At 71.2% G+C, this 57,089-nt stretch carries 48 protein-coding genes, 2 pseudogenes and 1 riboswitch (1 of these 51 cut by a window edge); of the genes and pseudogenes, 20 read left to right on the top strand and 30 right to left on the bottom strand.

The window, feature by feature from the left end:
- Both ACFY30_RS29730 and ACFY30_RS29725 read left to right on the top strand, forming a co-directional pair.
- Nucleotides 1-506: the 3' portion of an ABC transporter ATP-binding protein gene (locus tag ACFY30_RS29730; RefSeq protein ID WP_390848227.1), read on the top strand. It extends 187 nt beyond the left edge of the window; 506 of the gene's 693 nt are visible here — the last part of the coding sequence; its start codon lies off the left edge, out of view; it ends in the stop codon at nt 504-506.
- Nucleotides 503-2,782 (top strand): ABC transporter permease, encoded by a 2,280-nt coding sequence (locus ACFY30_RS29725; protein WP_390848226.1) that lies wholly within the window; start codon nt 503-505, stop codon nt 2,780-2,782. The genes ACFY30_RS29730 and ACFY30_RS29725 overlap by 4 nt, the downstream gene beginning before the upstream one ends.
- 100 nt (nt 2,783-2,882) lie before the next feature.
- Here ACFY30_RS29725 and ACFY30_RS29720 read toward each other — a convergent pair.
- Nucleotides 2,883-3,366: pseudogene (locus tag ACFY30_RS29720) on the bottom strand (hypothetical protein); the annotation flags it as partial.
- A 59-nt stretch (nt 3,367-3,425) separates the two neighbouring features.
- Nucleotides 3,426-4,304, bottom strand: coding sequence for an alpha/beta fold hydrolase (locus ACFY30_RS29715; RefSeq protein WP_390848225.1), 879 nt, complete (start codon nt 4,302-4,304; stop codon nt 3,426-3,428).
- 270 nt (nt 4,305-4,574) lie between these two features.
- On the opposite strand from ACFY30_RS29715, the gene ACFY30_RS29710 reads away from it, so the two are divergent.
- The 5 genes and pseudogenes from ACFY30_RS29710 to ACFY30_RS29690 all read left to right on the top strand — a co-directional run.
- Nucleotides 4,575-6,074 carry an MFS transporter gene (locus tag ACFY30_RS29710; protein WP_390848224.1) on the top strand — a complete coding sequence of 500 codons (1,500 nt, stop codon included), beginning with the start codon at nt 4,575-4,577 and terminating at the stop codon, nt 6,072-6,074.
- A 215-nt stretch (nt 6,075-6,289) separates the two neighbouring features.
- The gene (locus ACFY30_RS29705) at nt 6,290-6,859 is read left to right on the top strand and encodes a TetR/AcrR family transcriptional regulator (protein WP_390848223.1); all 570 of its coding nucleotides are present in this window, start codon (nt 6,290-6,292) and stop codon (nt 6,857-6,859) included.
- Nucleotides 6,860-7,021: 162 nt separating this feature from the next.
- A complete protein-coding gene (locus ACFY30_RS29700) occupies nt 7,022-7,837 on the top strand; it encodes an oxidoreductase (protein ID WP_390848222.1) in 816 nt (271 codons plus the stop codon).
- Nucleotides 7,838-8,452: 615 nt separating this feature from the next.
- Nucleotides 8,453-9,802 (top strand): SCP2 sterol-binding domain-containing protein, encoded by a 1,350-nt coding sequence (locus ACFY30_RS29695; RefSeq protein WP_390848221.1) that lies wholly within the window; start codon nt 8,453-8,455, stop codon nt 9,800-9,802.
- A gap of 111 nt (nt 9,803-9,913) precedes the next feature.
- Nucleotides 9,914-10,270, top strand: a pseudogene (locus ACFY30_RS29690) (flavin reductase family protein); the annotation flags it as partial.
- A 214-nt stretch (nt 10,271-10,484) separates the two neighbouring features.
- Here ACFY30_RS29690 and ACFY30_RS29685 read toward each other — a convergent pair.
- Together ACFY30_RS29685 and ACFY30_RS29680 are read right to left on the bottom strand one after the other, a co-directional pair.
- On the bottom strand, nt 10,485-11,816 hold the full coding sequence (locus tag ACFY30_RS29685) for a class I SAM-dependent RNA methyltransferase (RefSeq protein ID WP_390848220.1): 1,332 nt from the start codon (nt 11,814-11,816) through the stop codon (nt 10,485-10,487).
- A gap of 98 nt (nt 11,817-11,914) precedes the next feature.
- A complete protein-coding gene (locus ACFY30_RS29680; protein WP_390848219.1) occupies nt 11,915-14,041 on the bottom strand; it encodes an APC family permease in 2,127 nt (708 codons plus the stop codon).
- Between the two features lie 414 nt (nt 14,042-14,455).
- Here ACFY30_RS29680 and ACFY30_RS29675 point away from each other — a divergent pair, with 414 nt between their 5' ends.
- A complete protein-coding gene (locus ACFY30_RS29675; RefSeq protein WP_390661841.1) occupies nt 14,456-15,124 on the top strand; it encodes a potassium channel family protein in 669 nt (222 codons plus the stop codon).
- On the top strand, nt 15,124-15,801 hold the full coding sequence (locus ACFY30_RS29670) for a potassium channel family protein (protein WP_390661842.1): 678 nt from the start codon (nt 15,124-15,126) through the stop codon (nt 15,799-15,801). Before ACFY30_RS29675 ends, ACFY30_RS29670 begins: the two co-directional genes overlap by 1 nt.
- 244 nt (nt 15,802-16,045) lie before the next feature.
- Here ACFY30_RS29670 and ACFY30_RS29665 read toward each other — a convergent pair whose 3' ends face one another.
- The 8 genes from ACFY30_RS29665 to ACFY30_RS29630 all read right to left on the bottom strand — a co-directional run bounded on the left by ACFY30_RS29665 (nt 16,046) and on the right by ACFY30_RS29630 (nt 24,058).
- A complete protein-coding gene (locus tag ACFY30_RS29665) occupies nt 16,046-16,804 on the bottom strand; it encodes a DUF3159 domain-containing protein (protein ID WP_390848218.1) in 759 nt (252 codons plus the stop codon).
- A gap of 3 nt (nt 16,805-16,807) precedes the next feature.
- Nucleotides 16,808-17,206: an OB-fold nucleic acid binding domain-containing protein gene (locus tag ACFY30_RS29660; RefSeq protein WP_390848217.1), complete on the bottom strand. Its 399-nt coding sequence runs from the start codon at nt 17,204-17,206 to the stop codon at nt 16,808-16,810.
- A gap of 73 nt (nt 17,207-17,279) precedes the next feature.
- Nucleotides 17,280-17,996 (bottom strand): response regulator, encoded by a 717-nt coding sequence (locus tag ACFY30_RS29655; RefSeq protein ID WP_390848216.1) that lies wholly within the window; start codon nt 17,994-17,996, stop codon nt 17,280-17,282.
- On the bottom strand, nt 17,990-20,608 hold the full coding sequence (locus ACFY30_RS29650) for an ATP-binding protein (RefSeq protein WP_390848215.1): 2,619 nt from the start codon (nt 20,606-20,608) through the stop codon (nt 17,990-17,992). The genes ACFY30_RS29655 and ACFY30_RS29650 overlap by 7 nt, the downstream gene beginning before the upstream one ends.
- 221 nt (nt 20,609-20,829) lie before the next feature.
- Nucleotides 20,830-22,008 carry an alginate lyase family protein gene (locus ACFY30_RS29645; RefSeq protein ID WP_390848214.1) on the bottom strand — a complete coding sequence of 393 codons (1,179 nt, stop codon included), beginning with the start codon at nt 22,006-22,008 and terminating at the stop codon, nt 20,830-20,832.
- Nucleotides 22,009-22,168: 160 nt separating this feature from the next.
- Nucleotides 22,169-22,933: a DUF3710 domain-containing protein gene (locus ACFY30_RS29640; RefSeq protein WP_390848213.1), complete on the bottom strand. Its 765-nt coding sequence runs from the start codon at nt 22,931-22,933 to the stop codon at nt 22,169-22,171.
- 1 nt (nt 22,934) lies between these two features.
- The gene (gene dut / locus ACFY30_RS29635; protein WP_390848212.1) at nt 22,935-23,477 is read right to left on the bottom strand and encodes a dUTP diphosphatase; all 543 of its coding nucleotides are present in this window, start codon (nt 23,475-23,477) and stop codon (nt 22,935-22,937) included.
- Nucleotides 23,474-24,058 carry a PaaI family thioesterase gene (locus ACFY30_RS29630; RefSeq protein WP_390848211.1) on the bottom strand — a complete coding sequence of 195 codons (585 nt, stop codon included), beginning with the start codon at nt 24,056-24,058 and terminating at the stop codon, nt 23,474-23,476. Before ACFY30_RS29630 ends, dut begins: the two co-directional genes overlap by 4 nt.
- A gap of 58 nt (nt 24,059-24,116) precedes the next feature.
- Here ACFY30_RS29630 and ACFY30_RS29625 point away from each other — a divergent pair, with 58 nt between their 5' ends.
- Nucleotides 24,117-24,581 (top strand): DUF3093 domain-containing protein, encoded by a 465-nt coding sequence (locus tag ACFY30_RS29625; RefSeq protein WP_390661850.1) that lies wholly within the window; start codon nt 24,117-24,119, stop codon nt 24,579-24,581.
- Between the two features lie 31 nt (nt 24,582-24,612).
- On the opposite strand, the gene ACFY30_RS29620 is transcribed toward ACFY30_RS29625, so the two are convergent.
- The 4 genes from ACFY30_RS29620 to ACFY30_RS29605 form a co-directional block, all read right to left on the bottom strand.
- Nucleotides 24,613-25,560, bottom strand: coding sequence for a hypothetical protein (locus ACFY30_RS29620; protein WP_390848210.1), 948 nt, complete (start codon nt 25,558-25,560; stop codon nt 24,613-24,615).
- 13 nt (nt 25,561-25,573) lie between these two features.
- Nucleotides 25,574-25,870 carry a DUF4193 domain-containing protein gene (locus tag ACFY30_RS29615; protein ID WP_003993510.1) on the bottom strand — a complete coding sequence of 99 codons (297 nt, stop codon included), beginning with the start codon at nt 25,868-25,870 and terminating at the stop codon, nt 25,574-25,576.
- Between the two features lie 396 nt (nt 25,871-26,266).
- Nucleotides 26,267-27,520 carry a sensor histidine kinase gene (locus ACFY30_RS29610; RefSeq protein WP_390848209.1) on the bottom strand — a complete coding sequence of 418 codons (1,254 nt, stop codon included), beginning with the start codon at nt 27,518-27,520 and terminating at the stop codon, nt 26,267-26,269.
- 5 nt (nt 27,521-27,525) lie between these two features.
- Nucleotides 27,526-28,179 carry a response regulator transcription factor gene (locus ACFY30_RS29605; RefSeq protein WP_003993508.1) on the bottom strand — a complete coding sequence of 218 codons (654 nt, stop codon included), beginning with the start codon at nt 28,177-28,179 and terminating at the stop codon, nt 27,526-27,528.
- 415 nt (nt 28,180-28,594) lie between these two features.
- Between ACFY30_RS29605 and ACFY30_RS29600 the strand changes: the two genes are divergently transcribed.
- A complete protein-coding gene (locus tag ACFY30_RS29600) occupies nt 28,595-28,768 on the top strand; it encodes a hypothetical protein (protein ID WP_390661853.1) in 174 nt (57 codons plus the stop codon).
- Nucleotides 28,769-28,867: 99 nt separating this feature from the next.
- On the opposite strand, the gene ACFY30_RS29595 is transcribed toward ACFY30_RS29600, so the two are convergent.
- Together ACFY30_RS29595 and ACFY30_RS29590 are read right to left on the bottom strand one after the other, a co-directional pair.
- On the bottom strand, nt 28,868-29,683 hold the full coding sequence (locus ACFY30_RS29595; RefSeq protein ID WP_390848208.1) for an inositol monophosphatase family protein: 816 nt from the start codon (nt 29,681-29,683) through the stop codon (nt 28,868-28,870).
- Between the two features lie 8 nt (nt 29,684-29,691).
- A complete protein-coding gene (locus ACFY30_RS29590) occupies nt 29,692-30,819 on the bottom strand; it encodes a ferrochelatase (protein WP_390848207.1) in 1,128 nt (375 codons plus the stop codon).
- Nucleotides 30,820-31,061: 242 nt separating this feature from the next.
- On the opposite strand from ACFY30_RS29590, the gene ACFY30_RS29585 reads away from it, so the two are divergent.
- The 3 genes from ACFY30_RS29585 to sepH all read left to right on the top strand — a co-directional run bounded on the left by ACFY30_RS29585 (nt 31,062) and on the right by sepH (nt 35,096).
- Nucleotides 31,062-32,300: an MFS transporter gene (locus ACFY30_RS29585; protein ID WP_390848206.1), complete on the top strand. Its 1,239-nt coding sequence runs from the start codon at nt 31,062-31,064 to the stop codon at nt 32,298-32,300.
- Nucleotides 32,260-33,579, top strand: coding sequence for a D-arabinono-1,4-lactone oxidase (locus tag ACFY30_RS29580; RefSeq protein WP_390848205.1), 1,320 nt, complete (start codon nt 32,260-32,262; stop codon nt 33,577-33,579). Before ACFY30_RS29585 ends, ACFY30_RS29580 begins: the two co-directional genes overlap by 41 nt.
- Before the next feature lie 479 nt (nt 33,580-34,058).
- A complete protein-coding gene (gene sepH / locus ACFY30_RS29575; RefSeq protein ID WP_390848204.1) occupies nt 34,059-35,096 on the top strand; it encodes a septation protein SepH in 1,038 nt (345 codons plus the stop codon).
- A gap of 128 nt (nt 35,097-35,224) precedes the next feature.
- On the opposite strand, the gene ACFY30_RS29570 is transcribed toward sepH, so the two are convergent.
- The gene (locus tag ACFY30_RS29570; protein ID WP_390848203.1) at nt 35,225-36,076 is read right to left on the bottom strand and encodes a sulfurtransferase; all 852 of its coding nucleotides are present in this window, start codon (nt 36,074-36,076) and stop codon (nt 35,225-35,227) included.
- On the opposite strand from ACFY30_RS29570, the gene ACFY30_RS29565 reads away from it, so the two are divergent.
- Together ACFY30_RS29565 and ACFY30_RS29560 are read left to right on the top strand one after the other, a co-directional pair.
- Nucleotides 36,075-36,215 carry a hypothetical protein gene (locus tag ACFY30_RS29565; RefSeq protein ID WP_390661861.1) on the top strand — a complete coding sequence of 47 codons (141 nt, stop codon included), beginning with the start codon at nt 36,075-36,077 and terminating at the stop codon, nt 36,213-36,215. The genes ACFY30_RS29570 and ACFY30_RS29565 overlap by 2 nt on opposite strands.
- A gap of 81 nt (nt 36,216-36,296) precedes the next feature.
- Entirely contained in the window at nt 36,297-37,100 is an 804-nt protein-coding gene (locus ACFY30_RS29560; RefSeq protein ID WP_390848202.1) for a VOC family protein, read from the top strand.
- 7 nt (nt 37,101-37,107) lie between these two features.
- Here the strand turns inward: ACFY30_RS29560 and ACFY30_RS29555 are convergent, their stop codons facing one another.
- Nucleotides 37,108-38,022: a hypothetical protein gene (locus ACFY30_RS29555; RefSeq protein ID WP_390848201.1), complete on the bottom strand. Its 915-nt coding sequence runs from the start codon at nt 38,020-38,022 to the stop codon at nt 37,108-37,110.
- A gap of 89 nt (nt 38,023-38,111) precedes the next feature.
- Nucleotides 38,112-38,594, bottom strand: coding sequence for a hypothetical protein (locus ACFY30_RS29550; protein WP_390661864.1), 483 nt, complete (start codon nt 38,592-38,594; stop codon nt 38,112-38,114).
- A gap of 320 nt (nt 38,595-38,914) precedes the next feature.
- On the opposite strand from ACFY30_RS29550, the gene ACFY30_RS29545 reads away from it, so the two are divergent.
- A complete protein-coding gene (locus ACFY30_RS29545) occupies nt 38,915-40,975 on the top strand; it encodes a BTAD domain-containing putative transcriptional regulator (RefSeq protein ID WP_390848200.1) in 2,061 nt (686 codons plus the stop codon).
- 60 nt (nt 40,976-41,035) lie between these two features.
- Here ACFY30_RS29545 and ACFY30_RS29540 read toward each other — a convergent pair whose 3' ends face one another.
- The 4 genes from ACFY30_RS29540 to ACFY30_RS29525 all read right to left on the bottom strand — a co-directional run bounded on the left by ACFY30_RS29540 (nt 41,036) and on the right by ACFY30_RS29525 (nt 46,710).
- The gene (locus ACFY30_RS29540; RefSeq protein ID WP_390661866.1) at nt 41,036-41,683 is read right to left on the bottom strand and encodes a thymidine kinase; all 648 of its coding nucleotides are present in this window, start codon (nt 41,681-41,683) and stop codon (nt 41,036-41,038) included.
- Between the two features lie 58 nt (nt 41,684-41,741).
- Nucleotides 41,742-42,986, bottom strand: a complete 1,245-nt coding sequence (locus tag ACFY30_RS29535; protein ID WP_390848199.1) for an alkaline phosphatase family protein — start codon at nt 42,984-42,986, stop codon at nt 41,742-41,744.
- Nucleotides 42,986-43,582, bottom strand: coding sequence for a DUF5998 family protein (locus ACFY30_RS29530; RefSeq protein ID WP_390661964.1), 597 nt, complete (start codon nt 43,580-43,582; stop codon nt 42,986-42,988). The genes ACFY30_RS29535 and ACFY30_RS29530 overlap by 1 nt, the downstream gene beginning before the upstream one ends.
- A gap of 287 nt (nt 43,583-43,869) precedes the next feature.
- On the bottom strand, nt 43,870-46,710 hold the full coding sequence (locus ACFY30_RS29525; RefSeq protein WP_390848198.1) for a GNAT family N-acetyltransferase: 2,841 nt from the start codon (nt 46,708-46,710) through the stop codon (nt 43,870-43,872).
- Nucleotides 46,711-46,889: 179 nt separating this feature from the next.
- On the opposite strand from ACFY30_RS29525, the gene ACFY30_RS29520 reads away from it, so the two are divergent.
- Nucleotides 46,890-47,171, top strand: coding sequence for an HPr family phosphocarrier protein (locus ACFY30_RS29520; RefSeq protein WP_030021209.1), 282 nt, complete (start codon nt 46,890-46,892; stop codon nt 47,169-47,171).
- A gap of 216 nt (nt 47,172-47,387) precedes the next feature.
- Here the strand turns inward: ACFY30_RS29520 and ACFY30_RS29515 are convergent, their stop codons facing one another.
- From ACFY30_RS29515 to ACFY30_RS29500, 4 genes are all read right to left on the bottom strand, one after another.
- Nucleotides 47,388-48,074 (bottom strand): GntR family transcriptional regulator, encoded by a 687-nt coding sequence (locus ACFY30_RS29515; RefSeq protein ID WP_390848197.1) that lies wholly within the window; start codon nt 48,072-48,074, stop codon nt 47,388-47,390.
- Between the two features lie 188 nt (nt 48,075-48,262).
- Entirely contained in the window at nt 48,263-49,006 is a 744-nt protein-coding gene (locus ACFY30_RS29510) for a M23 family metallopeptidase (RefSeq protein ID WP_390848196.1), read from the bottom strand.
- A 14-nt stretch (nt 49,007-49,020) separates the two neighbouring features.
- Nucleotides 49,021-49,182, bottom strand: a riboswitch (cyclic di-AMP (ydaO/yuaA leader).
- 224 nt (nt 49,183-49,406) lie between these two features.
- Nucleotides 49,407-50,795 carry a M16 family metallopeptidase gene (locus ACFY30_RS29505; protein WP_390848195.1) on the bottom strand — a complete coding sequence of 463 codons (1,389 nt, stop codon included), beginning with the start codon at nt 50,793-50,795 and terminating at the stop codon, nt 49,407-49,409.
- Nucleotides 50,792-52,141: a M16 family metallopeptidase gene (locus ACFY30_RS29500; protein WP_390848194.1), complete on the bottom strand. Its 1,350-nt coding sequence runs from the start codon at nt 52,139-52,141 to the stop codon at nt 50,792-50,794. Before ACFY30_RS29500 ends, ACFY30_RS29505 begins: the two co-directional genes overlap by 4 nt.
- 328 nt (nt 52,142-52,469) lie before the next feature.
- Here ACFY30_RS29500 and ACFY30_RS29495 point away from each other — a divergent pair, with 328 nt between their 5' ends.
- Nucleotides 52,470-54,923 carry a DNA topoisomerase (ATP-hydrolyzing) subunit A gene (locus ACFY30_RS29495; RefSeq protein ID WP_390848266.1) on the top strand — a complete coding sequence of 818 codons (2,454 nt, stop codon included), beginning with the start codon at nt 52,470-52,472 and terminating at the stop codon, nt 54,921-54,923.
- Here ACFY30_RS29495 and ACFY30_RS29490 read toward each other — a convergent pair.
- Nucleotides 54,920-55,984 carry a CobW family GTP-binding protein gene (locus ACFY30_RS29490; RefSeq protein ID WP_390848193.1) on the bottom strand — a complete coding sequence of 355 codons (1,065 nt, stop codon included), beginning with the start codon at nt 55,982-55,984 and terminating at the stop codon, nt 54,920-54,922. The genes ACFY30_RS29495 and ACFY30_RS29490 overlap by 4 nt on opposite strands.
- Before the next feature lie 322 nt (nt 55,985-56,306).
- Here ACFY30_RS29490 and ACFY30_RS29485 point away from each other — a divergent pair, with 322 nt between their 5' ends.
- A complete protein-coding gene (locus tag ACFY30_RS29485; RefSeq protein WP_390848192.1) occupies nt 56,307-56,864 on the top strand; it encodes a DUF6082 family protein in 558 nt (185 codons plus the stop codon).
- The last annotated feature ends 225 nt before the right edge of the window (nt 56,865-57,089 follow it).

Below are 57,089 nucleotides of genomic sequence, written 5' to 3'. Positions count from 1 at the left end.
CGCGCGGACAGGTCCAGTTCGAAGGGCAGATACTCGGCGACCTCACCGATGACGAGATCAGCACGCTGCGCCGTGAACGCTTCGGTTTCGTCTTCCAGTACGGCGAACTGCTCCCCGAGCTGACCATCGAGGAGAACACGGCCCTGCCGCTGCGCCTGGCAGGGCAGCGCAAGCGGCCCGCGCTCGCCACCGCGGGCGAGGTGCTCGACCGACTCGGGCTCGGTGACCTGCGCGAGCGCCGCCCCTCGCAGGTGTCCGGAGGGCAGAGCCAGCGCGTCGCGGTCGCCCGGGCCCTGGTCCACCGCCCGGCCGTCGTCTTCGCCGACGAGCCCACCGGATCGCTGGACAGTGCCAACGCGGACGCCGTGCTCAAGGAGTTCCTGGACTTGGCACGCTCGCAGGGCACCGCCGTCATCCTGGTCACCCATGACCCCGCCGTCGCCGCCCGGGCCGACAGCCACTACACGATGTCCGACGGAGTACTCACGCCCCAGGGGGCGGCGTGAGGGAGTTCCTGCTCGGTCTGCGCCTGCTGTTCGGCGCCGGCCGGGGCAACCGTATCCGCTTCTTCCTCATGGCGGCCGGCGGCTCCCTCGGGGTCTGCTGCCTCGCCCTCGTCCTCACCATCCCGCAGATCCTCGACGCACACGACGGGCGGGCCGCCGCACGACAGCCGCGGACCACTTCCGCACAGCCCGCGGGTTCCACCCTGCTCCTCCAGCGCACCGACCCCTACGGTTCCAAGGCGTTCACGCGGGTGTTCATCGCCAAGGGGATCGAGAACACCGAGAAGGTCCCGCCCGGGCTGAAGGAACTCCCGGACCCCGGCGAGGTGTTCCTCTCCCCCCGCGTACACGACCTGTTGCGTGACCAGCCCGCGGTCAAGGGACTCCTGCCAGGTCACGAGAAGGGTCTGATCGGCGCGACAGGGCTCGCGCATCCCGACGAGCTGTTCGCCTACATCGGCACGACACGCGACAAGATCAGCGCCGAGGGCCGTGCCCTGAAGGGCTGGGGCTACAGCTACGCCCCCTTCCCGGCCGTCGAACCCTCGACCCTGACCTATATCCGCTTCGCCCTGGGATCACTGGTCCTGCTCCCCCTCGGCATCTTCCTGTCCGTCTGCGCCCGGCTCTCCGCCGCCAGCCGGAACCGCCGCCTCGCCTCCCTGCGTCTGCTGGGCCTGAGTACCAAGGGCACCCAGCGGGTCAACGCCGCTGAAACCGTCGTCGCGGCCCTGCTCGGCGCGATTCTCGGCCTCGGCGAATACTGGGTCCTCAACCAGGTGATGACCCGGACCGGACTGCCCAGCCTGCGGTGGTACCCGGCCGACGGCGCGCTGTCCGCCACGACCGTCGCCGTATGCCTGGTCGGCTCCCCTCTCCTCGCCTGGTTCGTCGGGCGGGCCAGCGCACGCAACGCCGCCGCCAATCCACTGGCGGTACGCCGCACCGCCGCCCCCAAGCGCCCCACCAAGTGGGGCGGCCTGCTCCTGGTGACCGGCCTCGGTATCGTCGTCGGCTACTGCGCCACCGGCTTCACCGACCACCCCGCCAACAGCCTCGGCCCGAACGCGATCCTGCTGCCGACAGGCATCCTGCTGACCGGCCTGGGACTGGTGCTGACACTGCCCCTGATCTCCTACGCCGTCGCCCGACGGCTGGCGCGAACCACCCAGTCCCTCACCCTGAACCTGGCGATGCGCCGCAACGAGGTCGAGCCGGGCAGCACCATGCGGGTCGTCACCGGCCTCGTTCTGCTGGTCTTCTCCGCCTCGCTCGCCCAGGGCGTGCTCATCCAGCTGGAGCAGGTCACCCGGCCGTCCGCTCCCGTGCAGGACTACTCCATCCCCCTGTCATCACTCACCGCGCGACAGCAACACGAAGTCGCCGCCGTACCGGGGGTACGCGCGCACGCGGTGACGATGGAGTCCTGGACCGACCCCGACGGTTCCGCCGATCAGCCCTGGGCCAGCGCCGTCGTCGCCACCTGCGACCAACTGACCAAGCTCGTACAGCACTCCGAGGGCTGCGTGGACGGCAAGGTGATGCGGCTCAGTGACCCGAACGCGGGCACCGGTCAGGGCGCCCGCCCTGGTGACGCCCTCCCCTTCCGCATATCGGAGGACGGCCGTGGCAAGACCCTGAGCATCACGCTTCCGCACGACGAGATCGCCTACAGCGCGTACGACCCGTCGGCGGTCCACGGAGCGGACGTACTCATCCCGCCGTCGGCACTGCCCCCCACGGCCCGCCCGGAGGGTGCACGTTACGTCCTCACCGGCAGCTCCGACCACGATGAGGTCCGCAAGGTCCTCGACGGTATCGCCGCCGTCGCCCCGACCACCGCAGTCGAACCCATCGGCGTGAACATCGAAGGGCTCCAGCAGATCGCCGTCCTCGAGACCCTGCTCGCTGTCGGCATGATCATGGGCTTGGTCATCGGGACCGCGGCCTTCGTCGTCTCGGCGACCGATCGGGCGGTGGAGCGGCGCGCACAGGTCACCGCCATCACGCTGATCGGCGCACGGGCACGGACGATGCGAACCGTGCAGTGCGTACAAGTCGTGGTGCCGCTGGCCATCGGGCTCGCACTGGCGCTCGTCACGGGCAAGCTCGCCGAGTCCTGCTATCTGATCACCGGGGGCAGCGAGATCTACTGGGACTTCGCCGGCGTCCCGGTGCTCGCGGTCGCGGCAGCGGGCGTGGCGGCCGTGTCCGCCGTCGGCACCCTCCCGCTCGTAGGACGGCGCATCGACCCGGAACTGATCCGCCGCGACTGATCACGAGCGCTCGACCGCCCGCAGTTCACCCGCTCGGCTTGCTCTGCACCGAGCAAGCCGAGCCGACTGCTCGCCGTCCGTCAACGTCCACGTCATGCACTCACGGAAACAGGTCGGCCGACCGCACCCGAGAATCCCGATCCCAGTCGTCGTCTGCAACCCCGGCGACGCCGTCATCGGCGACAACGACGGCATCATCATCGACTCCGTAGCCGACCAGCATCGATTCGCGTAGGGCCTGTCCGAACTCGCTGTTGGGGTCCACGCCGTTGTGCCGCGGGAACGCCTCCATCGGGGACTCGGCCATGCTCTCACCGGCGGAGTAGATCTTGGTCTTCTCCTCCCTGGTGAGTTCCTCGACCTTCTCCTTGTGCTCATCCACCGAGTTGTCGGAGATGTCGCCGACCATCTGACCCACAACCTGTTCGAGAGCACCGCTGGCGGTATCGGTCGCCAGCGGGATGAGCACCGCGGCCGTGCCCACGGGCCGCGGTCGCGGGCAGGAAGGCGACGCCTGCCGCGATGCCCGCCGTGGCCCCGAACTCGACCCAGCCCGCCCGCTTGGCGACCGCCTTCTGAAGGTCCCGCCCGAGGGGGCAAGGGCGATCTCGTCGGATTTCCAGGCTCCGCTGCCTCGAGGCAGTCACGCCACCGCGTTCAGCAGGTCGGCCAGGATGTCGGGCCTTTCCAGGGCGATGAAGTGGCCCGCTCCGCGCACCTGCGTGAAATCGGCAGCCGGGAGCAGTTCCCTGTTGGCTTCCCGGTCCGACCGCCGGGACCAGTCCCTCTCCCCGTAGACGAGGTGGATGGGGGCCTTGACCTCGGGGTAGCGCGAGCGGGCCGCGATGAGGCTGGGCAGGTTCTGGTACACGCCCCGGGCGACGGTCGGGTAGCCGGGGCGGCTGCCCACCTGGAGGAGCTCGTCCACGTAGTCCTCCCGAAGTGCGCTCTTGTCGCCGAGGCCGCCCTGAAGGATCTTGCTGAGGGCGGCCTTGGGCTCCACCCCGGCGATCACCGGGCCCACTCCCGGCGTGAGGACACCGCTGACCACCATACGGGCGAGGAGACCGGACCGGGCGATACCGCCGCGGTAGTCGTAGGTGTTCACCGCGACGACGCGCCGTACCCGCTCCGGAAGATCGGCCGCGGTGGTCAGGGTGAGCACCGCCCCCATGGACTCCCCGACCAACGTCACGTCGTGGAGGTCGAGTTCGGTGAGGAGCCGCTTGACACCGGCGCGCATGGCCGGCTCGTCGTACGACGCGCCGGGCAGGATCTCGGAGTAGCCCATCCCCGGCAGATCGAGGGCGTACACGGTGTAGCGGTCCGCGATGAGCGGGATGAGGAGGCGGAAGTGCTCGGCCTGGGTGCGCACGGTGTGCAGCAGGACCAGCGGGTCACCGGTACCCGCCTTGAGGTAGCGCAGCGTCCCCTCGCGGCCGTCACGTCCTGCGCGAGGGGCGACGGTGTGTGTGGTGGTCCCCGGAATGCGAATCGTGGGACGTGACCCCTGACTGGGCATCTGCCGACTCCTGGTGTGCGACCTGTTGATGGGGACGGAAGGGGGACGGTCCGGCGGGGCCACAGTGGGAAACCGACCGGTTTCCCACAAAGTAAACCGATCGGTCTCCAGGCGCAAGCGTCACGCACACCCATCGCCCGAATGGCACCCGGATGACATCGGGAGGCGACCTCACCTCACTTGCACCTGGGAAACCGATCTGTTTCCCTAGTCGGAAACCGATCGGTTTCCAGCCGACGGTCAGCCCATGATCAGCAACCAAGGGGAAAAATGAGCACCACCATCGACCGCGGGGCGCCCGCCTCCGGAAGGACAGACTCGGGCCGCCGCGGCTCTCATGCCATGCGTTGGTGGGTGCTTGTCGTGCTGGGCACGGCACAGCTCATGGTCACGCTCGATGCGACCGTCGTGAACATCGCGCTGCCCGCGGCCCAGCATGACCTCGGTTTCAGTGACGGCAGCCGGCAGTGGGTGATCACGGGTTACGCCCTGGCGTTCGGCAGCCTGCTGCTGCTCGGTGGCCGACTCGGTGACCTGTTCGGTCGGCGTACCACCTTCGTGACCGGCCTGGTCGGTTTCGCGGGCGCGTCCGTGGTCGGCGGCGCGGCCGGCAACTTCGAAGTCCTGGTCGGGGCGCGTGTGGCACAGGGTCTCTTCGCCGCGCTGCTGGCACCCGCGGCCCTCTCACTGCTCAGCGTGACCTTCACCAAGCCGTCCGAGAGGCCGAAGGCATTCGGCATCTTCAGTGCATTGTCCGGTGCAGGTGCCGCGGTCGGGCTGCTGCTCGGCGGCATGCTGACCGAATGGACGTCGTGGCGCTGGGTGATGTACGTGAACGTCATCTTCGCGGGCGTCGCGCTCCTCGGTGCGCTGCTGCTGCTGGCCAAGCCCGCGGTCACCGAGCGGCCCCGAATAGACATCCCGGGCACCATCACGGCCAGCGCCGCGCTGTTCGCCATCGTCTACGGATTCGCGCACGTCGAATCCACCAGTTGGACCGACCCGGTCAGCCTCGGCCCCCTGGCGGGCGGCGTGGTGCTGCTCGCGGTGTTCGTGTGGCTGGAGTCCCGGGTCGCGCATCCGCTGCTGCCGCTGCGACTGATACGGGACCGGACCCGCGGTGGCGCGTTCCTGGCGGTGTTCGTCCTGGGCATGGGGATGTTCTCGATCTTCCTGTTCCTGACCTACTACCTGGAGGCCAGCATCGGCTACTCGCCGATCGAGGCCGGTCTGGCGTTCCTGCCGATGGTCGCGGGTATCGTCGCTTCGTCGACCACGGCGCCGTCGCTGCTGCTGCCCAGGGTCGGACCGAAGGTCGTGATCACCGCCGGGTTCCTGGTCTCCGCTTCCGGCATGGCCCTGCTGGCCCGGCTCACCCTGGACAGCACCTACGTCGTCCACATCATGCCCGGGATGATTCTGCTGGGTCTCGGCATCGGCGCGGTGATGACCACCGCGTTCCAGGGGGCGACCGCAGGTGTGCACCACGAGGACACGGGGGTCGCCTCAGCGCTGATCAACACCAGCCAGCAGGTGGGAGGCTCGATCAGCACGGCGCTGCTGACCACCATCGCCTCATCGGCCACGGCCGACTACCTGGCCTCGCACAAGCCCGGCGCGCCGACCGTGGCGCAGGCCGGGGTCGAGGGCTACACGGCCACCCTGGCATGGGGCGCCGGGATTTACGTGATCGGCGCAGTGCTTTCGGCGTTCCTGATTCCGAACCGGGCTCTGGCGCCGTCGGAGGGTGAGCCCGTGATCGCCCACTGAGCCCGGATGCACCGAGGCGTTGCGGGGACGGGGCTGCTTCACCCGATGCCGGCGGCGTGCCGGTCACAGTGGGCGCAGTCACCGGCTTCGTGACGGGCTCCGCCCACCTCCACGCTCACACGCCCGCTCGACTGTGGGCGACTCCGAAGATCACTCCACCCCTACGCGTAAACCGATCGGTTTTCTTTTGGTTGGAATCGAGTTAACCTCACCACATGAGCACCGAAGTGAAGCCCAGTCCCCGAGATCGGCTGCTGGAGGCGGCGGCCACGCTCACCTACCGAGACGGCGTCGGCATCGGCATCGAGGCGCTGTGCAAGGCAGCGGGAGTGTCGAAGCGCTCCATGTACCAGCTGTTCGAGAGCAAGGATGAACTGCTGGCGGCGAGCCTGGAGGAGCGCGCTTCCGCCTTCGTGGCGACCCTCCTGCCCGCGGCGGACGACGACCGTTCGCCGCGCGAGCGGATCCTGCACGTCTTCGAGCAGGTGGAAGCACAGGCGGGCGCGCCCGAGTTCCGGGGCTGCCGGTACCTGGCTGTGCAGATCGAACTCAAGGACCAGGGTCATCCGGCGAGCCAGGTGGCCCACCGGATCAAGGGAGGACTGACGTCCTTCTTCCGCACCGAGGCCGAGCAGGGCGGCGCCGGCGACCCCGACCTGCTGGCCCGGCAGCTCAGCCTCGTCTTCGACGGCGCCAGTGCCCGCGCGGGGATCGGAGCCGACAACCTCACGGGGCTCATCGCCCCCACGGTGGCCACCCTCCTCGACGCGGCAGGCGTGCGCTGACGCGCCGCCTCCCCGAGCGGGCGCCATGAGCGACGTGCACCCGGGGGGCGAAGGCCGTCGGCCATCGGCCCGCGACGCCCGGCCCCCGACCTTGCATTGCGAAACCGATCGGTTTACCGTTGAGGAAACCGATCGGTTTTTCTATGTGTCCGGGAGTACATGATGAGCACACATCGGCCGGTGGCCCTCGTGACGGGTGCGTCATCCGGCATCGGGAAGGCAGCCGCGCTCGCGCTGGTCGAAGCGGGGTTCGAGGTGGTCGGCACAAGCCGCGACACCTCCCGCGTCACCCCGCTCGACGGCGTCACCTTCCTCGACCTCAACGTGGCGGGCGACGCGTCGGCCGCAGCCGTGGTCCAGCAGGTGGTCGACCGGTTCGGCCGGATCGATGTCCTGGTCAACAACGCCGGTACGGGCTTGATGGGCGCGGCCGAGGAGAACTCCGTCGCACAGGCCCAGGCGGTCTTCGACGTCAACGTCTTCGGTGTGATGCGCATGGTGAAGGCGGCCCTGCCGCACATGCGCGCCCGGGGGCGTGGACGCATCATCAACGTGTCCTCCGTGCTCGGCTTCCTCCCCTCGCCGTACATGGCCGTCTACGCCGCGTCCAAGCACGCCATCGAGGGGTACACCGAGTCCCTGGACCACGAGGTCCGCGAGCAGGGTGTCCGGGCGCTTCTCGTCCAACCCGCCTACACCAGCACCGGATTCGAGTCCAACAGCCCCCGGCCCGACACGCCCCTGCCGGTCTACGACAAGCGGCGGCACGCCTTCGACCGCTTGATGGCGGACGCGATCAAGGACGGCGACGACCCCGCTGTCGTGGCCAAGGCGATCGTCGCGGCGGCGACCGACCCGAAGCCGAAGCTGCGTTACACCCCCGGCCCCGTAGCCGGTCGCGCGCGCATGCTGCGCCGCATGGCTCCCGCCGGGGTCTTCGACAAGCAGATCCGCAAGCTCAACCGCCTGGCCGGCTGACGCCTGCCCCCCCGAGGGTCATTCAGGACACCCGGGGCCGGTTCGCCTCTGAGGGCGGGTGAGAGCCGTGGACGCATGAAGAGCGCGACGGTTACGACACCGGACGGCGCGCCGCCGGCCTTCCCGGCCCGAACCGCTCCGTCGGCCTGATCGACGGCAGTCAATTCGGCAACGCCCAGCGGATGGCGGCGCTGCCGGAGCTGGAGGTGATCGCGCCGCAGATCACATGGTCCGATCCGGACGGCCGTGGGACCCGCGGTGGCGTGATCGAGCTCGACGTCACCGCACCCTGGTCCCTCACGCAGGGGCGCCGCTCCTGATGCGACGTCACCGCACCGACTTCGACGGGCTCGTAGCGTCACCGGGTGTGTGCCGGATTTCGCCGGCCTGATGAACGACGGTTGCGGGGAACTGCGCGCCGAGCGGTTTCCCGCGTTCGCCCGGGACGACCTCCCGAGCTCGGCCGCGAGCGTTCCCGGCGGGAGCCCGACAGGGCGCGGTCCTGCCGCGTCGCCGGGCTGCACGACCAGGTCGACCCCACCGAGGTGCGCGACGCGGCGCACGAGCGGCCACCGCACACCTGACACGACATGAGAGAACAGGAAAGGAGGCACGATGGCCGGCAAGAACAAGCTCGACGACCATCCCACCGTCCTCAACGTCCGCCAGCGGCGGGACCGTGGCGTCGCCCGGCCCGCCGAGCCGCTGGATGCGGCCTGGCTGCGTGAGCTATGTCTCGACGCGGGTGCGGACGACGTCGGCTTCGTCGAGATCGACCGGCCGGAAATCGCCGACCAGCGAGCGGACCTGGAAGCCGCGCTGCCGGGTGTCCGCGTGCTGATCAGCTTCGTGACCCGAATGAACCGGGAGAACATCCGCACCCCTGCACGCTCGGTGGCCAACCTGGAATTCCATCACACCGGCGACCACACCAACGAGGTCGGCCGGCACATGGTGGCCAAGCTGGAAGCGATGGGCGTGCGCGCCATCAACCCCGCGATGGGTTTTCCGATGGAGATGGACAAGTTCCCCAGGAAGACGTGGGTCGTCGGGCACAAGCCGGTCGCCGTGGCGGCCGGACTCGGCAAGATGGGCATCCACCGCAACGTCATCCACCCCAAGTTCGGCAACTTCATCCTGCTGGGCACCATCCTCATCGACGCCGAGGTCAGCGACCTCTCCCAGCCCATCGCGTACAACCCCTGCCTGGAATGCAAGCTGTGCGTGACAGCCTGCCCGACCGGGGCGATCGCGTCCGACGGTCACTTCAACTTCTCCGCCTGCTACACGCACAACTACCGGGAGTTCATGGGTGGCTTCGGCGACTGGGCCGAACAGGTCGCCGAAAGCCGTGACGCCCACGACTACCGGTCGCGCGTGAGCGACAGCGAGAGCGCGTCCATGTGGCAGAGCCTGTCCTTCGGCGCCAACTACAAAGCGGCCTACTGCATGTCGGTGTGCCCGGCCGGCGAGGACGTCATCGGGCCCTGGCTGGAAAGTCGCAAGTCACACCTCACCCAGGTCGTGCGCCCACTGGTGGACAAGGAAGAGACCGTCTACGTCGTCCCCGGTTCCGACGCCGAGCAACACGTGACCAAACGTTTCCCGAACAAGCGGACGAAACATGTCGCGATGAGCTTGCGCGCGAACAGCATCGACGGTCTGGTGGAAGGCATGCCGCTGATCTTTCAGCGCGAACAGGCCAAGGACATGTCCGCCACCTACCACTTCACCTTCACCGGCGACGAGTCCCGGCAGATCACCGTGACCCTCCGCGACCGCGAACTCGGTATCGCCGACGGACATCACGGTGAGCCGGACCTCAAGGTCACCGCCGACACGGCCACCTGGCTGCGTTTCCTCACCCGGCCGACGCTCCTGGCGTGGGCACTGGTGCGGCGCCAGATCAGGTTGCAGGGCCCCCCTCGGCTGCTGCGCGACTTCGGCCGTTGCTTCCCGTCCTGACCGGTCAGGAACGAACGCGGACCACCAATTCATCACCCGCACAACTGAATGGCCGAGCATGAGCACTCTTGGCACCGAGGTCGAACTCGACCTCGTGTTGGAACGCAACGCGCCGACTGGCGCCTCGTCTACGGGGGCCGTACCCGGGCTTCGATGGCTTTCGGCGAGACGTTGCAGCGGGCGTACGGAGAGCGGGTGAGCCTGCGGCCCCAGGACGAGTACGGGCTGCTGGACCTGCCTTCGCTGCTCGGCAAGCCGCAACGGAAGACAGCCGTCTACAGCTGCGGCCCGGAACCGCTGCTCGCGTCGTGCGAGGAAGGAATCTGCGGAACCTGCGAGACCACCGTGCTGTCCGGGGAGATCGACCACCTCGACTCGGTCCTGACCGACCAGGAACGCGCCGCAGGCGACACCATGATGATCTGCGTCTCCCGAGCCAGAGGCGACCGCCTGGTCCTCGACCTCTGATCCACCGCAGAAGCCTCCGGATGCCGCGTCAGCTTCCCCCGCCCCTTCAAGGTGCCCACCGCCATACAGCCGGGGGCTCCACCCGGCGGTCGCCCATCACGCATGACGACCCGTCAGAAACCATGCCGCTCGTGCGTCAGACGTGCGTAACGTGCGTCAGATGTCGCACGTGACGCACGTGACGCACGTAACGCACACTCAACAAAGCCGCAGGTCAGCGGCCCTTTTCAGCAGGCTCAAGGATCGCGACGCACTCCACGTGATGCGTCATCGGAAACAGATCGAACGCCCGCAGAGTCCGCACCCGGTACCCCCCGTCCCGGAAGTACCCCAGGTCCCGGGCCAGGGCCGCCGGGTCGCAGGCCACGTAGGCGATCCTGCGCGCTCCGAGCGACGTCAGGTGCTCCACGGTCCTGCGGCCCGCTCCCGCCCGCGGCGGGTCCAGGACGATCAGGTCGACCTCGGTGATCCCGGTACGCGGGAGCACGCTCTCCACCTTGCCCTGTTCGATCCGGACCCGGTCGAACCCCGCGAGGTTGTGCCGGGCGTCCTCGACCGCGCGCTTGCCGGACTCGATACCGAGGACCGCGCCCTGCTCGCCGAGCCGGTCGGCCAGCGCGCCCGCGAACAGGCCGACGCCGCAGTACAGGTCGAGGGCCATCTCGCCCTTGCGCGGGAGCAGCCCCTGCATCACCGCCGTCACCAGCGTGTCCGCCGCCTTCGGGTGGACCTGCCAGAAGCCGCCGCTGCCGACCCGGTACGTACGCCCGTCCGCGCGCTCGCGCACGAAGGGGCGGCCGTGGACGCGGTGCACGCCCCCGTCCTTCTCGCCGACCCTCATCACGGACACCGGACGGTCCAGTTCGACGATGGGCAGCCGGGCGCCCGGACGCGGCGTCAGAATCACCTGCCGGTCCTGCGAGCCCGTCGCCGCGATCGCCTCGACCGACGCCATGCCGGACCAGTCCCGCTTCTCGACGCCCAGTTCGCTGACCCCGGCAGCCGCGATCATGCAGTGGTCCACCGGCTCGACCTCGTGCGAGCGGTGCCGGCGCAGCCCCGCCCGCCCGGTCTCCGCGTCCACCGCGTACTGCACGCGCGTCCGCCACTGCGGCACCTGCCCGGCGGGCAGCTTGTCGCCCTCGGCCGGCATCACGGTGCCGTCCCAGCCGGCCTCCTCCGGAGTGAGGCCCGCGAGCCGCTGGAGCTGCTCGGCGATCACCTCGCCCTTGAGCCGGCGCTGGGCACCCGGCTTGGCGTGCTGCCAGTCGCAGCCGCCGCAGCGGCCGGGGCCGGCGAAGGGGCAGGGAGCCTCGACCCGGTCCTTGGACGCCGACAGGATCCGCACCGCGTCCGCCCGCAGGAACCGCGCGCCCTCCTCGCCCTCCGTCACCCGCGCCACGACCCGCTCACCGGGCAGCGCGTGGCGTACGAACAGCACCTGACCGGAGTCGGTACGGGCGATGCAGTGGCCGCCGTGGGCGACCGGGCCGATCTCGACCTCGTACTCGTTCCCCACCAGTGTCTTCTTCGGTTCTGCCTGCATGGCGGGGTGACTCCACAACGTCGAACGAGGAACGGCCGGACAACAGCCCACCAGTCTACGTGGCTGTCGTCCGGCCGTTCACCACGAGCCGGTGGATGCTATGAGCCCGAGGTCCCCGAAGAGTCCGAAGGACCCGAAGAGCCCGAAGAACCCCGGGATCCCGGAGCGGGAGGGGCACCGGCGCCCGATGACTCCTTCGGCCGCCCCTGCTCCGCCGGACCGCGCCGTACCGAACCCGGCGCGTTCCACTCCTGCCGCTTGCGGGCCCGCATCCGGGCCGCCTCGGAGGACTCCAGCTGGTAGGGGACGGACGTCACCATGACGCCGGGCGTGAACAGCAGACGGCCCTTCAGCCGCAGGGCGCTCTGGTTGTGCAGCAGGTGCTCGTACCAGTGACCGACCACGTACTCCGGGATGATCACCGCGACGGCGTCGCGCGGCGACTCCTTGCGCAGGCCCTTGACGTACTCGATGATCGGCCGCGTGATCTCGCGGTACGGGGAGTCGAGGACCTTCAGCGGTACGTCGATCCCGCGCCGCTCCCACTCCTCGCGCAGCACCTTCGTCTCCGCCGGGTCGACGTTGACGGTGAGCGCCTCCAGCGTGTCGGAGCGCATCAGCTTGGCGTAGGCGAGGGCGCGCAGCGTCGGCCGATGGATCTTGGAGATCAGGACGACCGAGTGGACCCGGGACGGCCGCACGCTGTCGTCGCTCGGGCCCTCCGGGGCGGCGATCTCCTCGGAGACCCGGTCGTAGTGCTTACGGATGGCCGTCATCGTCGCGTAGAAGATCACCATGCCGAGCAGGGCTACCCAGGCGCCATGGGTGAACTTGGTGACGAGGACGACGACCAGGACCAGGCCGGTGAAGAAGGCGCCGAACGCGTTGATCGCGCGGGAGCGGACCATGTGACGGCGCGCGGCCGGGTCGGTCTCGGTGGCCAGGTGCCGGTTCCAGTGGCGGACCATGCCGGTCTGGCTGAGCGTGAAGGACACGAACACGCCGACGATGTACAGCTGGATCAGGCGCGTGGAGTCGGCGCCGTAGATCACGAGCAGGAAGGTGGCCGCGCCGGCCAGGAGCACGATGCCGTTCGAGAACGCGAGCCGGTCGCCCCGGGTGTGCAGCTGACGGGGCAGGTAGCGGTCCTGGGCGAGGATCGAGCCGAGCACCGGGAAGCCGTTGTAGGCGGTGTTGGCGGCGAGGAACAGCACCAGGGCGGTGGCCGCCGCGAGCACGAGGAACAGGAAGCTCCCCTTGCCGAACACGGCCTCGGCGACCTGGGTGATCACCGGGTTCTGGACGTAGTCGGCGCCGACCGCGGCACCGTTCTTCAGCAGGTCGACGGCCGGGTTCTCGGCCATGCGGACGTCGGTGACCAGGGCCAGGACGATGATCCCGCAGAACATGGTGACGGCCAGCAGGCCCATCGCCGCCAGCGTGGTCGCCGCGTTCTTCGACTTGGGCTTGCGGAAGGCGGGGACGCCGTTGGAGATCGCCTCGACGCCGGTGAGCGCGGCACAGCCGGAGGAGAAGGCGCGCAGCATGAGGAACACCAGTGCGAAGCCGGCCAGGCCCTGATGCTCGGCCTTGATCGTGTACTGGGCCGTCGGCGCCTGCATCTCGTCGCCCAGGACCAGCCCCCGGAACGCGCCCCACGCGATCATGATGAAGACGCCCGCGACGAACACGTAGGTCGGGATGGCGAAGAGCTTGCCGGACTCCTTGACGCCGCGCAGGTTCATCAGCGTCAGCAGGACGACGACGGCGACCGCGCAGGTCACCTTGTGCTCGACGACGAAGGGGATGGCGGAGCCGAGGTTCTCGATGCCGGAGGCGATGGAGACGGCGACGGTGAGGACGTAGTCGACGAGCAGCGCGCTGGCCACGGTCAGACCGGCCCTGGGGCCGAGGTTGGTGGTGGCCACCTCGTAGTCGCCGCCGCCGCTGGGATAGGCGTGGACGTTCTGACGGTAGGAGGCGACCACCGTGAACATCAGCACGACGACCGCGAGCGCGATCCACGGGCTGAAATGGTAGGCCGACACGCCCGCGATGGAGAGGACCAGCAGCACCTCCCCGGGCGCGTAAGCCACGGAGGACAGCGGGTCGGAAGCGAAGACGGGTAGGGCGATGCGCTTCGGCAGGAGCGTTTCTCCGAGCCGATCACTGCGCAGTGCGCGCCCGATCAGGATCCGTTTGGGCACGTCGGTCAGTTTGGACACAACAGTGGATCGTAAGCCTTCGAACTGGGGGCCGCCCACCCTCCCCCGGGGTGAGCCTGGTTCCGTCGTGCCGGATCTGCCTCACGGGTGAAATCAGCCACGCGTCGGCTGCGGATTCCGCAAGCCGCGCCGATCGTCATGCCTATATGACAACCCCCGTCCGCCGCCGCCCATCGGAGGCCCCATGCACACGACCGCGGAGCTCATCGGCGCCGCCGGCACTCTCGTCGGCCTCGGAATCCTTGCCCTTCTCAGTCTTTGGAGCATCAGCCGCCGCGGATCGCGCAATCCCCGCACGGGGGGTGCCCTGCACGGACCGCGCATGTGTAGCTTGGGCGACGGTCTGAGACCCTGTTCAGAGCCAGGCCAGAAAACTATTTGACTTCTTGACTTCTTTACCCCGGAAGGACGGTCGTGCACATCGTCATCATGGGCTGCGGCAGAGTGGGTTCCGCTCTCGCCCAGACCCTGGAGCAACAGGGGCACACGGTCGCCGTGATCGACCAGGACCCCACCGCCTTCCGACGACTGGGCTCCGGTTTCGGCGGCCGTCGTGTCACCGGGGTCGGCTTCGACCAGGACACCCTGCGCGAGGCGGGCATCGAGGAGGCCGGCGCCTTCGCCGCCGTCTCCAGCGGTGACAACTCCAACATCATCGCGGCCCGGGTGGCCCGCGAGATGTTCGGCATCGAGAACGTCGCCGCCCGTATCTACGATCCCCGTCGCGCCGAGGTCTACCAACGACTGGGCATCCCCACCGTCGCCACCGTCCGCTGGACGGCCGACCAGATGCTGCGCCGGCTGCTGCCTTCGGGCGCCGAGCCCCTGTGGCGCGACCCCACCGGCGGCGTCCAGCTCGCCGAGGTGCACGCCGCCCCGTCCTGGGTCGGCCACAAGATCAGCAAGCTGCAGGAGGAGACGGGCGTCCGCGTGGCGTTCCTGACCCGCCTCGGCGAGGCGATCCTGCCCACCTCGCAGACCGTGCTGCAGGAGGGCGATCTGGTGCACGTGATGATGCGCACCGACGAGGTGGAGAAGGTCGAGGCGTCGTTCGCCGAGGGCCCGAAGGAAGGCGGTCACTGATGAGGGTCGCCATTGCCGGAGCCGGCGCCGTCGGCCGCTCGATCGCGGGCGAGCTGCTGGAGAACGGCCACGAGGTCCTGCTCGTCGACAAGGCGCCGACCGCCATCTCGGTCGAGCGCGTCCCGCAGGCGGAGTGGCTGCTGGCCGACGCCTGCGAGATCACCTCCCTGGACGAGGCGGCCCTGCAGCGCTGCAACGTCGTCATCGCCGCCACCGGCGACGACAAGGTCAACCTGGTCGTCTCGCTGCTGGCCAAGACCGAGTACGGCGTCCCGCGCGTCGTCGCCCGCGTCAACAACCCCAAGAACGAGTGGCTCTTCAACGAGTCCTGGGGTGTCGACGTCGCCGTCTCCACTCCCCGGCTGATGTCCGCCCTGGTCGAGGAGGCGGTGAGCGTCGGCGACCTGGTCCGCCTGCTGCGCTTCAGCCACGGCGACGCCAACCTCGTCGAACTGACCCTTCCCGAGGAGTCGGCCCTGGCCGGCACCCAGGTCGGCGACGTGGAGTGGCCGGAGGACACCTCCCTGGTCACCATCATCCGCGGCACCCGCGTCCTCACCCCCACCCGCGAGGACTCCCTGGAGCCGGGCGACGAACTCCTCTTCGTCGCCGCCCAGGCCAGGGAGGAGCAGCTGGAGGACCTGCTGTCGGTACGCCGCGAGGACACCGGCAAGTAGCCCCGGCGCGACACCTGCCCGCACCGACACGACGGCGGAGGGCGCCCTGGAAGCCCGGGGCGCCCTCCGCCGCCGCCCTTCAACACGACCGTGTCGCCGTGCTCCGCCACGAGAGAAACGACCACGTTGTCGGGAGCGCGCTCGGCGATCACGACGAGTTGCCGGGGACGCCGAAGGCCCGGAACCCCGTGAGGTTCCGGGCCCTGTGCTTCGTCGGCCGGCCAGGCGGGTGCCGCCCGCGTCGCTACGCTCCTCGGCGGTGCCGTCCGCCCGTGGACTCGCCGCCTTCCGCCGCCAGCGCGGCCCTGCGCTCCTCCTCGGCCTTCTCCTCGGCCTCCATCTCGGCGAACACGTCGATCGGCGCCGGTGCCTTCGCGAGGAAGACCCAGGTCAGCCACACCGCGAGCAGGAAGGGCGGGATCTTCAGGGCGACCAGGACCCAGCCCAGCTGGGTGGTGTCGGCCCACCAGTACAGCGGGAAGAGGATCGCGCACTTGGCGAGCAGGATCAGGCCCCATGCCCAGCTGGCCTTGGCGTACGCCGTCTTGCGGCCCGGGTTGCGGGTGCGCCAGGAGAGGTTCTCCTTGAAGACCGGGCCGAGGATCAGGCCGATCAGCGGGACCCCGCACAGGGTCGTGATGATGTACGCCAGCGCCAGGCCCAGCGTGTAGAGCATGCCGGGAAGGTAGAAGTCCTTGGCGTTGCCGGTCATCATCGCGAAGACGACACCGAAGGCGACACCGAAGACCCCGCTGAACGCGTGCTTGACCGTGTCCTTCATCGCCAGCCGGACCACGACCAGGACCAGCGACACCGCGAGCGCGGCGATCGCGGACATGTGCAGGTCCTTGTTGATCGTGAAGATGGTGACGAAGAGCAGGCCGGGCACCACCGTCTCGACCATGCCCCGCACCCCGCCGAACGCCTCGAAGAGCGCGGCCTCGGTCAACGCCCGGGCGTCGTCCTGCTGAGTGTCTTCGGTCGGCTTGTCGAGCGACGTCACCGGCTACTCCCTACCGAGGGGTCTCAGTTCGTACTTCGGGTTGAACAGCACCCGGCGGCCCCGGCTCATGGAGACCCGGCCCGATGCGATGAGCCTGCGTCCCGGTTCTATCCCCACGATGGAGCGCCGGCCCAGCCACACCACGTCCAGCGCGGCGCTGCCGTCGAACAGCTCCGCCTCCAGGGCGGGGACTCCGGCGCGCGGACGCAGGGTGACCGTGCGCAAGGTACCAGTAACCGTGACGATCTGGCGGTCCTGGCAGTCTCCGATGCGGACACAGCCGGCCGTCTCGGCGTCCTCGCGCAGCTCCTCGGACTCCAGGTCCTCCTGGGACGAGGAGAGCCGGTCGAGCATGCGCCGGAACCGGCCCGCCGGCTTTTCGGAACGCGGAACACCACTCATATCTGAAGCGTACCGGGGCTCACCGACACTCCCGTAACCGCGGTCCGGGCGCCGGTGCGGCACCCGTCCCGGCTCACTTCTCGAAGCGGTAGCCCATTCCCGGCTCCGTGATGAAGTGCTTCGGGTGCGAGGGGTCCGCCTCCAGCTTCCGTCTCAGCTGGGCCATGTACACCCTCAGGTAGTTCGTCTCCGTCCCGTACGACGGCCCCCACACCTCCTGCAGCAGCTGCTTCTGGCCGACCAGGCGCCCCGTGTTGCGCACCAGCACCTCCAGCAGGTGCCACTCCGTGGGGGTCAGCCGGACGTCCTTCCCGGCCCGGTGGACCTTCTTCGCGGCGAGGTCGACCGTGAACCCGTCGGTCTCCACCAGGACGTCGCCCTCGCCGCCCCCGGCGGGCTCGGCCCGTCGCACGGCGGCCCGCAGCCGGGCCAGCAGCTCGTCCATGCCGAAGGGCTTGGTGACGTAGTCGTCGGCGCCCGCGTCGAGCGCCTCGACCTTCTCGTCCGAGGAGTGCCGGGCGGACAGCACCAGGATCGGCACCCGGGTCCAGCCGCGCAGCCCCTTGATCACCTCGACGCCGTCCATGTCGGGCAGGCCCAGGTCGAGGACCACCACGTCCGGGTGCCGGGCGGCGGCGAGCTCGAGGGCGGTGGCACCGTCGTGGGCGGCGTCGACCTCGTACCTGCGCGCCTTGAGGTTGATCACGAGGGCGCGCACGATCTGCGGCTCGTCGTCGATCACGAGCACCCTCGTGGCGGTCTGGGGCGTCCCCCCAGCGGGACTCACCATGCGGCCTGCCTTTCCGGTTCTGGCGAATGTCCGTCCGCCGACGGTCCGTGGGCCGGACCTCCGTCTGGTGCGGTCTCTGCCGCGGCGTCCTGGCCGCCCGGCTGCGGCCGGGATCCTGCCGCGCGGAGCGTGAGGACCATGGTGAGGCCTCCCCCGGGCGTGTCCTCGGCGTCGAGGGTGCCGCCCATGGCCTCGGCGAAGCCCCGCGCGACCGCGAGGCCGAGCCCCACCCCCGCCCCGCGCGGTGCGTCACCGTACCGCTGGAAGGGCGCGAAGATCCGCTCCTTGGCCGCGTCGGGCACGCCCGGACCCCGGTCCACGACCCGCACCTCGACCCGGCCGGACATCGCGCTCGCCGCGACCAGCACGGGCTCGCCGTCCGGGCTGTACTTGACCGCGTTCTCCACCAGGTTGGCCACCGACCGCTCCAGCAGCCCGGCGTCGACGGCGACCATGGGCAGCGTCTCCGGGATGTCCAGCTCGACGCTCTCCTCCGGGTCGGGGACCCCGCCGAGCGCCTTCGGCACCACCTCGTCGAGGTCGATCTCCCGGATGATCGGCGTGACCGTGCCGGTCTGGAGGCGGGACATGTCGAGCAGGTTGCCCACCAGGTGGTCGAGCCGGTCGGCGCCCTCCTCGATGCCCGCGAGCAGTTCCGCCCGGTCCTCCTCGGACCAGGCCACGTCGTCGGACCTGAGGCTGGAGACCGCCGCCTTGATCCCGGCCAGCGGTGTCCGCAGATCGTGGCTGACGGCGGCCAGCAGCGCCGTGCGGATCCGGTTGCCCTCGGCCAGCGCGCGGGCCTGCTCGGCCTCCTCCTGCAGGCGCCGCCGGTCCAGCACGACGACGGCCTGCGCGGCGAAGGCCGCGAGCACCCGCCGGTCCTCGGCGGGCAGCACCCGGCCGGTGAGCGCCAGCGCCATGCGGTCGCCGACCGGCACGTCCACATCCGCCTCGTCCGGCCGCTGCACCGGCCGCCCGAGGCCCACATGGCCCGCGCAGCTCCACGGCGCTCTGTCGTCCGCCCGCTCCAGCAGGGCCGCCGACTCCATGCCGAAGGTCTCCCGCACCCGCTCCAGCAGCGCTTCCAGGCTGGTCTCACCGCGCAGCACGCTGCCCGCGAGATAGGACAGGATCTCCGACTCGGCTCTCAGCCGGGCCGCCTGGTGCGTGCGCCGGGCCGCCAGGTCCACGACCGACGCCACCGCCACCCCCACCCCGACGAAGATGACGATGGCGACGATGTTCTTCGGGTCCGCGATCGTCCACCGGTGCAGGGGCGGGGTGTAGAAGTAGTTCAGCAGCAGCGAGCCCAGAGCCGCCGAGGCCAGTGCCGGCAGCAGTCCGCCCGCCAGCGCGGCCGCCACGGTCACCGCCAGGAACAGCAGCATGTCGTTGGCGAGGCCGAGGTGCACGCTGCTCAGCAGGACCGCCAGGACCGCCGGTCCGGCCACGCCGGCCAGCCAGCCCAGGACGACCCGCCTGCGCCCGAGCCGGGCGCCCCGGGCCACCGGGAGCCCCCGTCCCCTGGCCGCCTCCTCGTGGGTGACGATGTGCACGTCGAGGTCCGGCCCCGAATCCCGGGCGACCGTCGCGCCCACGCCCGGCCCGAAGACGTACTGCCAGGCCTTGCGGCGCGAGGAGCCGAGGACGATCTGCGTGGCGTTCACCCCCCGGGCGAAGTCGAGCAGCGCGGCCGGTATGTCGTCGCCGACCACATGGTGGAAGGTGCCGCCCAGGTCCTCGACGAGGGTGCGCTGGACGGCCAGCTCCCTGGGCGAGGCCGAGGTGAGCCCGTCGCTGCGCGCTATGTACACGGCGAGCACCTCGCCGCCGGCGCCCTTCTCCGCCAGCCGCGCCGCCCGCCGGATGAGGGTGCGCCCCTCCGGACCGCCGGTCAGTCCGACGACGATCCGCTCGCGCGAACCCCAGATCGCCGAGACCCGGTGCTCGCTGCGGTACTGCTTCAGGTACTCGTCGACCCGGTCGGCCACCCACAGCAGGGCCAGCTCCCGCAGCGCGGTGAGGTTGCCCGGCCGGAAGTAGTTCGACAGGGCGGCGTCGACCTTGTCCGGCCGGTAGATGTTCCCGTGCGCCATCCGCCGCCGCAGGGCCTCCGGTGACATGTCCACCAGCTCGACCTGGTCGGCCCGCCGCACGAACTCGTCGGGCACGGTCTCCTGCTGCCGCACCCCCGTGATGGACTCCACCACGTCCCCGAGGGACTCCAGGTGCTGGATGTTGACGGTCGAGACCACGTCGATCCCGGCCGCGAGGAGTTCCTCCACGTCCTGCCAGCGCTTGGCGTTGCGCGAGCCGGGGACGTTGGTGTGCGCGAGTTCGTCCACCAGGGCGACCTGCGGACGACGGGCGAGCACGGCGTCCACGTCCATCTCGGTGAAGACACCGCCGCGGTGTTCCAGCTCGCGGCGCGGGACCTGTTCGAGGCCGTGCAGCATCACCTCGGTGCGCCGCCGGCCGTGGTGCTCGACGAAGGCCACCACGCAGTCCGTGCCGCGCTCCACCCGGCGGTGGGCCTCGGACAGCATGGCGTACGTCTTGCCCACCCCCGGTGCCGCACCGAGATGGATCCGAAGCTTGCCGCGCGCCATGGCCTCATTGTCTTCCCGTGACTCCTGCGTACGCAGCGTCGACCCTACGACCAGTGTTTCCGGCAAAACGGACGGGCTGCGGCGTGGGGGACGCCTTTGACGCAACCCTGACGCGCCGGGCCCACCCCGCGGCCCTCCGTACGGCACTCCGGACATCGGCATCCCCCCTCACCCGCTTCATCGGACGAGCCCCCCGGATCGGTTCACCGCCGGGCACCGCGTCACGCGGGATTGTCCCCGTGCGTCAGCGTCTCCCAGGCGACGAAGAGGCTGTTGGTGCCGGCGGGGCGGTTGCGCTCGGTCAGCGTCCGCGTGTTCGTCATCGCCACGCCCAGCCGGTTGTGCAGCGCGTTGTAGCCGACCTCGGTGACCGGGCCGAGCCCCGGCTTCAGGGAGCCGCCGCACAGCAGGCCCGGGACGGCCGCACCCAGCTCGTACCCGGCCTGGGAGCCGAGGGCCTGCCGCAGGCGCTCACCGACATCGGTGCCGTACAGGTCCTGGCCCTGGATCCGGCTGGTCTCGGCGACATGTGAGATCGAGGAGATGCCGTATCCCGTGTGGGTGAGGTCGCGGCAGGTCTCCTGGGTCAGGCCGGTGACGAAGGTGGCCTGCCCCTGCCAGTAGGCGACGATCTTGTCCCGGGTGTCGAGGTTCTGACTCGGCACGGTCTTCGGCAGGTCGCCGTCGGAAGCGAGGTAGACGTAGGCGGCGGTGCGGGTGCGGAACCTCGCCATGGCCTTGTCGTACGTCCCCCTGTCCTCCAGGAGGACGGAGATGCCGACGGCGGCCTCCGTCATCGACAGCTCCCAGTTCCCGTTGGAGTTCGAGCCGTTGATGATCTCCGGCAGGTAGACGTCGCGCAGCATGGTCGCGAAGCGGCCGGACCCGGCCCAGCCGCCGGTGTAGGTGTACTTGATGATCTCGGCGGCCCTGGGCCAGGAGGAGCCCGCCCAGCCGGTCTGCAGCGGGGCGTTGCTGTCCGTGTGGTCCTTGATCACGGCCGACCAGGCGTCCATCAGCTCGATGGCCTTCCTCGCGTACCGCTCGTCCCGTGTGACGTACCAGGCGAGGGCGTCGGTGTAGGCGGCGAGGGCGTCCTGGCGTTCGTCGGTGCAGCCGTGGTCGGGGTCGGAGTAGGAGCCGCACTCGACGATCGCTCGGGGCGCGGGGGTGCGGTCCAGGGCGGCGTACTTGCTCGCCAGCATCTGGTCGAAGGCGCCCTTCCAGGGCTGGGCGCCGGAGTTCACCTTGACGCGGACGAAGTCGAGTTGCGCCCTGGAGACGGTGACGCCGGGGTGGACGAACGCGGCGGGGGCGGCCTCGGCGCGTGGGGCGTCCGGGGCGGCGACGGCTCCCAGGACGAGGGCGGTGACGGTCACAAGGAATGCGGTTCGGCGCACGGTGCAGCTCCGTTCGTTCTCGTATGTGAACACAGAGCGCCCTTATGAACGAAGGCGTTGAGCCGAGACCGTAGGTCCAGACCAATAGGCCGTCAAGGGTCCGCGCACGACGAAGGGCCGCGCCCCCGCCGGGACGCGGCCCTCTCCTCAGGTCGTACGGTCAGCGGACCTCGGTGATCTCCGGTCCGCGCTGCAGCTGGCCCATGCCGCCGGAGAAGCGGGAGCCCTCCTCCTGCTGGACGCCCTCGGGAACCATCTGCGCGTCGTTCGGCAGCTTGAGGACGATCGGGTCGCGGGGCGCCATCGGGCCCTCGCCGCGGACCACGACCGTGTCCCGGAAGATCTGCTCGAGCAGCCCGGCGGCCTGCGGCTGCACCGCGCCCTGGCCGGAGATCACCCCGCGCAGGAACCAGCGGGGACCGTCCACACCGACGAACCGCACGACGTGGAAGCCGCCCGTGCCGTCCGGCAGCTGCACCGGCACCTGGGCCCGCAGCTCCCAGCCGAGCGGGCCCTCGACCTCGTCGATGATGCCGCCCTGCTGAGTGATGCCGGAGCCGATCTCCTCGCGCACCTCGCCCCAGATGCCCTCACGCTTGGGCGCGGCGAAGGCCTGCAGCTGGATGGCGCTGTCGCGCAGCACGACGGTCGCCGCGACGATCGCGTCGCCCGCGACCTCGACGCGCAGTTCCATGCCGTCGACGCCCGGCACGAACAGACCGCCCAGGTCCACCCGGCCCTCGGCCGGGTCGCGGACCTCGGAGCTGTCCCAGGGTCCGTCGGGCCGCGGCTCGGGCTCGAGCCGGACGCGCTCGCGCTCGCCCGTTACCTCTTCGTCCGCCTCAGTGTCGACACTGTCGACGACCTGCTCGGCCTCGCCGGCCGCGTCCTCGGCGGCACCCTTCTTCTTGCGACGTCCGAACACGTCACTGTCCTTCCCGGTCGGATACGACCGAAGCGTATCGATACCCACCCACACTGCCGCCCACGGCGGCCTGACCGCTTGCGTCGCCCACCGCGGCATGCCCGCCGGTGGACCCGAAGCCCCCCGCGGCCCGTGCCGATTCGGGAAGCTCCGCGACCTCCTGGAAGCGGACCCTCTCGACCTGCTGGACGACCAGTTGGGCAATCCGGTCGAAGCGCTCGAACCGCACGGACTCGCGCGGGTCGAGATTCACCACGATCACCTTGATCTCCCCACGGTACCCGGCATCAACCGTCCCTGGGGCATTCACGAGGGCGACGCCGCACCGGGCGGCCAGCCCCGACCGGGGGTGCACGAAGGCGGCGTACCCGTCGGGCAGCGCGACGGCCACCCCGGTGGGCAGTACGGCCCGCTCCCCCGGCCCCAGTTCACAGCCCTCGGTGGTCCGCAGATCCGCCCCCGCGTCCCCCGGGTGCTCGTACGCCGGGAGCGGTACGTCGGGGTGGACGCGCCGGATCAGGACGTCGAGGGGGGCGCGGCTCACGGGTTCACCTCGAAGGCGCGGGCCCGCCGGATCTGGTCGGGGTCGCTCATGGCCGCCTGGATCTCCTCCGTACGGCCGTGGTTGACGAAGTGCGCCACCTCGACCTCGATGAACAGCGCCTCGGCGCGGACGGCGACGGGCCCGCCGGGGCCGCCGATGCGTCCGGTGGCGGTCGAGTAGATCTTCCGCCCGGCCACCGCCGTCACCTCGGCCTCCAGATGGAGCGTGGTACCGACGGGCACCGGCCGTACGAAGTCGGTCTCCAGCCGTCCGGTCACCGCGATGGTCCGCAGCAGCCAGTTCAGCGAGCCCAGCGTCTCGTCGAGCGCGGTGGCCAGGACACCGCCGTGCGCGAGCCCCGGAGCCCCCTGGTGGGCGGGCTGCACGGTGAACTCGGCGGTGACGCTCACCCCTTCGCCGGCCCGCGCCTCCAGGTGCAGCCCGTGCGCCTGACCGTCACCGCACCCGAAGCAGTGTTCGTAGTGGGCACCGAGAAGCTCGCCGGGAACGGGGGCGTCAGGGTGCCGGACGGGTTTCACGGCGTCGGCCGGAGGCTGAAGAGCTGCGGAAGTACCACTCACAGGCGCAGACCTTACCCGCGCGTCGGCCAATACCGGACACCATGCCAAGCTTGGCGGCATGCAGCTCTCCGCCACCCCCTACGAAGAACGCCTCACCGCCCCCCGCACCTGGTGGCTGATCTCGTTCCTCGTAGGTGTCTCCTTCGCCCTGATCCTGCTGCCCTTCGGCACCCTGCCGCTGCTCGGCGGCCTGGTCGGCGGCACCGCGGCCGCGGCGGTCGTCGCCAGCTCGTACGGCTCCGTGCGCATCCGTGTCGTGGGCGACTCGCTGATCGCCGGCGAGGCGAAGATCCCGGTCGCGGCCCTGGGCGAGGCGGAGATCCTGGACCCGGAGGAGGCTCGCGCCTGGCGCACGTACAAGGCCGACACCCGCGCGTTCCTGCTGCTGCGCGCCTACATCCCCACCGCGCTGAAGGTGCAGGTCACCGACCCGGCCGATCCCACGCCGTATCTGTATCTGTCGACGCGGGAGCCGGAGCGGCTGGCCCAGGCGCTGCGGGCGGCGCGGGAGGCCGCGGCGTAGACGGGGGTCTCTCCGGCCGCGCCGGGACCGCTCAGTCCCCGAGCTCCCCGGGTCTGCCGGGGAGCTCTCGCATGTCCAGCGGGTCGGCGGGCCTCTCCAGCGGCGGCAGGTCCTCCAGCGCGTCCCAGGGCACCTGGGCCCTGCGCAGGTCGGCGCGGATCTTCGCGGCCAGTTTCTTGGTGTCCCGCCGGTTCATGGCCGCGCCCACCACGGCGCCGATCAGGAACGGCACCAGCATCGGCAGGTCACGGACGATCCGCTTCATGATCTGCTGCCGCAGCTCACGCTTCATCTGGCCGCCGAGGGCGTTGTTGATCGAGGACGGCTTGAGCGGGTCGACGCGGCGTTCACCCGACCAGGCGCGCAGATACGCGGTGCTGCGGTCCTTGAGGTTGCCGGGCGGCCGCAGGCCGTACACCTCGTGAAGTTCGGCGATCAGCTTCAGCTCGATCGCCGCGACCCCGGTGATCTCCGCGGCCAGTTCGGTCGGCATCGCGGGCGGCACGGGCAGCATCGCGGCCGCGCCGACGGCCGCGCCCACGGTGGACGTGGCGTTCGCCGCGCCCGTGACGAGCTTGTCGGCGATCTGCTCCGGCCCGAGGCCGGGGAACTGTCTGCGGAGTGTCCTGAGGTCCCTGACGGGGATCCTCGGGGCCATCTCGATGATCCGGTCCGCGAGGTACGCGAGGCCGGCCCTGGCGCGGTCACCGCCCTTGCGGACGCCTTCCCGGGCCAGGCCCTTGGCCTTGTCCGCGACCGACGCAGCCCGTCGCCTGGCGACGGGAGCGGGGCCTCGCCCAGGCGCCGGGAGGTCACCCCCGTCGCCTGTCGCCGCGAGCGAGGCCGATCCCGCAGGGACCACTCCCTTACCGGATGAGCCTCGCTCGTCGTCACGCACGCCGTGCGGGCCGTCGGACGGCCCGTTGTCCGCTCCCGGCAGGCGGAAGCGGCGCTTCCGAGAAGGGGTCGAGCCAGTCACGGCCGACCCCGCCTCAGTCGCAGTCGCGGCAGATCGGCTGACCGTTCTTCTCCCGGGCCAGCTGGCTGCGGTGGTGCACCAGGAAGCAGCTCATGCAAGTGAACTCGTCCTGCTGCTTCGGCAGCACCCGGACGGCCAGCTCCTCATTGGAGAGGTCGGCTCCAGGGAGCTCCAGCCCCTCCGCGGCCTCGAACTCGTCGACGTCGACGGCCGAAGCGGACTTGTCGTTCCGCCGGGCCTTCAGCTCTTCAAGACTGTCGGAGTCGACATCGTCGTCGGTCTTGCGTGGGGTGTCGTAATCGGTTGCCATTTCGCCTCTCCCCCTCTGGGTGAATGCGGTGTCTCCAGCGCACGTAACGCGTGAGAGGCCGGACTTGTGCCCGCCTCGAGGCGGAGATTTTGCCTCACATCAAGGTCTGTTACTCAATCGACACCCAACCGGACTCCTCATGAGTGATCGGCTTGGATGGCGATCGGGACCGTACACGGTCCTGATGTCGCACTTCAAAGGCGTCTCACCGTGTACTTCCCGTGATCACGACCCCCGAAAACCCGGATTTTCCGGGCTTTACGACAGCCGCTGTGATCACGGAGGGTAGATGGCCGGAAAATCGCCCTTGTGATCGATCACACACGGGGTAGCGGGTGCGGAGTCCTGAGAATTCCGCGCAAAGCGAACATCCCCGCGTGTGTCGGCGACATGATCTCAGACGGGCAGCGTGACACGCATCATGAGCCCCCCTCCCTCGCGCGGCTGGGCCGCGATGTGCCCGCCGTGCGCCCGGGCCACGGACCGCACGATGGACAGCCCGAGCCCGACCCCCTTGTCGCTTCCCGTGCGCTCCGTGCGCAGCCGCCGGAACGGCTCGAAGAGGTTGTCGATCTCGTACGCCGGCACGACCGGCCCCGTGTTCGACACGACCAGGACCGCCTGCCCGTGCTGGACCTCGGTGGTCACCTCGACCCAGCCGTCCTCCGGGACGTTGTAGCGCACTGCGTTCTGCACCAGGTTCAGTGCGATGCGCTCCAGCAGAACACCGTTGCCCTGGACCACCGCGGGCTTCTGCTCGCCGCGGATCGTCACGCCCTTGGCCTCCGCCTCCGCGTGCACCTGGTCGATGGCCTGCTCGGCGACCTCCGCGAGGTCGACCGGCTTGCGCTCGACGATCTGGTTGTCGCTGCGGGCGAGCAGCAGCAGGCCCTCCACCAGCTGCTCGCTGCGCTCGTTGGTGGCCAGCAGGGTCTTGCCGAGCTGTTGGAGCTCCACGGGCGCATTCGGATCGGACAGGTGCACCTCGAGCAGTGTGCGGTTGATCGCCAGCGGCGTCCGCAGCTCGTGCGAGGCGTTGCCGACGAAGCGCTGCTGGGCGGTGAAGGCTCTCTGGAGCCGCTCCAGCATGTCGTCGAAGGTGTCGGCCAGCTCCTTGAACTCGTCGTCCGGGCCGTCCAGCTCGATCCGGCGGGACAGGTCCGAGCCGGCCACCGCGCGAGCCGTGCGGGTGATCCGGCCGAGCGGGGACAGGACGCGTCCGGCCATGGCGTAGCCGAAGGCGAAGGCGATCACAGCGAGGCCGAGCAGGGCCAGCAGGGAGCGGCTGAGCAGGTTGTCGAGGGCGACCTGACGCGAGTGGTCGATGCAGTCGCTGATCGCCGAGTTGAACTGGGTGAGGGTCAGGCCGGTGGCGTTGTTGACCGCGGGGCAGTCGGCACTGGCGACCTTGATCTCGTTGCTGGCGCTCACGATCTTGAACGGCGGCTGGTTGCCCGTGCTGATCGCCTGGGCGGCCAGCAGGTAGATGATCGACAGCAGCAGGATGCCGGCGATCAGGAACATCCCGCCGTACAGCAGCGTCAGGCGTATGCGGATGGTGGGGCGCAGCCACGGGAAGGGGGTCTGCGGCCTCCTGGGGTCCCAGGTGGGTTTCGGCGGCGCCTGGGGAGGCGCGGGTGCGGCGGCCACGGGGATCAGATCCGGTAGCCGGAGCCGGGGACGGTGACGATCACCGGGGGCTCGCCCAGCTTGCGGCGGAGCGTCATGACCGTCACGCGTACGACGTTGGTGAACGGGTCGGTGTTCTCGTCCCACGCCTTCTCCAGCAGCTGTTCCGCGGAGACGACGGCGCCCTCGCTGCGCATCAGCACCTCCAGGACGGCGAACTCCTTGGGTGCGAGCTGGACCTCCTTGCCGTCGCGGAAGACCTCGCGGCGGTTCGGGTCGAGCTTGATGCCGGCACGCTCCAGGACGGGCGGCAGCGGCACGCTGGTGCGCCGGCCGAGGGCGCGCACCCGGGCGATGAGCTCACTGAAGGCGAAGGGCTTGGGGAGGTAGTCGTCGGCGCCGATCTCCAGGCCCTCGACGCGGTCGCTGACGTCGCCGGAGGCCGTGAGCATCAGCACGCGTGTGGGCATGCCGAGCTCGACGATCTTGCGGCACACGTCGTCGCCGTGCACGAGGGGGAGGTCGCGGTCGAGGACCACCACGTCGTAGTCGTTGACTCCGATGCGTTCCAGGGCGGCCGCACCGTCGTACACGACGTCGACGGCCATGGCCTCCCGGCGCAGTCCGGTGGCCACCGCATCGGCGAGCAGCTGCTCGTCCTCGACGACGAGTACGCGCACGTCGCTTGTCCTTCCTGTGTCCACCCGCGTAGCGCTCGGTGAGCGCGCGTGGGCAGGGGTGCTGGTGAGTGTGTGCTTCCATCCTGCCCTTTTCGGCCATAAGTCGGCGGTAAGACGGTGAGCGGGCGATGAAGGGCAGGTATGAACCCCGGGAATGCGAGATTTTCTCGTCCGGTTGAGGTTTCCGTGGAAGGGAGCGGGGGGAGGACGGCTTTACACCCCGCGATCACGCTCTGCATGTGCCACAACACCAGTGGTGCTCCGCGATCCGCTTGCCGCAGAGTGGGCGTGGGTGTCCGGCACCGTCGCCGCCCGGCAGGGCAGCGCTGGGCACCTACTGGAGACGTGATCGCCCCTTCCCGACCGGCACATCCCTGTGCCATCGACCCACGACCCAAGGACGAGGGGGCGCAGCATGGACGCATTCACCGCAGGACTTCTGCAGCGCATAAGGGCGACCGAGTCCGATCTGACGCGGGCTCGTGACGAGGGCGACGACTTCCTCGTCGAAGTGGAGCAGGCAGAGCTCGACGACCTGCGCCGCCTCGCCGCCGAACACGGTGTGGAGGTCGGCGCGTCGATCGTCTGAGCGTACGCGTTGACGGAGGGGCCCCGGCGAATCCAGCGCCGGGGCCCCTTTCGCGTGCCGGGCGGGAGCGGCCTGCCGGCCGGCTCCGCCCCGCGGCGCTCAGTCGTGCCAGGCGCCGAAGTCCTCCAGGAGACGCTGGAGGGGCCCGAAGACCGCCGGGGTGGCCGCGATCGCCAGATCGCGTGAGGGGAGCTCTCCGGGGCGTCCACCGGTCAGCGCGCCCGCCTCCCGGGCGATCAGGTCACCCGCGGCGAGGTCCCACGGGTGCAGGCCGCGCTCGTAGTAGCCGTCGAGGCGGCCGGCGGCCACGTCGGCCAGGTCGACGGCGGCCGAGCCGCTGCGCCGGATGTCCCGCAGGAGCGGGATGAGCCGCTGCGCGACGTCGGCCTGGTGCGTGCGGACCTCGGTGACGTAGTTGAAGCCGGTGGAGACCAGCGCCTGGTCGAGGGGGGCCGGGGCACGGCAGGTCAGCACGCGCTCTCCCTCCCAGGCTCCGGTCGCCCGCGCCCCGGCGCCGCGCACCGCGTGGTACGACTCCCCGCGCATCGGGATCTCGACGACCCCGACGACGGTCTCGCCGTCCTGCTCGGCGGCGATGGAGACGGCCCAGGTGGGCAGCCCGTACAGATAGTTGACCGTGCCGTCGAGGGGGTCGATCACCCAGCGGACGCCGGTGCTGCCGGGGCTGGCGGCGCCCTCCTCACCGAGGAAGCCGTCGTCGGGGCGGTGCTCGGAGATCAGGCCGGTGATCAGCTTCTCGGCGGCGATGTCCATCTCGGTGACGACATCGATCGGGCTCGACTTGGTGGCGGCCACCGCGAGATCGGCCGGGCGGCCGTCCCGCAGCAGCTCACCGGCCCGGCGGGCGGCCTCCTTGGCCAGCTTGAGCAGGTCCGAGTGCAGGGGGTCGGTCACGGGGCTCCTCACGCGTAGGGGCTGTCGGCGCCCGCGGCGGCCGGCCGGGGACCGCGGGCCGGGCAGCACCCGACGGGGCAGAGGTCATGGCTGGGGCCGAGGGCACCCAGGGCGCACGGCGTGCCCTGCCGGCCGCTCTCGGCGGCGGCGCGCTCCAGGACGAGGTCGCGGACGGCGGCGGCGAAACGCGGGTCGTCGCCGACGGTGGCCGAGCGGCGCACCGGCAGCCCCAGCTCACCGGCCCTGGCCGTGGCCTCCGTGTCGAGGTCGTAGAGGACCTCCATGTGGTCGGAGACGAACCCGATGGGTGCCATCACGACGGCGGGGACCCCGGCCGCGTGACGCTCCTCCAGGTGGTCGCAGATGTCGGGCTCCAGCCACGGGATGTGCGGGGCTCCGGAGCGGGACTGGTAGACGAGCTGCCACGGGTGGTCGACGCCGGTGCGCTCGCGGACGGCGTCGGCGATCAGGCGCGCCACGTCCAGATGCTGCCTCACGTACGCCCCGCCGTCGCCGTGGCCCCCGGGGGGGCCGGAGGTGTCCGCCGAGGCCGTCGGGATCGAGTGAGTGGTGAAGGCGATGTGGGCGCCGGCGCGGAGGTCTTCCGGGAGGTCGGCGAGGGAGGAGACCACGCCGTCGATCATGGGCTCCAGGAAGCCGGGGTGGTTGAAGTAGTGCCGCAGCTTGTCGATCTTCGGCAGCGGCAGGCCCTCGGCCTCCAGGGCGGCCAGCGAGTCGGCGAGGTTCTCGCGGTACTGGCGGCAGCCCGAGTAGGAGGCGTAGGCGCTGGTCGCGAGGACGAGGACGCGGCGGCGGCCGTCGGCGACCATCTCGCGCAGGGTGTCCGTGAGGTACGGGGCCCAGTTGCGGTTGCCCCAGTAGATCGGCAGGTCCAGGCCGTGTTCGGCGAAGTCCTTGCGCAGGGCGTCCAGGAGGGCGCGGTTCTGGTCGTTGATGGGGCTGACCCCGCCGAACAGGAAGTAGTGCTGCCCGACTTCCTTGAGGCGTTCCTTGGGGATGCCGCGCCCGCGGGTCACGTTCTCCAGGAACGGGACCACGTCGTCCGGGCCTTCCGGGCCGCCGAAGGAGAGCAGGAGCAGGGCGTCGTAGGGGGTGGCATCGAGCGCGTCTGGCATGAGTCGATCCTGCCACCCGCCCCCGACAGCCGGGAAACGGCGGGTGACCGGGTGAGTCGGCGGACCGGGGGGCGGCACCTGGCCGGGGAGGTGCGCGAGGGGTGCGTTAGGGTGACCTAACTCGTAAGCTGTATGGACTGTCTTCACGCCTTACCGAGCGTCACCGCACACCCACGAGCCGCCTTTTCCTCGCGCCGCGCCGAGCCGCCACGCGCGCGTGACCGGACCCTTCGGAGACACCCGTGCCGAGCCCCTACCGCGCCCTGTTCGCCGCTCCCGGCTCCAAGGGCTTCTCCGCCGCGGGGTTCCTCGGCCGGATGCCGTTGTCGATGATGGGCATCGGCGTGGTCACGATGGTCTCCCAGCTCACCGGGCGCTACGGACTCGCGGGCGCCCTGTCGGCGACCATCGCGCTGGCGGCGGCGCTCGTCGGGCCGCAGATATCGCGCCTGGTGGACCAGTACGGTCAGCGCCGGGTGCTGCGCCCCGCGACACTGGTGGCGCTGACTGCGGCGGCCGGACTGCTGCTGGCGGCGCACTTCGAGTGGCCCGACTGGTTGCTGTTCGTGTGCGCCGCGGGCATCGGCTCGGTGCCGAGTCTCGGCGCGATGATCAGGGCCCGCTGGGCGTCCCTGTACCGGGGCACGCCGCAGCTGCACACCGCGTACTCCTTCGAGTCCGTGGTCGACGAGGTGTGCTTCATCTTCGGGCCGATCATCTCCATCGGCCTGTCCACCGCCTGGTTCCCCGAGGCGGGCCCCCTGCTGGCGGCCTGCTTCCTCGCCGTCGGCGTCTTCTGGCTGACGGCACAGCGGGCCACCGAGCCCGAGCCGCACCCGCGCGAGCAGCGTGGCGGAGGGACCGCGCTGCGCTCGCCCGGTCTGCAGGTCCTGGCGGCCACCTTCGTGGCGACGGGCACGATCTTCGGGGCGGTCGACGTGGTCACCGTCGCCTTCGCCGACGAACAGGGCCACAAGGGCGCCGCGAGCGTCGTCCTCGCTCTCTACGCGGCCGGTTCCTGCGTCGCCGGACTCGTCTTCGGTCTGCTGCGGCCGCAAGGGGCACCGGAAAGGCGCTGGCTGCTGGGCGTGTTCATGATGGCCGTGAGTATGATCCCCCTCCTACTGGTCGGAAACTTGCCGTTTCTGGCCGTGGCGCTGTTCGCTGCGGGTCTGGCCATCGCTCCCACGATGATCACCACCATGTCCCTCATCGAAGAGCACGTACCACGCGCACAATTGACCGAGGGCATGACCTGGATCAGCACCGGGCTCGCGGTCGGGGTGGCGCTCGGCTCCTCGATCGCCGGCTGGGTCATCGACGCGGCGGGCGCACGGGCCGGGTACGGGGTCCCGGCGGTGTCCGGGGCCGTCGCGGTCGCGGTCGGTTTCCTCGGGTACCGCCGGCTCAGCAGGCCGGCTCCGGGTCGGGGAGGCACCGTTGAGCAGCACAGCGAGCGGGAAGAACGGCACGTGGCGTAACTGGGGCGGCAATGTGTCCGTCCGTCCCGCGCGGGAGGTCATGCCCGCCTCCGTCGACGAGCTGGCCGCCGCCGTGCGCCGGGCCGCCGAGGACGGGCTGAAGGTGAAGGCGGTCGGCAGCGGCCACTCCTTCACGGCGATCGCCGCCACGGACGGAGTGTTGATCCGCCCTCAACTGTTGACCGGCATCCGCAAGATCGACCGGGACGACATGACCGTCACGGTCGAGGCCGGCACTCCGCTCAAGAGACTCAACATCGCCCTCGCGCGCGAGGGTCTGTCGCTCACCAACATGGGCGACATCATGGTGCAGACGGTTTCCGGGGCGACCAGCACCGGCACCCACGGCACGGGCCGCGAGTCCGGCTCGATAGCCGCCCAGATCAAGGGCCTGGAGCTGGTCACCGCCGACGGCTCGGTGCTCACCTGCTCCGAGAAGGAGAACCCGGAGGTCTTCGCGGCCGCCCGGATCGGCCTCGGCGCCCTCGGCGTCGTCACCGCGATCACCTTCGCCGTGGAGCCGGTCTTCCTGCTCACCGCGCGCGAGGAGCCGATGCCGTTCGACAGGGTCCTCGCCGACTTCGACGAGCTCTGGGCCGAGAACGAGCACTTCGAGTTCTACTGGTTCCCGCACACCGGCAACACCAACACCAAGCGCAACAACCGCAGTGCGGGTCCCCGCAGGCCGGTGGGCCAGGTGTCCGGCTGGATCGAGGACGAGTTCCTCTCCAACGGCGTCTTCCAGGTGGCGCAGTGGGTCGGCCGCGCGGTGCCCGCCACGATCCCGGCGATCGCCCAGATCTCCAGCAAGGCCCTGTCCTCGCGCACCTACACCGACCTTCCCTACAAGGTCTTCACGTCCCCGCGCCGGGTGCGCTTCATGGAGATGGAGTACGCCGTCCCGCGCGCGGCCGTCACCGAGACGCTGCGCGAGCTGAAGGCGATGGTCGACCGCTCCGGCATGAGGATCAGCTTCCCCGTGGAGGTGCGCACCGCGCCGGCCGACGACATCACGCTGTCCACCGCGTCCGGCCGCGACAGCGCGTACATCGCCGTCCACATGGTCAAGGGGTCCCCCTATCAGGCGTACTTCACCGCCGCCGAGCGCATCTTCACCGCACACGAGGGCCGACCGCACTGGGGGAAGATCCACACGCGCGACGCGGAGTACTTCGCCCAGGTCTACCCGCGTTTCGGCGAGTTCACCGCGCTGCGGGACCGGCTGGACCCCGACCGCCGCTTCCAGAACGACTACCTGCGGAGGGTTCTCGGGGCGTAGCGGCGTTCCGGCCCCGGCGAGGCGCTCCGGAGCGACAGCGGGATTCGGCACCGGAACGGAAACGCACGAACCGGACCCGATGGCCGAGTCTGCGGAAAATAGCGTGAAATACGCCACTTTCAAGATCACAGAAACCGCTTAACGGACGGCCAAGTCCCACCTCTTGCCAGAAGTTGGGCGGCGCGCCAATCCACGCACGTGGCCCAAATGGAGTACTGTTGCGAGCCCTGGGCCCGGCCTCCCTACAGGGTGTCCGGGGCCTTGCTGGACCGCCAGGAGGGGACTAGTTGCACAGGGTGACGGCGTTGGTCACTTAGCGTGGCGAATAGGTAACCGTGCCATAACGGCGATCCAGGGCCCGCGCCCGACACGCCGGGCAACTCGGCAAGGTTGTGGCAGGCTGCACCCGGGCAGGCCACACTCGACTAGCGGAAGCAGCGACGCACGTGACGTCGGCAGGCACCACCCGGGAGGTCCCCATGCCCGAACTGCGTGTCGTGGCCGTCTCGAATGACGGCACACGGCTGGTGCTGAAGGCTGCGGACAGCACGGAGTACACGCTTCCGATTGACGAGCGTCTGCGCGCCGCCGTACGCGGCGACCGTCCCCGCCTCGGCCAGATCGAGATCGAGGTGGAGAGCCATCTCCGCCCCCGTGACATCCAGGCGCGTATACGAGCCGGCGCGACCGCGGAAGAGGTCGCGCAGATGGCAGGCATCCCCGTCGACCGCGTACGCCGGTTCGAGGGCCCCGTGCTGGCCGAGCGCGCCTTCATGGCCGAGCGGGCCCGCAAGACACCCGTCCGCCGGCCCGGTGAGAACGCCGCCGGCCCCCAGCTCGGCGAGGCCGTCCAGGAGCGGCTGCTGCTGCGCGGCGCCGAGAAGGACACCGTGCAGTGGGACTCCTGGCGCCGCGACGACGGCACCTGGGAGGTCATGCTCGTCTACCGGGTCGCGGGCGAACCGCACTCGGCGAGCTGGACGTACGACCCGCCCCGGCGGCTCGTCCAGGCCGTCGACGACGAGGCCCGCTCGCTGATCGGCGAGTCCGACGACCTCGCCGCGCCCGAGCCCAGCTTTCCGTTCGTCCCGCGCATCGCGCGACTGCCGCGCGACCGCACGATGGACCGTGCGCTGGAGCGGCCGAGCCCGCCCGCGCCGTCGGCCGAACCGGCCGAGGAGACCACCGGCGAGCGGGAGCGGGACTCGCTGACCAGCCTGCTGGAGGCGGTGCCGAGTTTCCGGGGCGACATGGTCGTCCCGGAGCGGCCTTCGGAGCCGTCGGAGGAGCCCGAGGAGCAGGAGCCCGCGGCCGAGGAGCCGCCGGCGCCCGCCGCCTCCGCCGGTTCCGCCTACGCGGACGTCCTCATGCCCCGGTCCGTCGGCAGCCACCGCGACCGGCTGATCGGCGCCACCGACCGCCAGGCCGAGGCGGACGGCGTCCGTCCGGGCCGCCGGGCCGCGGTGCCGAGCTGGGACGAGATCGTGTTCGGAACACGCCGCAAGAAGCAGGAGTAAGCCGCCCTCCGGCAACTTTGCCGGGGCACCTGCCCGTTCACCGGTATCGGTTCGCACGAAGGTTCATACGTACAAAGGGGCCGCGCCTACTCGGCGCGGCCCCTTTGTACGCCCCGGTGCGACACAGGTCACTGCGGCTCGGGTCCCACGGCGACCGGCCGGGACGGGTCCGACGACCACTCCGACCAGGAACCCACGTACAGAGCCGCCTGAATGCCCGCCACCGCCAGCGCCAGCACCTCGTGGGCGCCGGAGACGCCCGAGCCGCAGTACACGCCCACCTCGGTGCCGTCGGACACTCCCAGCGCCTTGAAGCGGTCGTGCAGCTCCTCCGCGGGCAGGAAACGGCCGTCCGGGCCCACGTTGTCGGTGGTGGGCGCGGACACCGCGCCGGGGATGTGTCCGCCGACCCGGTCGATCGGCTCGACCTCGCCCCGGTACCGCTCTCCCGCCCGCGCGTCGAACAGCACTCCGGACCGGGCCAGTTCGGCGGCCCCGTCCGCGTCCAGGAGGCCCGTGGCGCCCGGCACCGGCTCGAAGTCGCCCTCCACGCGCGCGGGGACGTCGACCGAGAGGTCACCCCGCCACTGCGGCAACCCGCCGTCGAGGACCCGCACGTCCGGGTGACCCGTCCAGCGCAGCAGCCACCACGCGCGGGCCGCCGCCCAGCCCTGTCCTCCGTCGTACACGACCACGGGTCGCCCGGCCGACACCCCGGCCCGGCGCATCGCCGCGCCGAACTCCGCGAGGCCGGGCAGCGGGTGCCGGCCGGCGGCGCCCGCCGCTCCCGCGAGTTCGCTGTCCAGGTCGACGTAGACCGCACCGGGTACATGTCCGGCCTCGTAGGCGGCCCGGCCGTCGAAGGGCGGCTCCCCCGCCGCCTTCGCCACGGTGAGCTGCCAGCGAACGTCGAGAACGACGGGCGGGTTCTCCCCCGCCAGGTCGCCGGCGAGTTCGGTTGCGGTGATGATGGCGTTCATGGCCACCATCCTCCCGCACGGGGTGGCCCCCACGCTCAGGTCCGGCTACTCTGCTCGGCCGGACACGCTCGATCACGAGGCGTACGGGATCGAGCACATGCCGTACAGGCGATCGACATACGTCGACAACCGCGCGTAAACCGACGAGAAACCCCCCATCAGGCATCCTCCGAGGGCGGAAGCGACACGGTCACCGAGAGGTGCCGAGGAGAGAGGGACGATGACCGAGGCACGTGGGTCGGCCGGCCTGAACGGCACAGCGCACGCCCGGCACGCGCCCGGTACACCCTGTTGGGTGAGTCTCATGGTGCACGGATTGACGGCCACCCAGGAGTTCTACAGTGAGCTGTTCGGTTGGGAATTCCAACCCGGTCCGCACCAGCTCGGCCCCTACGTACGCGCTCTGCTCGACGGCCGCGAGGTGGCCGGCATCGGCCAACTGCCCCCGGACCGCCACCTCCCCGTCGCCTGGACGCCCTACCTCGCCTCCGACGACGTGGACGCGAGCGCGGAGACGGTGCGGCTGTGCGGCGGCACCATCGGGGTCGGCCCCCTGGACGCCGCCGACGCCGGGCGCCTCGCGATCGGCTCCGATCCCTCCGGCGCCGTCTTCGGCATCTGGCAGGTGGCGGCCCACCAGGGCACGAACCTCACCGGGGTGCCCGGCACGCCCGCCTGGAACGAACTGCTGACCTTCGAGACCGCGGGCGTCGTCAAGTTCTACGAGACGGTGTTCGGCTACACGCGGGAGGCCAAGGTGTCCGCCGACCTGGACTACGTGACCCTGAACATCGGCGGGCGGCCGGTCGCCGGCATCCACGGCATGGGCACCGCGCTGCCCCGGGACCGGGGACCGCACTGGGTGACGTACTTCGAGGTGGCCGACGCGGACGCCGCGCTCGCCCTCGTCGTCGACCTGGGCGGACACGCCCTCGGACCGGCCCACGACAGCGCGCACGGGCGCGTGGCCGACGTGGCCGATCCCGAGGGAGCCCGCTTCGCCCTGATCGAGCAGCCCCGCTGACTCACGGTCAGGTGCCGAGGACGGCGTCCGCGGCCGACCGCTGCCGCAGGAACAGTGCCGTGCGGTCCGCGAGGACGTCGGGGTGCGCGTCCAGCCACCGCTGCTGCGTCGCGGCCAGCCTGGCGTAGGCGGTCTGCAGGTAGCCGGTGCCGGCCTTGCAGCGAAGGTCCGCCCGGACGGCCGGGTGGGTGCGGAGATCGGTCCCGGCCGGCAGTGCCTTGAGCAGACCCACGGGTGTCCGGGCGCCGAACCCCGCGTGTGCCATGCACCTCTGCCACCGCGCGCCGACCCTCCGGAACGCCGTGTCCCGCTCCAGGCTCTCCAACGACTCCCGCTCCCCCTCGCCGAGCCGCAGCCGCAGCGTCAGCCATCGCCCGCGCCCGTCGCCGAGCAGCCGCTTCTCCGCCTCGGCCTGACAGCCCGTCGAGGGCTGCGCCACGTCCACGAACCTGCCCTTCACCTTCACCTTGTCGTCCGGGTCTCCGAAGAGCGCCCGGGAGAACGCCTTGCTCTCGGGCCGCTCGGGCGGCAGCGACTCGGCCGCCTCGTCCCCCGTGCTCCCCCGGGACTCCAGGGTCTCGACGCCGAACGGCTTCGGACGGGGGATGTCGGTCTCGCCGGCCCCGGCCACGGGCGCCGCGCGATAGGTGAACCCCTTGCGCGCCATGCACGTGGTGATGAGCCGCTGCTTCGCGGTGGCGATGCGTTCCTTCTCCGGGCCCCAGCTGTAGACCAGTGCGTAGATCGGCGGTCTGGTGCCGAGCTCGTTCAGCTCCGCCGGCGAGAGGGCCGCCGCCTTCCCGGCGTCCGTCCGCGAGTCCCCGGCCCGGGCGCTGAAAGCCCATGCCGTCGCGCCCACGACCAGGACGAGCAGGAGCGCGGCGACGCGGCGGCCACGGCTGCCTTGTGTGATCAGCAACATGAGTTCCTCGGCGGGGATGCGGCGCGCGGCGCGGGTCCCGGCGGTCGCCCGTCGGGACCCGGCGCGTTCGCGGATGGCGGCGGTGGGGATCAGTAGCAGTCGATGGACGTCGTGCCGCGCAGCCGCAGCGAGCTGGCCTTGTTGCGCAGGGAGGTGGGCAGCGGGGCGCCGTTCGCCCTGCTGTTCGTGTCGCCGTCGTCGTAGTGGGAGTTGGCGTAGTCGCCCGGGTTCACGCAGAAGAGGAAGCCGTTCGCGCTCCAGTCACTGCCGGTGTAGTTGTAGTAGTGGCTCTCGTAACCGCTGTTGCTGGAGTTGCTGGCGGACCACACCTGGTTGCTCACCGTGACGCCGTTGCTGAACGTGTCGTTGCCGAAGTCCGTGTCGGTGTCGAAGTACGAGTGCTTGGCCGAGTTGATGTCCGTGAAGAAGACGCAGTGGTAGCCCGAGGCGCAGTTGGGACCCGCCGACGCCGGCGACGCCGCGACCACTCCTCCGGCGGCCAGCATCGCGGCCAGCCCCGCGACGACCGCCGCCTTCCTGCGCAGACCTGACACCGTGGTTCGTACCGTCATGTCGTTTCTCTCTCCGTCGTCCGGCCCCGGGCGGACCCGGGGGGAGGGAAGGAGGGCGGCACACGGGCATCGCGCCGCCCCTCGCCGACTCACCGTGAACCCGTGCGGTGCAGCGGTGGCACAGGGCGACCGCCGTTCCGGTGCAGTCCCGGTGCAGTGGGGCCGCCGGACCGTGGTTCGTGGGCCCGGTGGCTCGGGTGGGACCGGCCGGACGCGGCGGGGCTCTGGCGCCACGCGTGTAGCGCGCGGCATCGTTGGCCGCAGACCGAACGGCGGCGCGCGCACGCTCGGGCGCGTCGGGGGGATTCATGGGGGGACGCATGGAATTCCGTGTGCTGGGACCGGTGGAGGTGTGGGGAGCGGGACGGAGACTCCCGTCCTTCGCGCGCAAACCGACCGCGCTGCTGGCCGCGGGGCTGGTCGACGCCGGCCGCGTGGTACCGGTGGACCGGCTGGTGGACGCCGTGTGGGGGGAGGATCCGCCGGCCACCGCCGCGAAACTCGTCCAGAGCTATGTGGCGGCCCTGCGCCGGGTGCTGCACCGGCCGGGCAGCGCGCCGGTGATCGTGACCCGGCCCAGCGGTTATCTGTTCCAGCCGGAGGCGGAGAAGCTGGATCTGTGGCTCTTCCAGAACCTGGTCGAGCGCAGCCGGCTGGAACGGGAGCGGAGCCGGCACACGGCGGCTGCGGACACGCTGGAGCGGGCGCTCGGCCTGTGGCGCGGCCCTGCCCTGGGCGGCGCGAGGAGCCCGGCGCTGCGGGTGGAGGCCACCCGGCTGGAGGAGATGCGGACCGCCGCCGCCGAGCAGCTGATGGACGCAAGGCTCCAGGCCGGCGGCGGCGCGGAACTGATCGGTGAGCTGACCCGGCTGGTGTCCGGTCATCCGCTGCGGGAGCGATTACGGGGGCTGCTGATGGTGGCCCTCTACCGCGCGGGACGCCGGGCGGACGCCCTCGCCGTGTACCGGGACAGCAGCCGGCTGCTGCGCCAGGAACTGGGAGTGGAGCCCGGCCCAGAACTGACCGATCTGCACGCGCAGTTGCTGGCCGCCGACGCGCTCGGCCCCGGCAGCCGCCTCCCCCGGCTCACCCCGGAACCGGCCGTGGTCACCGTCACCGGCGGGCTGCGGACGCCCCGGCAGCTGCCCGCCGCGGTGGGCTGTCTGACGGGCCGCCGGGCGGAGACGGAGCGTCTGGTCACGGCGCTCACGCGGACCGGCGGCTCCTCTGAGGAGGTCCCCGGCCAGGTCTGTGTCGTGCACGGGATGGGCGGTGTCGGGAAGACGGCCCTCGCCCTGCACGTCGCCCACCGGGTGGCGGCGTCCTTTCCCGACGGGCAGCTGTACGCCGACCTGCGCGGCGCCGACCCGGCACGGTCCGCCCACCCGGGTGAGGTCGTCGCGGAGTTCCTGCGGGCGCTGGGCGTACGGGCGGAGCAGGTACCGGGCGGACTCTCCGAACGCACCGCGCTCTACCGCACCGTGCTCGCCCGCCGTCGGGTCCTGGTGGTCCTGGACGACGCCGCCGGGGACCGCCAGGTCCAGCCGCTCCTGCCCGGGTCCGGCGGCAGTGCCGCGCTGGTCACCGGCCGCCGGCACCTGACCGGTCTGGATGCGTCGGCACGGGTCGGGCTGGGAGCGCTCGGTCCGAGGTCCACGGTCGAGCTGCTGGGGAGCCTGGTGGGAGCCGACCGGGTCGCCGCGGAACCGTCCGCCGCGCTCGACATCGCGCGGCTGTGCGGTGGGCTGCCGCTCGCGATCCGCGTGGCGGGTTCCCGGCTCGGCGCCCGCGGCCGGTGGCCCCTCGCCGGCCTGGCCGCACGGCTGCGGGACGAGCACCGCAGGCTGGACGAGCTGCGCACCGGCGACCTGGACGTGCGCACCGCGATCGCGCGCAGCTACCGGGGACTGTCCGCGCCGGAACGTCTGGCCTTCCGGCGCCTGGCCCTGCTGGGACCGGTCGACCTCGCGCCCTGGCTCGGCTCACCCCTGCTCGGGGTCTCCCTCGCCGAGGCCGAACAACTGGTCGAGGCGCTGGTGGAGGCCCATCTGCTGGAGATGCCGGCTCCCGACGACACCGGCCGGATCCGCTACCGGTTCCACGAACTGGTACGCCTGTACGCCGAGGAACGGGCGTGCGCCGAGGACTCCGCGGCCGACCGCTGGGCCGCGATCGAACGTGCCGTGCGACTGTGGCTCACCCTCGTCCGCCACGCCGCGCACCAGGAGCCACAGCCGGGCCGCGTCTCCCGGGCGCCGGACGACGACGAGCGCGAGTGGGGCAGACCGGCGGAACGGCCACGCCGCCTGCTCGACCGTCCCGGCCCACCGCCGCCCCGGCACACGGACGGCTTCCTGCCGAGCGGCGCGGCTCTGCGGTGAGGCCGGCTTGCACGCGGTCCCTGCGGTCGGGCCGGGGTCCGCGCGGCTTGCGGAGCGGGCTCAGAAGGGCGGGACCGGAAGGACGTCCGGCGAGAGGGCCCCGGCGCGTGCGGAGGCGCTCGTCATGCGGCGGCGGTGGTGCCGGCGGCACAGGACCTCGTAACCGATGGTGTCCGCCTGGTTGACGTCGCCGACGACGACCTGCGCGCCCTCGACGACCATGACACCGCCCACCGTGCGGGCGTTGTGCGTGGCGCGGGCTCCGCACCAGCACAGGGCCTCGACCTGGAGGACCTCGACCCGGTCGGCGAGTTCGACGAGCCGCTGGGAGCCGGGGAACAGCTTGGAGCGGAAGTCGGTGGTGATGCCGAAGGCGTACACGTCTATGCCGAGGTCGTCGACCACGCGCGCGAGCTGGTCGATCTGCTCCTCGGCGAGGAACTGGGCCTCGTCCGCGATCACGTAGTCCGCGCGGCCGCCCTGGGAGAGGTGGTCGACGAGGTACGCGTACAGGTCCTGGCCGTCCTCGACCTCGACCGCGTCGGTGACCAGGCCGAGGCGGGAGGACAGCTTGCCCTGGCCGGCGCGGTCGTCGCGGGTGAAGATCATGCCCTGCAGGCCGCGCGCGGAGCGGTTGTGCTCGATCTGCAGAGCCAGCGTCGACTTCCCGCAGTCCATGGTTCCGGAGAAGAACACCAGCTCGGGCATGGTGAGGTGAGCACCTTTCGGTGAGTGGGGAGGGGACGAGGACGGCGGGGGCCTGGCTTCAGGAGCGTACTTCGAGCAGGGGGACGAGCTGCTCGGCAGGGGTCATGGAGCCGTGGTTGCCGACCATGGCCGACTCCTTGGGCTCCCGCTCGGAGGCGATGATCAGGACGTCGTCCCGGGCGGCCGCGATCACGTCGCCCAGGCGGTGGTACACGCGTTCGTCGATCTGCGGCCCGAACCAGCCCGCGGCGATCGCCTCGTCCCGCGAGGCCACCCAGAACTGCTCGCCCAGCACCTCGCGCCAGCAGGTCAGCACGTCGTTCTCGGCGCCCGGTACCGCGTAGACGTGGCGGGCGCGGCCCTCGCCGCCCAGCAGGGCGACTCCGGCGCGCAGCTCCCAGTCCTCGTCGAAGTCGATGCGGTGCTGCTCGTCGAAGGGCACGTCGACCATGCCGTGGTCGGCGGTGACGTAGAGCGCGCTGCGCGGCGGCAGCTGCTCGGCCAGGCGCTGGACGAGCCGGTCCACGTACATGAGCTGGCCGCGCCAGGTGTCGGAGGCGACGCCGTAGCGGTGGCCCGCGCCGTCCAGTTCGGCGTAGTACGTGTAGACCAGGGAGCGGTCGCCGGCCGCGAGCTGCTCGGCGGCGAGGTCCATGCGTTCCTCGCCGGTCAGCCGCCCGTGAAACGTTCCGCCGCTGAGCGCGACCTTCGTCAGCGGGGTGTTCTGGAACGCGGGCGACGAGACCTGCGCGGCGTGCACACCGGCGGCGTCGGCGAGCTGGAAGACCGTCGGGTACGGCTGCCAGGGGCCCGGCGCGGTCCACGGCTGCCACCGGAGCTGGTTCATCAGCTCGCCGGTGGCCGGGTTGCGGACGGTGTAGCCGGGCAGTCCGTGGGCGCCCGGCGGGAGACCGGTGCCGACGGAGGCGAGGGAGGTCGCGGTGGTCGCCGGGTAGCCGGCGGTGAGCGGGCGTCCGGTGCCGCCGCGCGAGCTGCCGAGGAGCGCGTGCAGGTACGGCGCCTCGTCCGGGTGGGCCTTGATCTGCTCCCAGCCGAGGCCGTCGATCAGGAAGACGCAGTTGCGGTCGGCCGGGGTGAGCTCCGGGATCGCCGGGGTCATACCGGGTACGCCGAGGCCCGCGGCCAGCGTGGGCAGCAGGTCGGCGAGGGAGCCGGAGCCGTATGCGGGGACGGGGGCGGAGGACACGTCAAGGATCTCCACGTCGTCCCAGGCGGACTCGGCGGAGGCGGGATCGGCGGGGCGCCCTCGGTCATGGGCGGCGGGGGGCGACGGGTGGGACATCAGCGGGACAGGTCCGCGGTCGCCTCGGAGAGCGCCTGGGCGAAGGCGAGCGCCTGGCGCACCGTCTCCGGGCCGTCGCCCGCCTCGCTGACGCGCAGACTGAGGTCGTCCGCCGTCGAGTTGCCCGTGTAGCCGTGGTCGGCGTCGCAGTTGGGGTCGCCGCAGGCGGCCGGCTCCAGGTCGATGCGGGAGACGGCGCCCCAGCCGATGGTGAGCACCACCTCGCGCGGCAGGGTGCCCGGCGTGTACGACTCGGGGTTGGCGACCACGCGGCTGACGACGACCGAGGAGATCCGGCCGAGCTTCACGGACTCCGTGGAGGTCGTGGCGTACGGCGTCGGGGAGGTGGTGTCGGCGGCCTGCTCGTCGGTGTGGCTGACGATGAAGCGGTTGCCGGTGAGGACCAGCACGGTCACATGCCGGCGCACCTCGTTCTGGTCGAACGTGGTCTCCTGGTGGACCAGGTACGACCGGATGGGCTCGCCGCCCACAGCGGCCTCCACCGCCTCGGCCACGAGGGCCGGGTAGTAGCCGCTCCGCTCGATCGCCGCGCGCAGCCCCTGGGTCGTCGTACTGGTCTTGGCCATGCCGTCCATCCTACGGGGACCCACTGACTGCGAGGCACCGCTCGCGGGTGCTTCCCCGCCTCCGTCGGCATGCGCGCGGCCGGTCCCGTCGCCCTTCCGGACGCGCGCCCACGAGCCGGATCCGGACGGCCGGGCGGCCGCACCCACGGGGCTGCCCTCCGGCCGGGCGCGGTGTCCTCGCGCCGGTGCCTCGGGACGGCCTCCCGGACGGTCTCCGGACGTTCCGCGGCCACGAGGCGGGGCACCGGCTCGGCGCCGCCCCCGTCCGGGCCGAGGGCGATCACCGGCGGCGTCGTTCAGTAGGCCGGCAGTGTCCGCGGGCCGAGATCGTCGCGGGCCGGGGGCGGGGCGAGGCGGACCGAGGCGCCGAGCACGCTCAGACCGTGCGGGGCGACGACGACCGGCTCCAGGGTGACCGCGACGACCTCCGGGTGGTCGTCGACCAGGCGGGAGACACGCAGGAGGAGTTCCTCCAGGGCGGGGGTGTCGACGGGGGTGGAGCCGCGCCAGCCGAAGAGGAGGGGGGCGGTGCGGATCGAGCGGATCATGGACGTCGCGTCGCGGTCGGTGACCGGGACCAGGCGGTGGGCCATGTCGCCGAGCAGCTGGGAGGCCGCCCCGGCGAGCCCGAAGGACAGTACGGCTCCGGCTGCCGGGTCGATGACCGCGCGGACGACCGTGTCGACCCCACGCGGGGCCATCGCCTGGACGACCGGACGGAGTTCCTCCGGCTTCCCGAACAGCTCGGTCAACTCGGCGTACGCCCGCCGCAGTTGCTCTTCGTCGGCGAGGTCGAGGCGTACGCCGCCCAGGTCGGCGCGGTGCCGCAGGTGCGGGGCGGTGGCCTTGAGGGCGACGGGGTAGCCGAGGGCACCGGCGGCCCGCGCCGCGTCGTCCGGGGTGGGCGCGGGGAGGGCCCGGCGGGTGTGGACGCCGTAGCGGCCGAGCAGCTCGCAGGTCTCCTCGGTGCCGAGGGTGAGGCCCTGGCCGCGCGAGAGGAGCCCCTCGATCAGCCGGGCGGCGCCCTTCTCGTCGATGTCCTCGTACTCGGGCACCTTGCCGGGGTCGGCGGCCTCGCGGCGCCACTGCGCGTACTTCACCGCTTCGGCGAGGGCGCGCACGGCCCGCTCGGCCGCGGGGTAGGCCGGGATGAGGTGGGCGCCCTCGGGGGCCGCGACGGCGGCGGGTCCCTCGGGGATGTCGCCGGCGGCCGGCGGCTGCGTCCCGCCGTCCGCCGCCGCGCCGCGCGCGCGTGCGGTCGCGCCGGAGCGCGGTGCGGTGCTCGTGGCGGCGGACAGGGCGGCCGCGAGACCGCCCAGTTCCACATGGACGACGAGCACCGGCTTGGCGGGGGCCGCGGCCGCGGCCGAGCGCAGTGCCTCGGCGAGCGCCGCGTCGCTCGGCGAGGCCTCACCGATCGCCGGTATCGCCGTCACCACGACCGCGTCGCAGGTCTCGTCGGCGAGCGCGCGGGCGAGCGCCGCGTGGAAGTCCTCGGCCGACGCCTCCGTGGTGAGGTCCAGCGGCGGCAGCGGACGCAGGCCCTCGGAGAGACAGGCGTCGTAGGTCAGCAGCCCCAGCGACTCGGAGTTGCCCAGGATCGCCACCCGGGGCCCGGTCGGCAGGGGCTGGCGGGCGAGCAGCAGCCCTGCGTCGACCAGTTCGGTGATGGTGTCGACGCGGATCACGCCGGCCTGGCGCAGCAGCGCCGAGACCGTGGCGTGCGGGAGCCGGGTCGCGCGTACGGCGTGGCCCTGCGGGGCGGAGCCGGAGCCCTGGACGACGACCAGGGGCTTGGCCGCGGCGGTACGCCGCGCGAGGCGGGTGAACTTGCGCGGGTTGCCGATGGACTCCAGGTACATCAGGGCGACATCGGTGTCCGGGTCGTCGTACCAGTACTGCAGGACGTCGTTGCCGGAGACGTCCGCGCGGTTGCCGGAGGAGACGAAGGTGGACACGCCGGTGACACCGGTGACGCCTCCGCCGCGGCGGTGCAGGCGGGACAGCAGGGCGATGCCGATGGCGCCGGACTGGGCGAACAGGCCGATGCGGCCGGGGCGCGGCATCTCCGGGGCGAGCGAGGCGTTGAGCCGCACCTGCGGGGAGGTGTTGATGAGGCCGAAGGCGTTGGGGCCGACGATCCGCATGCCATACGCGCGTGCGTGCCGTACGAGTGCGCGCTGGCGCTCGCGCCCGTCGGGGCCGCTCTCGGCGTACCCGGCGGAGAGGACCACGAGTCCCTGGACGCCGTGTTCGCCGCATTCGGTGACGACCTCGGTCACGTGCTCGGCGGGTACGGCGACGATCGCGAGGTCGACGGGGCCGGGGATGTCGCGCACGGAGCGGTGGGCGGGGACCCCGTCGAGCTCCTTGAGGTCTTCGGGGAACGCCCGGTTCACGGCGAACAGGGGTCCGGTGAAGCCCGCCTGCCGGAGGTTGCCGAGGACGCCGCGGCCGACGCCTCCGGGGGCGCGTCCGGTGCCGATCACGGCGACGGAGCCGGGCGCCAGCAGCCGCCGTACGGAGTGGGACTCGGCGCGCTGTTCCCGCGCGCGCTGCACGGCCAGGGAGCGTTCGGTGGGTTCGAGGTCGAACTCCAGGCGGACGACGCCGTCCTCGAAGCTGCGCTGCTGGGTGTAGCCGGCGTCCGTGAACACCTTGATCATCTTGGTGTTGGCGGGGAGCACCTCTGCGGCGAACCGGCGGATGCCGCGCTCGCGCGCGACGGCCGCGATGTGTTCGAGCAGGGCGGAGGCGACGCCGCGCCCCTGGTGGGCGTCCTGGACGAGGAAGGCGACCTCGGCCTCGTCGGCGGGTGCGGAGGCGGCCATGCCGTCGGCGCCAATGCGGTCATAGCGTACGGTTGCGATGAACTCGCCGCCGACCGTGGCCGCGAGTCCCACCCTGTCCACAAAGTCGTGGTGCGTGAAGCGGTGGACGTCCTTGGCGGACAGTCGCGGGTAGGGCGCGAAGAAGCGGTAGTACTTCGACTCGTCCGAGACCTGCTCGTAGAAGCTGACCAGGCGCTCGGCGTCATCAACGGTGATGGGGCGGATGCGCGCGGTGCCGCCGTCGCGCAGCACCACGTCGGCCTCCCAGTGGGCGGGGTACTCGTGCCGGTCCGAGGCGCTCTGCATGGGGCCCAGAGTACGGCTCGCGTCCGACAACGGCGCGAGGCAGTCTGTGGGAGGACGGTCGCCGGATCGAGGCCGCGATCCGGCGACCGCCCGAGGGACGGGCCGTTCGACCCGTTCCTCCCACGCTTCACGTGTGGAACACTGGTCTAGACAACCTGAACCCCGAAGGGCAGCAACACATGGCTGAGCGCCGCGTCAACGTCGGCTGGGCCGAGGGCCTCCACGCCCGCCCCGCCTCCATCTTCGTCCGAGCCGCCACGGCCGCAGGCGTCCCGGTGACGATCGCCAAGGCTGACGGCAACCCCGTCAACGCGGCCTCCATGCTGGCCGTCCTCGGCCTCGGCGCCCAGGGGGGCGAGGAGATCGTCCTCGCCTCCGACGCCGAGGGCGCGGACGCCGCCCTCGACCGGCTGGCGAAGCTGGTCGCCGAGGGTCTCGAGGAGCTCCCCGAGACCGTCTGAGTCACACACGAAGCCGCGTCACCCTCTCGGGTGGCGCGGCTTCGCCGTTTTTCGTACGGATTTTCGCGGCAGCGCTGTGGAATTACCCGCGGCATAACCGGAAACCCGCCCCCGGGCACACGAAGAGCACGCCACCGGGAATTCCGGGCGCGCGCGGAAAGGGGCAGCGGAAATACCTCTCCGCCGAATATCCCTTCTTTGTATACGGCCCCCGTGTTAATGCCGCAGGCCCGTCATGTTTACGGGAGGTTGCGAAGTCCTCACACGGTCCGCGCCGCCGGAGAAACGCAGCCGGTGCGCCGCCGTCGCCCGCTCGGTGTGCAGAGCCGTGACCGTCCGCGCGCGCTCCTGGTCGCCGCGCGCCACCGCGTCCACGATGGCGCCGTGTTCGGCCCAGGACTCCGCGGGGTTGGCCGGCGCCTCCACGGCGTACATCCAGGCGATCTTGTGGCGCAGCTGGGTGAGCATCGACGTCAGGGCCTGGCTTCCGGAGGCCTGGGCGAGCGTCTCATGGAACCAGCCGCCCAGGGAGCGCAGATCCTCGCTGTTGCCCCTCCTGGCCCGCTCCTGGCCCAGCCGGACCAGACCGCGCAGCACCTTCAGATGGGCCTCGGTGCGGCGCTGGGCGGCCCGCGCGGCGCCGAGCGGCTCCAGGAGCATGCGCATCTCCAGCAGGTCGGCCGCCTCCTGCTCGGTCGGCTCCGCGACGCACGCGCCCGCGTGGCGCCGGGTGACGACGAAACCCTCGGCCTCCAGGGTGCGCAGTGCCTCCCGGACGGGGACGCGGGAAACTCCGTAGCGGCGGGCGAGGAGTTCCTCGGTGAGGCGGCTGCCGCGCTCGTAGACACCCGCGACGATGTCGTCCCGGATGGCCGTGCACACCGAGTGCGCCGGAATACGCATGACCGACCTCCGCCTTAATCCCCGTGAAACGTCGACGATTGACGTGTGTTCCGTGACTCTATTGCAATGAGCCGGAATTTCCGATGGCGGACCGGAATCCAGGGATATTTTTTGGACAGCGGGGGGTCGTAAACGGCGAAAGCCCCGGCCACGCGGGCCGGGGCTGGACGATCTGTCGCCGTGTGTCGTCAGACGTTCACACCGTGCTGGCGGAGGTAGGCGACCGGGTCGATGTCCGAGCCGTACTCCGCCGTGGTGCGGGCCTCGAAGTGCAGATGCGGGCCGGTGACGTTGCCGGTCGCGCCGGACAGGCCGATCTGCTGCCCCGGGGTGACCTGCTGCCCCACGGAGACCCCGATGGAGGACAGGTGACCGTACTGGGTGTAGGTGCCGTCGTTCATCTTGATGACGACCTGGTTGCCGTACGCCCCGCCCCAGCCCGCCTCGACGACCGTGCCCAGGCCGACCGCGTGCACGGGCGTGCCGCTGGCGGCGTGGAAGTCGATGCCGGTGTGGCTGCCGGAGGACCACAGCGAGCTGCTGGCCTGGTAGCCGGTGGAGACGTAGGAACCGGTGATCGGCAGCACGAAGGCGTTCAGGCGCTTGCGCTCGGCCTCGCGGGCGGCACGCACGCGTGCCTCGCGCTCCTCCGCGGCCTTCTTGGCGGCGGCCACGCGCGCGGCCTCCTCGAAGGCGGCCTTCTTCTGCACGGCGACCTGGTCGTCGATCTGCTCGGCGACGGACTCGCCGGCGGTGACGACGGGGATCAGCCCCGTCTCCTCGGGCGTGGGCTCGGCGGCGAAGGCCGGGGCGGAGGCGACGGTGGCCATGACACCGGTGGTGGTGAGCGCCGCGACGCTCGCCGCGCGCGCGGTGGTGCGCTGCATCCGGCTGGGGCGACGGTGCTTGCCGGTGGCGCAGGTGAACGCCATGAAGTTGAGCGGTCCTTTCCTTCCTTCTCGCCTACCGGGTTAGCTGACGGGTTCGGAGCAGGAAGGTCTCCTACGGGCCCCCTCGCGTTCGCGCGGGCGTCCGATTCACCCCAGGGACTTCATGGGTCCCCGGCTCCCCTGGCTCGCGCCGTACGGGGACTCGGCGATGACTGTTCGGTGCCGCGGATGCGGCGCACTGCCTGACGAACAGCCCGCATGAAGCTATGCGGCGCCGCTTTCAATCCTCAAACGGATCAGGGTTTTTGTAGCGCATCCCACAGCACAGACAGGCAACCTCTGCCTCAATCCGGACATCTTGCGGCCCTGGTGGCCGTCGCCGTCCACCAGGGCCCGTACGCGCGTGTGCCGTTGGCCTCGGCGGCCGCGGGTCCGGTCGCCGCTACTCCGCCGGCACGACCTTCACCTCGCCGATGCCGAGCGCCTCGACGGCCTCCTCGATCCGGGCGGCGTCACCGACGAGGACGGTCACCAGACGGTCCACCGGGAAGGCGCTCACGGCCGCTGCGGTGGCCTCCACCGTGCCGGTCGCGGCGAGCTGCTGGTACAGCGTGGCCTGGTAGTCGTCCGGCAGATGCTGCTCGACCTGGTCGGCCAGGGTGCTCGCGACGGCCGCGGCGGTCTCGTACTTCAGCGGCGCCACGCCCACCAGGTTCTGCACGGCGACGTCGCGCTCGGCGTCCGTCAGACCCTCGGCGGCGAGGGTGCGCAGCACCTTCCACAGGTCGTCCAGGGCGGGACCGGTGTTCGGCGTGTCGACGGAGCCGCTGATGGCCAGCATCGCGGCGCCCGAGCCGTCCGGCGCGGACCGGAGCACCTGCCCGAAGGCGCGCACCCCGTAGGTGTAGCCCTTCTCCTCGCGCAGGACGCGGTCCAGGCGGGAGGTGAGGGTGCCGCCGAGGCAGTACGTGCCGAGCACCTGCGCGGGCCACACGCGCGCGTGCCGGTCGGCGCCGATACGGCCGATGAGCAGCTGCGTCTGGACGGCGCCGGGGCGGTCCACGATGACCACGCGGCCGGTGTCGTCGGCGGTCACCGGCGGGACGGGCCGCGGCTGGGCCGAGGAGCCCGTCCAGGCGCCCAGGGTGTCGCCGAGGAGCGCGGCCAGGTCGACGCCCGTCAGGTCGCCGACGACCACGGCGGTGGCCGTGGCCGGCCGGACGTGCCTCTCGTAGAAGGCCCGTACGGCAGCGGAGTCGATCTTCTCGACGGTGTCCGCGGTGCCCTGGCGGGGGCGCGACATGCGCGCGCTCGCCGGGAAGAGCTCCTTGGAGAGCTCCTTGGCGGCACGGCGGGAGGGGTTGGCCAGCTCGTGCGGGATCTCGTCCAGACGGTTGCGGACGAGGCGCTCGACCTCGCTGTCGGCGAACGCGGGCGCGCGCAGGGCGTCGGCGATCAGGCCGAGCGCCTTGGGCAGGCGGGAGGCGGGCACCTCCAGGCTGAGGCGGACGCCGGGGTGGTCGGCGTGCGCGTCGAGGGTGGCGCCGCAGCGCTCCAGCTCGGCGGCGAACTCCTCCGCCGAGTGCTTGTCGGTGCCCTCGGAGAAGGCGCGCGCCATGATCGTGGCGACGCCGTCCAGGCCGGCCGGTTCGGCGTCCAGGGGCGCGTCGAGGAGGACCTCGACGGCGACGACCTGCTGGCCGGGGCGGTGGCAGTGCAGAACGGTCAGGCCGTTGTCCAGCGTGGCGCGCTCGGGTGCGGGGAACGCCCACGGCTTGGCCTCGCCCGCCCTGGGCTGGGGGTGGAAGTCCATCGTGGCGAGCTCGGTCACTGGGCCGCCTCCTCGTTCTCGTCCTGGTCGGCGGGGGCTTCGGGGGCGGTCGGCTCGTAGACGAGCACCGCGCGGTTGTCCGGGCGCAGGCGGGCCTTGGCGACCTCCCGCACCTCCTCGGGCGTCACCTCCAGCACGCGCTGGACGGCGGTGAGCGCGAGCTGCGGGTCACCGAACAGAACGGCGAACCGGCACAGTTCGTCGGCGCGGCCGGCCACGGTGCCGAGCCGGTCGAGCCACTCGCGCTCCAACTGCGCCTGAGCGCGCTCCATTTCCTCGGCGGTCGGACCCTCCTCGGCGAACCGGGCGAGCTCCTCGTCGATGGCCGCCTCGATGACGGGCACCTCGACGTCCCCGGACGTCTTCACGTCCAGCCAGCCCAGGGAGGGCGCCCCGGCGAGCCGCAGCAGCCCGAAGCCGGCCGCGACGGCCGTACGGTCGCGGCGCACCAGCCGGTTGTAGAGGCGGGAGGACTCGCCGCCGCCGAGGACGGTGAGCGCCAGGTCGACCGCGTCGCACGCGCGCGTGCCGTCGTTGGGCAGGCGGTAGGCGGCCATCAGGGCGCGGGCCGGGACCTCCTCCTCGACAACCTCGCGCAGCTGCTCGCCGATGACCTCGGGCAGGGAGCCGTCGCGCGGCTCCGGCTTGCCGTCGTGGCCGGGGATGGAGCCGAAGTACTTCTCGATCCAGGCGAGCGTCTGCTCCGGGTCGATGTCGCCGACGACCGACAGGACGGCGTTGTTGGGCGCGTAGTACGTGCGGAAGAACGCGCGCGCGTCCTCCAGGGTCGCCGCGTCCAGGTCGGCCATCGAGCCGATCGGCGTGTGGTGGTAGGGGTGGCCCTCCGGGTAGGCGAGGGCGGTCAGCTTCTCGAAGGCGGTGCCGTACGGAACGTTGTCGTAGCGCTGGCGGCGCTCGTTCTTCACGACGTCGCGCTGGTTCTCCATGGACTCGTCGTCCAGGGCGGCCAGCAGGGAGCCCATGCGGTCGGCCTCCAGCCAGAGGGCGAGCTCCAGCTGGTGGGCGGGCATGGTCTCGAAGTAGTTGGTGCGCTCGAAGCTGGTGGTGCCGTTGAGGGAACCGCCGGCGCCCTGGACCAGCTCGAAGTGGCCGTTGCCCTTGACCTGGGCGGAGCCCTGGAACATGAGGTGCTCGAAAAGGTGAGCCAGGCCGGTACGGCCCTTGACTTCGTGGCGCGAGCCGACGTCGTACCAGAGGCACACCGCCGCGACGGGGGTCAGGTGGTCCTCGGAGAGCACCACGCGCAGGCCGTTGGCCAGGCGGTGCTCGGTCGCTGTCAGGCCCCCGGAGCCTGCCTGGGCTGTGGCCGTGTGACCCATGGGCATGTACGTCCTTCCGATCGCGGACGCGGTCGTGGAAACCGCGCGTTTCCTGCCGGTCCTGTCACTGTATGCAAGCGTGCGGTCGGTCGGCGAAGTTCCCGGAGGCCGTACGCCGAGAGCGAGAAACCGGGAGCGGGGACGCGGGCGGTGATGGCGTACCCTGCGGGCAATCATGGAGGCGGCCCCCCGCACCGGGCCGGCAGCCCTCACGGACCGCCTGCCCTCCGGGCCCGGCGGTCGAAACCGGGTCCTGAGCCCGGTCTGTCAGTGCCACGGTCCACAATGGTCCGCGTCAGATACCGTCCCACGCTTGAGCAAGGAGCCGGCAGCGATGGCCCGCCGCAGCACGAAGACCCCGCCGCCCGACGACTCGTACGAGGAGCGGATCCTCGACATCGACGTCGTCGACGAGATGCAGGGCTCCTTCCTCGAGTACGCGTACTCGGTCATCTACTCCCGAGCCCTGCCCGACGCCCGCGACGGTCTCAAGCCGGTGCACCGCCGCATCGTCTACCAGATGAACGAGATGGGACTGCGCCCCGACCGCGGCTATGTGAAGTGCGCGCGGGTGGTCGGCGAGGTCATGGGCAAGCTGCACCCGCACGGCGACGCGTCGATCTACGACGCCCTGGTGCGCATGGCGCAGCCCTTCTCCATGCGCGTGCCGCTGGTCGACGGCCACGGCAACTTCGGTTCGCTGGGCAACGACGACCCGCCGGCCGCCATGCGGTACACCGAGTGCCGGCAGGCCGCGGCCACGAGCCTGATGACCGAGTCGATCGACGAGGACACCGTCGACTTCGCGCCGAACTACGACGGCCAGGAGCAGGAGCCGGTGGCGCTGCCCGCCGCCTTCCCGAACCTGCTGGTCAACGGCGCGTCCGGGATCGCCGTCGGCATGGCCACGAACATGCCGCCGCACAACCTCGGCGAGGTCGTCGCGGCCGCCCGCCACCTGATCCGCCACCCGAACGCGGATCTGGAAGCCCTGATGAAGTACGTCCCGGGCCCCGACCTGCCCACCGGCGGCCGGATCGTCGGCCTCTCCGGCATCCGGGACGCGTACGAGTCGGGCCGCGGCACGTTCAAGATCCGCGCCACGGTCGCGGTGGAGACGGTGACGGCCCGCCGCAAGGGCCTGGTCGTCACGGAACTGCCGTTCACCGTCGGCCCCGAGAAGGTCATCGCCAAGATCAAGGACCTGGTCGGTTCGAAGAAGATCCAGGGCATCGCCGACGTCAAGGACCTCACCGACCGTGCGCACGGCCTGCGCCTGGTCATCGAGATCAAGAACGGCTTCGTGCCGGAGGCGGTCCTGGAGCAGCTGTACAAGCTGACTCCGATGGAGGAGTCCTTCGGCATCAACAACGTGGCACTGGTGGACGGCCAGCCGCTCACGCTGGGCCTCAAGGAGCTCCTGGAGGTCTACCTCGACCACCGCTTCGACGTGGTCCGCCGGCGCAGCGAGTTCCGCCGCGGCAAGCGCCGCGACCGGCTTCACCTGGTCGAGGGCCTGCTGACGGCACTCGTCGACATCGACGAGGTCATCCGGCTGATCCGCTCCAGCGAGAACGGTGCGCAGGCCAAGGAGCGCCTGATGGAGCGCTTCTCCCTGTCGGAGATCCAGACCCAGTACATCCTCGACACTCCGCTGCGCCGCCTCACCAAGTACGACCGGATCGAACTGGAGGCGGAGAAGGAGAGGCTCAACGCGGAGATCGCGGAGCTGACCCGGATCCTGGACTCGGACGCGGAGCTGCGCAAGCTGGTCTCGTCCGAACTGGCCGCGGTGGCCAAGAAGTTCGGCACCGAGCGGCGTACGGTCCTGCTGGAGTCGTCGGGTACCCCCGCCGCCGTGCCGCTGCAGGTCGCGGACGACCCGTGCCGGGTCCTGCTGTCGTCCACGGGCCTCCTGGCCCGCACGGCGAACGGCGATCCCTTCGCCGAGGACGCGGACGGCAAGCGCACCAAGCACGACGTGATCGTCTCGGCGGTGCCGGCCACCGCTCGCGGGGAGATCGGCGCGGTCACCTCGACGGGCCGGCTGCTGCGGATCAACGTCGTCGACCTGCCTCAGCTCCCGGACACGGCCGCGGCACCGAACCTGTCGGGCGGTGCCCCGCTGACGGAGTTCGTCTCCCTGGAGGGCGACGAGACGGTGGTCTGCCTGATCACGCTCGACGAGTCGTCGCCGGGGCTGGCGCTCGGCACGGAACAGGGTGTGGTCAAGCGGGTGGTGCCCGACTACCCGTCCAACAAGGGCGAGCTGGAGGTCATCACCCTCAAGGAGGGCGACCGGATCGTCGGCGCGGTCGAGCTGCGCACCGGCGAGGAGGACCTGGTCTTCATCACCGACGACGCCCAGCTGCTGCGCTACCAGGCCGCGCAGGTGCGCCCGCAGGGCCGTCCTGCGGGTGGCATGACGGGCATCAAGCTCGCCGACGGCGCGAAGGTGATCTCGTTCACGGCGGTGGACCCGGCGGCGGACGCGGTGGTCTTCACGGTCGCGGGCTCACGCGGCACCTTGGACGACTCCGTGCAGACGACCGCCAAGCTGACGCCCTTCGACCAGTACCCGCGCAAGGGCCGCGCGACCGGCGGGGTGCGCTGCCAGCGGTTCCTGAAGGGTGAGGACTGCCTGTCCTTCGCCTGGGCGGGCCCTGCCCCGGCGAAGGCGGCGCAGAAGAACGGCATGCCCGCCGAGCTGCCGGAGACGGACCCGCGGCGCGACGGCTCGGGCGTCTCGCTGGCGAAGACGGTGGGCGTGGTGGCAGGACCGGTCTAGGCCACTTCCCCGGGATCCCTCGCGTCATCCGGATCCCGTACGTAGCGCAGGACGCCCCACATGGCGTGTTCGTCGGCGTGTGGGGCGTCGCTCCTGCACCCCTCGAGCTCCTTGTCCAGGGCCGGTGCGTCGATGCCGGAGCCGATGAGGACGAGCTGCGTCAGGCGCGGGCCGGCGGCGGGCCAGGGCTCCGGACGGAACCGCAGGAAGCGCCCCACGGCGTGCACGGCGTAGCGGTTGCGCGTGTCGTGGGCTCCGAAGTCGACGTATCCCTTGATCCGGTAGAGCCCCTGGGGCCTGCTGTCGAGGAACGCCATCAGGCGACGTGGGTCCATGGGCGTCCCGGAGGTGAACGAGAGGCTGTCGTAGGCGGTGTGCAGGTGCCCGGCGTGCTCCTCGCCCTCGTCGTGCTCGTGCAGGTCGTCGAACGACAGCTGCCCGACGCGCTCCTCGCCCGGCCTGCAGTCGAAGAGGAACTCCGGGTCGATGCGGCCGTAGGCGGCGGGCACGACCGCGGCGCGGTCGACGAGCGACCGGACGAGCCCGAGGACCCGCTCGCCGTCGGCGGCCCGGTCCAGCTTGTTCACCACGACCAGATCGGCGAGGGCGAGATGCCGGTCGATCTCGGGGTGCTTCGTACGGGTCGCGTCGAACTCGGCGGCGTCGACGACCTCGACGAGCCCGCCGTACACGATCCCCGGGTGCTCGCTGGCGAGCACCATGCGGACCAGTTCCTGGGGCTCGGCGAGGCCGCTGGCCTCGATGACGACGACGTCGATGCCGGCGGACGGACGCGTGAGCCGCTCGAGGTAGACGTCCAGCTCACTGGCGTCGACGGCGCAGCACAGGCAGCCGTTGCCGAGGGAGACGGTGGAGTCGCCCAGCGCGCCGGCCACGGCCATGGCGTCGATCTCGATCGCCCCGAAGTCGTTGACGATGGCACCGATCCGGCTGCCTCCGCTGCGGTGGAGGAGATGGTTGAGGAGCGTCGTCTTGCCGGAGCCGAGGAATCCGGCGAGGACGACGACCGGGATCTGCTGCGGAGTGCGGCTCTGCGTCACCGTGCGACCTCTCTGGCACCTGCGCGTACTCCGGCTCACGGCCCAGGAGCGCGTACGGGGATGGAACGCGCCCCAGGATACGAGCCGGCGGAATCCTCGCCGAAGTGAACGATTGTTAGCTGCACTTGCGGGGCAGACGTCTGGCAAGGCGCCCTGGCGTGCGACCCTCGCTTCCCTCCGTGCGCCTCCCCTCCGCCTCCCCCGCCGATCAGAGCCGCTCGGCACTCTGGGAGACGGCAAGCGCCGCCCACCGCTCGCCGGTCCCCGTCACTCCACCCGCACCCCGACGACCGGCGCACGGCCGCCTGAACCGGGGGTTGACATGGCCACACGGAAGTCTCGGATACGGGGGCTGGGCCCCCTCGCGGCAGCGGGCTTCGGCGTGGCGGCCGGAGCCCTGGTAGCGCTGACCGTGAAGCGGAACGCACTCGGCGATCTGCGCACGCGGCTGGAGCACCTGGAGCAAGGGGTCTCCGCACCGCCCCACGCCAATCTGGCGCATCAGCAGCGGCTGCACTGGGAATTGCTGAGCAAAGCGATCGACAGCCCCGAACTCGCCGAAGTCCTGGACATCTTCGAAGTCACGGCGTCGCCCCAGAAGCGACGCCAATTCCTCTTCGCAAACGCGCTCTACACCAACCTGCTGTTCTACTACCGCATCGGCAACCTCACCCGTGAGGAGTTCCACGGCCGGATGCGGGGTCTGCTGCAGAATCCGATCGTGCGGGAGTACTGGTACGCGACGCAGGGCCAGCGTGCGACTCTGCCGGACGGCTCGGAGGAGGCCGAACTGGGGCGCGTCGTCGACGAACTGCTGCGCCAGCTGGAAGAGGCCGACATGGACGAGTGGTGGGTGGTGGGCGAGCCGCCGACCGAGTAAGGGGCACCCACCTGCAGTTCACGCCGTCGGCGCATAACGAACGAGTGAAGTACGGCGTTGTCCCGGTGGCGGCTGGGGTTCACTCACACGTGATCACGCAGAGCGACTCCATGAGACCGTCGTTCATTCCGGCGGATGACGAAACGCGCCCTACAGGGCTGCCTTCTCGCTCCGCAGCCGCCGTACGCAACTTCACCTCCGTTCAGCCTGTCAGCGTGGAAAGCC

Origin of the sequence: Streptomyces sp. NPDC000345 (genome assembly GCF_042898825.1) — a bacterium.
Taxonomy (GTDB): Bacteria; Actinomycetota; Actinomycetes; order Streptomycetales; family Streptomycetaceae; genus Streptomyces.
The sequence above is the reverse complement of the archived record's forward strand: the minus strand, read 5'-3'. Positions and strand labels throughout refer to the sequence as shown.

Coding starts and splice junctions, on each gene's coding strand:
- ACFY30_RS29520 (WP_030021209.1), top strand. CDS start 46,890: ATGGCTGAGCGCCGCGTCAACGTCGGCTGGGCCGAGGGCCTCCACGCC.
- ACFY30_RS29565 (WP_390661861.1), top strand. CDS start 36,075: ATGGCCACCATCCTCCCGCACGGGGTGGCCCCCACGCTCAGGTCCGGC.
- ACFY30_RS29495 (WP_390848266.1), top strand. CDS start 52,470: ATGGCCCGCCGCAGCACGAAGACCCCGCCGCCCGACGACTCGTACGAG.
- ACFY30_RS29550 (WP_390661864.1), bottom strand. CDS start 38,594: ATGACGGTACGAACCACGGTGTCAGGTCTGCGCAGGAAGGCGGCGGTC.
- ACFY30_RS29485 (WP_390848192.1), top strand. CDS start 56,307: ATGGCCACACGGAAGTCTCGGATACGGGGGCTGGGCCCCCTCGCGGCA.
- ACFY30_RS29510 (WP_390848196.1), bottom strand. CDS start 49,006: ATGGCGTTCACCTGCGCCACCGGCAAGCACCGTCGCCCCAGCCGGATG.
- ACFY30_RS29590 (WP_390848207.1), bottom strand. CDS start 30,819: ATGCCAGACGCGCTCGATGCCACCCCCTACGACGCCCTGCTCCTGCTC.
- ACFY30_RS29540 (WP_390661866.1), bottom strand. CDS start 41,683: ATGCCCGAGCTGGTGTTCTTCTCCGGAACCATGGACTGCGGGAAGTCG.
- sepH (WP_390848204.1), top strand. CDS start 34,059: ATGCCCGAACTGCGTGTCGTGGCCGTCTCGAATGACGGCACACGGCTG.
- ACFY30_RS29685 (WP_390848220.1), bottom strand. CDS start 11,816: ATGCAGGCAGAACCGAAGAAGACACTGGTGGGGAACGAGTACGAGGTC.
- ACFY30_RS29515 (WP_390848197.1), bottom strand. CDS start 48,074: ATGCGTATTCCGGCGCACTCGGTGTGCACGGCCATCCGGGACGACATC.
- ACFY30_RS29535 (WP_390848199.1), bottom strand. CDS start 42,986: ATGTCCCACCCGTCGCCCCCCGCCGCCCATGACCGAGGGCGCCCCGCC.
- ACFY30_RS29705 (WP_390848223.1), top strand. CDS start 6,290: ATGAGCACCGAAGTGAAGCCCAGTCCCCGAGATCGGCTGCTGGAGGCG.
- ACFY30_RS29660 (WP_390848217.1), bottom strand. CDS start 17,206: ATGAGTGGTGTTCCGCGTTCCGAAAAGCCGGCGGGCCGGTTCCGGCGC.
- ACFY30_RS29650 (WP_390848215.1), bottom strand. CDS start 20,608: ATGGCGCGCGGCAAGCTTCGGATCCATCTCGGTGCGGCACCGGGGGTG.
- ACFY30_RS29695 (WP_390848221.1), top strand. CDS start 8,453: ATGGCCGGCAAGAACAAGCTCGACGACCATCCCACCGTCCTCAACGTC.
- ACFY30_RS29560 (WP_390848202.1), top strand. CDS start 36,297: ATGACCGAGGCACGTGGGTCGGCCGGCCTGAACGGCACAGCGCACGCC.
- ACFY30_RS29700 (WP_390848222.1), top strand. CDS start 7,022: ATGAGCACACATCGGCCGGTGGCCCTCGTGACGGGTGCGTCATCCGGC.
- ACFY30_RS29545 (WP_390848200.1), top strand. CDS start 38,915: ATGGAATTCCGTGTGCTGGGACCGGTGGAGGTGTGGGGAGCGGGACGG.
- ACFY30_RS29570 (WP_390848203.1), bottom strand. CDS start 36,076: ATGAACGCCATCATCACCGCAACCGAACTCGCCGGCGACCTGGCGGGG.
- ACFY30_RS29715 (WP_390848225.1), bottom strand. CDS start 4,304: ATGCCCAGTCAGGGGTCACGTCCCACGATTCGCATTCCGGGGACCACC.
- ACFY30_RS29710 (WP_390848224.1), top strand. CDS start 4,575: ATGAGCACCACCATCGACCGCGGGGCGCCCGCCTCCGGAAGGACAGAC.
- ACFY30_RS29600 (WP_390661853.1), top strand. CDS start 28,595: ATGGACGCATTCACCGCAGGACTTCTGCAGCGCATAAGGGCGACCGAG.
- ACFY30_RS29670 (WP_390661842.1), top strand. CDS start 15,124: ATGAGGGTCGCCATTGCCGGAGCCGGCGCCGTCGGCCGCTCGATCGCG.
- ACFY30_RS29525 (WP_390848198.1), bottom strand. CDS start 46,710: ATGCAGAGCGCCTCGGACCGGCACGAGTACCCCGCCCACTGGGAGGCC.
- ACFY30_RS29555 (WP_390848201.1), bottom strand. CDS start 38,022: ATGTTGCTGATCACACAAGGCAGCCGTGGCCGCCGCGTCGCCGCGCTC.
- ACFY30_RS29615 (WP_003993510.1), bottom strand. CDS start 25,870: ATGGCAACCGATTACGACACCCCACGCAAGACCGACGACGATGTCGAC.
- ACFY30_RS29625 (WP_390661850.1), top strand. CDS start 24,117: ATGCAGCTCTCCGCCACCCCCTACGAAGAACGCCTCACCGCCCCCCGC.
- ACFY30_RS29500 (WP_390848194.1), bottom strand. CDS start 52,141: ATGCCCATGGGTCACACGGCCACAGCCCAGGCAGGCTCCGGGGGCCTG.
- ACFY30_RS29530 (WP_390661964.1), bottom strand. CDS start 43,582: ATGGACGGCATGGCCAAGACCAGTACGACGACCCAGGGGCTGCGCGCG.
- ACFY30_RS29655 (WP_390848216.1), bottom strand. CDS start 17,996: ATGGTGAGTCCCGCTGGGGGGACGCCCCAGACCGCCACGAGGGTGCTC.